This window comes from Aestuariibacter sp. A3R04, from assembly GCF_018860805.1.
Taxonomy (GTDB): Bacteria; Pseudomonadota; Gammaproteobacteria; order Enterobacterales; family Alteromonadaceae; genus Alteromonas.
Genome location: NZ_JAHKQR010000011.1, coordinates 57,672 through 115,342, shown reverse-complemented (window position 1 = coordinate 115,342; position 57,671 = coordinate 57,672). Strand labels below are relative to the sequence as shown.

Here is a 57,671-nt window from a genome sequence, read left to right as displayed (position 1 = left end):
CATCGGATAAAAAACTCAAAGACGGCGATATCATCAATATCGATGTCACGGTAATTAAAGACGGTTATCACGGCGACACATCGAAAATGTTTATTGTTGGGAAACCCAGTATTCTCGCCGAAAGACTAGTGAGAGTGACTCAGGAATGCCTGTATAACGCCATCAAGCAAGTAAAACCTGGCATGCGACTGGGTGATATCGGTCACCTTTGTCAAACTCATGCAGAATCGCATAATTATTCCATTGTCAGGGAATATTGCGGCCATGGTATTGGGTCCAGTTTTCACGAAGAACCCCAGATAGTTCACTATGGCCGTCCAGGTACTGGAGAAGAGCTGGTACCCGGTATGTGCTTCACTATCGAGCCAATGGTTAACGCTGGTAAACGCTATTCTAAAGTGCTCCCGGACCAATGGACGGTTGTGACTAAAGACCGTAGTCTCAGTGCCCAGTGGGAGCACACCCTGCTGGTAACTGAAACCGGAGTTGAAGTACTGACGCTTCGAGAGGAAGAAGACCTCCCCCGAATTATCAGTCACTAGTTCGTCACGCAGGCAGATTATAATGCTGCCTGCTTTACCTCTCGCTATATCTTTTTCGACTATTTATTCACTTTTTATCACATATTTATTTTGCTGGAATAATGCCCTTATTGCTGATCCATGTTATTGTGCTAGGGTTTTTCCCCTTGTGCAGTTAAGAAGGCAAATTTTGAGTTTAGAAAGACTGATAGAACAAGCTGAAGACATTACTTCAGCACAAGACATTGCAGGAATTAAGCAATGCATTGCCAACAGCTATCAATGGCTGGCATCGTCTTTTGGCTCAGTAGCGGTAAGCCAGTTGGTACTTGGTCGGGCAAAATTTATCGATGCGTTGCTATCTCATATCTGGCAACTCATGAACCTTGATACCGTGCCCGGACTTGCGCTTTGCCCAGTGGGGGGATACGGCAGAGGCCATCTTCAGCCCTATTCAGATATCGACCTACTTATCGTTAGTAAAAAGCCGCTTGATAAGCCTACCCAGGAAAAAATTGGACAATTCATTACCTTACTTTGGGACATCAAGCTGGACGTGGGCCAATCTGTTCGTACAGTAAAGGAAACCCTACAACTGGCCAAGGAAGACATTACTATCGCCACAAATTTAGTAGAAAGTCGGTTACTCATTGGCGATCAGGCGGTTTTCGAAGAATTGTGGGAAAAACTCAACAGTAAAAAAGCCGTCTCTTCCAAAGACTTCTTTAAGGCAAAATACGACGAACAAAAAGCCCGCCATGCAAAATTCAATGGCACAGCTTATAACCTTGAACCCAACATCAAGGAAAATCCAGGTGGTTTGCGGGATATCCAGTCTATCGGTTGGGTAGCCAAAAAACACTTTAAAGAATATGACGGGTTTAACCTCGTCGGTCACGGTTACTTTACTGAAGAAGAGCATGGTGAGTTAATTGCCTGTCGTATGCACTTGTGGAAAATGCGCTTTGCACTTCATTTAACAGCGGGTCGCTCAGAAAACCGTTTGTTGTTCGATTATCAGCCCGATGTTGCAAAACGAATGGGCTATGGTGCTGACGGAAAATCCTCAGTAGAGAAGATGATGCGCGACTTCTTTCGCATTATCCGCAGGGTGTCCGAACTCAACAAAATGCTGTTACAGCGGTTCAAATACGACATGCTCAATCAGGGTATCAAACATGAAATGCCCGTGGATGAGAAGTTTCAGCTAACTGACGGTATGATTTCTCCCCTCAGTCAGAACGTATTTGATACCCCGGAAGCCATTCTTGATTTTCTAAAGGTAGTTGCAGATACCCCGTCAGTGGAAGGCCTCGATACCGACACTATACGGCAGTTGCGAAATGCGAGACGTCGTTTTGAAAACAGCTATTACGTTGAGCGCCCTGCTTGTCGTGAACGTCTCATGGCGCTGTTCCGTCACCCCCACTTTTTCGATTTTGCGTGGGATATCATGCACGAATACGGCATTATCGAGAGTTATCTTCCTGAGTGGGATAACATTGTGGGCATGATGCAGTTTGACCTGTTCCACGCGTACACTGTGGATGAGCATACCCATCGCGTAGTAAAAAACGTCAATCATTATTTTCAACCAGAAAATATCGAGTTTCCCCGCTGCGGTCGAATTGTACGCCATTTAGATAAACCCGAAATTATTTACATTGCCGCTGTCTTTCACGACATTGCCAAAGGCCGGGGAGGCGATCATTCCGAGCTCGGAGCAGTTGATGTTGCCAAATTCGGAAATCAACACGGTTTATCGGAAGCCGACACCGGTCTCATTACCTGGCTGGTGGAAAACCACTTGCTGATGTCTGTCGTGGCGCAGCGAAGAGACATCTACGACCCGGATGTAATCAATGAATTTGCCACCGTAGTGCGCAGCCATACCCATCTAAATCTGCTGTATGTACTTACCCTGGCAGACATACGAGCCACCAACGACAATCTCTGGAATGACTGGAAGTCCTCCCTGCTAAGGGAATTATACCTGATGACGCAAAAAGCCCTCGACAACGGTCTGCAATGTCAGGTCACCATGGATGAGCGGGTAAAGGAGCACAAGCAAACTGCAAAATTGATTCTAGACGCCCAGGGCATTAGCGAAGAGAAAGTGAAAACGTTATGGCATCGCCTTGAAGACGACTATTTTGCGCGTTTTAAACCCGCTCAAATTGCTTGGCATACCAAGGAAATTCTCGAGGGCACTTCTACAGTATTACAGGACAACCCTGACGCTTTAGTAGTGAAGGCTAACGACAACAGTGCCAAAGGTGGTACGGAGATCCTCATTTACGGACGCGACAGAAAAGCCCTCTTTGCCCAGGTTGCCTCCGTAATTGATAGTCGTAACTGTTCGATTCACGATGCACATGTAACGGTTACGCGCGATGGCTATGTCTTTGACAGCATTTTGGTATTAGAGAATGACGGGAGCCGTCTCAACTCAGAGAATCGCACTCGCAGCCTCGAACAGGCTATTGTTGAGCAACTGGCTAAACCCGGGCGCTCCCACGACAATAAACGAAAATTGCCCCGTCAGATGCGGCAATTAGATGTCCCCACTAAAGTGCGCTTCTTCACACTGAATGAAGACAGCACTTTGATTGAGCTTGAAGCCCTTGATGCACCGGGCATACTGGCCAAAATAGGTCATGCCTTCGTCGACGAACAAGCTGTACTAAAGCTGGCAAAAATTGCCACTATAGGTGAGAGAGCAGAAGATATTTTTATCGTCAGCAATGATGCTGGCAAAGCATTAACCCATGAACAACAGGTGAGTTTGAAAAAGCGCATCCTGTTTAAATTAGACCAACTTGAAGACATCAACATATCATGAATGATTTAAAAGCCATTATTGAAGACGCCTTTGAAAACCGCGATGCTTTGTCGCCTTCTTCTGCCCCGGATGAAGTAAGAAAGGCGGTTACAGAAGCGATAGATCATCTCAACAGCGGCAAGGCCAGGGTTGCGGAAAAGATCGCCGGTGAATGGGTTGTTCACCAATGGTTAAAAAAAGCAGTATTGTTATACTTTCGCTTGCATAATAACGACATTATCGATGGTGGAGAAACTCAGTATTTCGACAAAGTTCCGCTTAAATATACAGCTTACACTGCGGAGCAATTTGCTGCCGATGGCGTTCGCATTGTTCCGCCAGCCGCGGTTCGCACTGGTTCATACGTAGGAAAAAACGTGGTTGTAATGCCATCCTATGTCAATATTGGTGCATTTGTTGATGAGGGTACCATGGTTGACACTTGGGCTACTGTTGGCTCCTGTGCCCAAATTGGTAAAAACGTTCACCTATCCGGAGGTGTTGGCATTGGTGGCGTGCTTGAACCCTTGCAGGCAAATCCGACAATTATCGAAGACAACTGTTTTATAGGCGCGCGCTCGGAGATCGTTGAAGGCGTTATTGTCGAAGAAGGCGCAGTTATTTCTATGGGCGTTTATATTTCTCAAAGCACCCGCATTTACGATCGGGAAACTGGTGAAGTGACATACGGTCGTGTACCAGCTGGCTCTGTTGTCGTCTCTGGCTCTTTACCAAGTAAAGACGGTTCACACAGCCTTTATGCCGCAGTAATTGTGAAGAAAGTAGATGCGAAAACCCGTGCCAAAGTGGGTATCAATGCGCTGTTGCGCAGTGTTGAATGATCCCCTTGTTTGATTTTGCGAGCGCGAACATAGGTTCGCGCTTTTTGTTAAACTAGTCCGTGTTTTATCCCGTCGACAAATTCCACTACTGGTTTTTCCGGCTCAAAACATTCCATCGCATCAACCTCCAGTAGTTCCGCCAGCGCATCTCCCTGTAACTCAGTCAGCAGTTCAAACCACTGCTTGCCCGCTGCACAATAGGTTCCACCGTAACTACTGTCCCCTAGCCCAACCACAGCGAAGGGTTTGCGATTCAGCAACGGAAATTGAGCCTTTAAATCTAAAAACAACATTTCCAGATTCGGCGGAATGTCGCCTTGCCCGGTAGTAGAAGTTATCACCAACAGCGCATCGGCATCAGTGACAACACTCAACTGAGGGTCATCACACACTTCACAATCGATCCCCTCTTTTACCAACAATGCTTCCGCCATTTGTGCAGCGTGTTGCGCATTGCCATACACACTGCCCACTAATATCTTTACTCCAGCCATTTCTTCCTCATATGCTCTATATATTTATCTCGACAGAAAAGCGTTTTATATCAGCCAACAAACGAAGAAAATCCTCGTGTGGCTGTGTACTTACGGAAATCGCTTCGCCAGTTACCGGATGAGTAAAAGTCATACATGTACAGGACAAAGCCAGATGGCGAAACCCCAATTCCTCTCTGGCAAATTTGTTTTGCTTTCCATCCCCATGGGTCGTGTCGCCAATGATGGGATGACGCAAATGCACTAAATGCCTGCGCAACTGATGCTTGCGTCCGGTAAAAGGACGCAACTTCACCAGCGTATAACGCGCCTCCGAATAACGTCCGACAGAAAAGGGCAACCGGTAGTGTGCTGTAGCGCTGTACTCCGTCGTTGCTTCTTGTGGAGCGACGGGCTTAACCCGATGGGCATCGGCAAATTTATCTGCCTTAAAACGCAACGCATAATCTATGAATCCGGCCCCTTTCAACCAACCTCTTACCAATGCGGTATATTGTTTCTCAATTTGCTTGGCCATCATTGCTTGGCCCATTTTACTCGCCGTCTGACCGTCAAAAGCAAAAACGAGAATACCCGACGTTGGCCTGTCCAGCCTGTGAACCGGAAACACATGCCGCCCCACGACGTCTCTTAACTTCTGTACTGCAAATTCTGTTTCACGTTTATCAATTGGACTTCGGTGTACTAACAACCCAGGTGGTTTGTCCATAACAACCAAATAATCGTCTTGGTATAAAATACGAACGCTGTCGTCAATTTGTTCAGTGACAACATTCATTTCACGGTGCTTTTTGTAACAGTTTTATCCAGTTCCGCGAGCACCCGCATCAATGCAACATTGTCGCCGTGGTGAATTTCAGCCATAGGCAGCAATGCCATTGACGCGGGTAATGGCTGATTCTCCGCAACCAGTGTTCGCATTCGAGGAAGAAAAATAAACTGTAGCCACTGTTCAAACAACAATGTATCGCAAGCAAATGGCTGCTGACTGCTCAAAGCCTTTTCTTCCGGAGTCTTGTCTGACCACAGCTCACTCTTTTTTAACGTGTTTTCCAGGCGTTGTAACAACCCCTCGACCCGAACGTAGTTTCCCATACCGACTCAATACATTACGACTTTAGCTCACTATAATACCATGTCACTGAATGCTGTGGTCAAATACCACCGACCTCGTTATCATAGCGCTTTTTATCAGAAGTGAATGTAAAGAGATCATGTCAGGCAGGCAGCAGCACACTATTACTACTCTCAGTGAGTTTTTACTCCATGCAGGGACAAACTTTCAGTTTTTCGATCTCGGGCGCGGGGTTCACATAATGGAATCTCAAGCCTTCCTGGATTTAGAAAACGGCTTAACCCCCTGCCCCCGCCCTAGGCAGCAGCACGCATGGTTTGCCATTGTTTTTTGGTCAGGGAAGCCCGTTAAACAGCACTATATTTGGTTTGTGAAGTTCCCCGTAGACGAAAGAGGCCTTCTTGTCGTCGCTGCCCGCAATCACTTCTTGCAAATCATCATCGATGCATTGGGACAATCGGTGGAAGGCAGGCAGGCAGAAAAGCTACCCGACAACCCTTACTCTTTCATTCCAACACAATCTCAGATGGCCCAGTTCAGCGCCATCACGAAAGCGCATTTGTCTCTACCACTCAGCAGTGGTGTGTCAGCGGTAGCGCAATACGTAGCGGCACCTGCAATCACTGACTGGCGCCAACTCTCCATTCAAGCTGTGGCTGATTTTTCACTTTCCATGAGTACTGGGGAACACGACAACACGCTTCAACAAAACCTGACATCATTTCAGCCCGATTTTGCAAAAACACTTCTTGAAAGTTGCGAAAATGTGCCGCTAACAGCCACTTTCAAAGCGTTTCTAGGTCTTTTTATAAGGGAGCGCTTTGAGAAAGCACCAACCCTGACACTCGCGGCGTTGCGAGCTATGAGTTCCCACGAAAAAGATCCTGCGGTTCGGGATACTTTGAGTGACCTTTTAGCGCGCCCTCAGTTAGATATAGACACACTGAGTGTTATCGCAGGACGGCATTATGATCAATTAAGTTCAACGCAATTGGTGACGTTTTTCGAACACGCAGCCAGATTAGACGAAAGAGACGAATTTAACGGCAAATTATTTACTGGCTTCTTCTCTGACCTAGTACAAATTCCAGCAATAAGGGAACACGTGCTTGGAGTGCTGCGCTCGCCACATCGAAGTGAGCGCCTTGCCCGTGCATTTGGCCGCCTGTTCACCCAACATAGTGATAAACAATCATGACATTGGCAGAACTTTGCCTAACAATGCTGTTGGGGTTTATTGGTATTCAATTTTGGCGGATCAGAGGCATTTCTGAAGCGGCATATCAGCATATTAACCGCTATTGTGAAACCCACCAGTTGCAACTATTAACACTCGCAAGAAAATCAACCAAACTTACCTTCAAATACGGTAAGCCAGATTGGCATTCTGAGTTCCAGTTCGAGTTTTCCGGTAATGGTGAAGACAGGTATACCGGCGACATGGTCTTGGTAGGAAAGAAAGTACTGCGAACCCACTTGCCGCCATACCGAGTGTAATAACAACACCGCAATGTATTTGCAACCAAAGTAGCAATGTTCCCAGGGTAGATTGCGTTTAACGCAGGCACAAAAAAGCGGTGACAGACGTCACCGCTTTTTGTAAATTTTGAGCTTCCGTCTCAGCGTTCCTTTGCGACCTTTACCATCCAGATAAAAATCCCTATACGCCCCTTTCCGTCTTAATCCCGCATCATCCTGAGCGAGCTACCCGAATCCATGAGTAGATCCCTTTCCTTTTATCCCTTGTTAATCACACATCCCTACGTGTGATATTCCTCGCTCCTGAGGTTGTCCAGATGAGCCTTCCTGACTCTCGTCCCTTTCCCTTTATCCTGTGAACCACCCATCCCTGTTGTGGTAATCGCCAGTCCCGGCGTTGTCCTGATGCACCTCCGGTGCGTCCTATGCCCTTCAAACTGTCTCCCTGACAGTATGCTTCAATCCTGAAGTTGTCCTAATAGCCTACCTGGCCGTATCCCTTTTCCTTCGTCCTTTTTTATCAGCACCTCCTGCGCTGATATTCCAATCCTTTGGTTGTCCATTGGGCTTCCGTGCAAATCATCCTGACTCGTCGTGTATCCCTGTGACACGACTAATATTACTGAAGCTAAAATTTCCTGCGATACGCTTTTTTAAAAAAAGTTACTGAACTTCAGAATTGATTTTGCGTATTTTAAAAAAGTACAATTAAAACAATAACTTTATACTTTGGTATAATAAAAACTTCACAATACTTTGTAGAATATCTCACGCGTTTGTAAGACATGTCTTACAAAGCAATCTGAGGATTGCGCATCGGTGCAAACAGGTTTTACATCCATTCTGTAAAGTGATTGCCGATGAAAGGGGATCGCCTTAGATAATAGACGAGCAAAAAGTTCCACGTGTGGGTAATTCGTGCACCAATGCGTCTTTGCCGACAACTCGTCTAAGACAAGGGTTTAGGCTTAAACATAATATCACCGCTGACTTGCGATATCGTAAGACTGGTGATGTGCTGATACATGCCATCCTGGAAAAAGCGCTGGTACTTGGGCAGACTTATAAACACACCAACGCCTTCGCTGGCGTTGTCTTCATTAACGATACTGTCTATAGCATTCATGAGAATATGTCCCAGTCCCAAATGCTGATATGATGGGTGTACCGCGATAAAAGACACCATGTGATACGCATCCGCAGGCATACTATTGCGAATTTTCTCTTCTTTTTCTACCATGGCTTTGGTACTGAAATAACCTGCAGTTAATAGCATTTTCAAACGCCAGTGCCAAAACCGTCCACTTGAAAAGTCACTGTTGGGTTTAGTAAGGCATGTGACGGCGAGCAAACGGGTATTGTCAAACAAGCCAATCATAGGTTGCTCTGCTTCCCAAAACGCGTCGAGTTCTTCTCTGATAGCAGCGCGCAACCGTCCCTCGTATCCCTCTCTTTCAGCCTGGAAGATATCCATAAACAACGGGTCATCAAAATACGCGTTATACAGAATAGACGCCGCAACTTTAAGATCGTCTGCCGTAAGGAAAATGGCTTGAATATTTTCAGGCTTTACCCTTTCATCAGTTGCGTGATTCATTACGGTATCTCCCCAAGAAGTAAACTAAACAGTTTTAGTATTGCAGAAAAAAACAACTGTACACAATTCAAACCAAATTGTTAACACAAAGTTAACTTCACTCTTAGTTTAAGCTGAATACCTGGCTCGTCGGCAAAGCAGGAAAATAGAGAAAAAACAAACAGGCTCGCTATGAAAGCGAGCCTGGAGCAGGTATTGGTTAAAGATACTGGTAAGCGCTTTCGCCCCAGCCCACTAACATGCCGTCTCTGAATACTAAAGGCGTACATTCATCTTTAGTTGTCATACCATCGTCCATTTTCCGTTGTGTCCGGTAAAACAGAATGCGGTAAGCATGACCGTTTTTCTCCACCATTTCATTGAAATCGGCTACACCCATTTTCCGAACAACAGATTCATAGGTCATACTGTTTTCCAATTGCGCTACATGCTGACGATTGTTGTATTCGCGATCTTCCCAGTCAGACGAATAATGACTATCATCTCCTCCTACAGAGATAACACAACCTGACAGAGTCAGGGGAGCAAAAATAGCTAGGGCGAGAACGGCGTGTTTCATTATTGTTTCCTTTAATACAAAATTGTGTTTTCGTTTTTGACAGTGCAGTGATTTAATCAACTTTCAGACCAACTCTTAACTACATGATTTAAAATAAAAAAACAAAAAACCGATTGTATAAAAAACCTATTTAATAGTTAAAGCAACTATTATTTAGTTACCTTAACCAACTTGTTTTCTCTTAGCATTCTCCCTCAAACATGAGGTCAGTTACAGGAAATGTCATGTCAGACTCAGATATCATTCAAAAACTTGTCATGGTTTGTCATCAAATGGAAAGAGACGGACTAACGCCAAGTGTCGGGCTGTTGCGCAATAAAGCGCCATTTAAAGTATCGGTGACTCAGGCTATCGAAGCGGTAAAAAGCTTCAATGCCAGCCGCAAAAGACCAGTCGTAAACACAGACACTACTGAAAGCCCAAATAACCTAGCATTGCTGGAAAAACGCATCACACAGTTAGAAGCCGCAGTGCAGATCCTCGAGCAACGCTTAGCAGATAAACAGTAAATAGCGCAAAGGTGCCCAACTAACATCGGGCACCTTTGTCATATTCACATCGGATTGAGATCGGTTATAAACGTCGCCATATTTGGTGCCAACACACGTTCTGGCGTCTTCCCCACACGTTCCAGCACCACCTCGCCGGTACCATTATCCAGGGAGATGATATAGTCGTCATCCTGAGTAAGCGCAAAAAACAAGGTTGGCGATTGTTTAAGTCGTTGTTTCATAAGTACGTGTCCAATCAGGTTTTCTTGAAGTCGTCTAAAATCCTGCTCGCTGCAGACCTGCAGTAACTCACATTCTCCCTGATTGGCTATTGCAGGCAAGTGAAAGCTGTAGTAAGCGGAAAAATAGGCACTGAAATCAGGATGTATGTTTATTGAAAGGGCTGCAGACAAATCGTCGAATGTTCCCCTTGGCGACTGTCTTACCGGGCGCCACTTTACGGTTTCGCCATTTTTAGCCTGACTTTGATAACAGGGAGATGGCCAATCTTCATCGTAGTCAATTTCCAGCAATTTTGTTTTTTCTTGCGCTAATTTCAGGAATTTATTAAAAAATACATCTAAACTTTGTTCTACGGGAAGGGTCATTTATGGTGCCTTTTAGTTTACACTAGGAGTAATTATTCATTGAATCCGGCTAAAAAGGAATGTAAACAACCCTGTTTTTAAGGTTGCCAGCGACTATATGACAGATAAAACTACCTTCGAGGTTCCATCCCACCTCACGTTGGGAAAAACGGTTGACTATGAATCAACCTATAACCCTTTGCTGTTGCAAGCCGTGCCGCGGGCACTGAGCCGGGAGACCTTGTCCCTTACTGACGACAACCTCCCGTTTTCTGGAGAAGACATTTGGACTGGTTACGAGTTATCGTGGTTAAATACAAAAGGCAAGCCCCAGGTCGCTATTGTAGAGTGTCGTGTGCCGGTGACTTCACCCTCGCTCATTGAATCAAAGTCTTTTAAGTTATACCTTAATAGCTTCAATCAAAGCCCGTTTTCCTCTCCCGATGACGTAGAGAAAACACTGGCGACTGACCTTTCCCGGTGTGCTGGCAGTGAAGTAAAAGTCAGAATCGTTCTTCCCGAGGCATTTTCATCTTTGACCATGGCTGAATTAGCCGGCGACGTTATCGATGATCTCGATATTACCGTAGACAAATACACCCCGGACAGCAGCTTGCTTAAAGTGGGAACGAACACGGTAGAGGAAACGCTGGTCAGCCACTTGTTAAAATCCAACTGTCTTATCACTAGCCAGCCGGACTGGGCCAGTATTCAAATTCGCTATAAAGGGCCCAAAATTGAACGATCAGCCTTGCTGAAGTATCTTATTGGTTTTCGCCAACACAATGAATTTCACGAACAGTGCGTTGAGAGAATATTTTGTGATATTAACCGGCTTTGTTCACCGGAAAAATTGACCGTATTTGCCAGATACACCCGACGCGGCGGTCTGGACATCAACCCTTTTCGCTCAAACTTTGAGCATGCCGGTAGCAATGTTCGCGTTGCGCGACAATAGTACTTTTTCTGTTGATATTATTATCAGGAGCATCATGGACGCCAAACAAATAGCAGCGATATCAGGATTCAATGCGTTGCTTTCTTCTTTTATCATCCGGCTAAGCTCGTTTTACGAAGGCCTGTCTGCAGATACTGACAATGAACTGAAGAACCTTCGCAATCATTTGTCAGGTAAACCAGATTTCACTTTGGCTACGGTGAGTATCAACAAAATTCAAGGGCTTATTCAACACGCTGATATTTCGATAAAACAGCATTCACAACTGAGTATTAAAGCCATTGAAAAAACAGTAAAACAATATCAGCAAGCCTTTGCATCAGACTCTGTTATTCAAAAGCAGAGTGCCCAACTGCTCATGGCAGCTCAACAGCCCGTGTCGAATTTATTTGAATTGCAATCCTTGTGCATAAAAGCCATAACGCTATTTGGCTCAGTGACACCACAGCAGGTCGGTACCCAGAATAGCGCCGGAGAGTTAGCATCCACAGATAACGATGCATTACATGCCAAATTGTTTCGCGAAATTCAATCAGAACTTTCGCAACTTATTGACAGCTACGACGGCAAGCAACAAGCCGAAGCCCGCCTGACTGATCTCAAAAGCAAGCTTGTCACCCCGCTATCTGAAGAAGAATTACTAAAAACCTGTATTGTGATCATTCGAATGGTAGTAAGCGATGCAATGCAAGAAGCCTCGCTAAGCGGCAAAATGATTCACAGAATCCACCGTGCCCTGGGTGGATTCAGCAAAGATATCAGCAACAGTATCGCATCGTCTCAATCCGCATTTGAAGCGCGTAAAAAACGCGATGACGAGTTTGAAGATCACCTTCTTGATATGGAAGGTGCTTTGCGGCAATCAGATTCTCTGGAAAAACTAAAAACAGATGCCCAGGCAAATATTGCAGCACTGTCTACTGCGATTAAAAATAAAAAAGCCGAGGACAATGAAGATCAACAAGCGCTCATGACCCTGTTGAACGGTATGCAGCAACAAATGAGTGCACTGCAAAAGCAAACCCTGCTGTACCGCCGAAAACTCGCCGAACAGACAACGTTTAGTCACACCGACCCCTTGACCCGACTACCTAACCGGCTAGCCTACAACGAGCGCTTTGATAAGACTTTTTCTGCATCACAAGAAAACGGCAAGAATCTTGCGCTGGCGGTGGTGGATATTGATTATTTCAAGTCTATCAATGACCGCTTTGGTCATCAGGCAGGTGACAAAACGTTACAAGCCGTGGGGCAACACTTAAAAAAACAATTAATAGAAGACGAATTTATTGCACGTTGGGGAGGAGAAGAGTTTGTCATCATATTCCCCCAGGCCAATGCCGATAAACTTGCTGAACGCCTGGAAGCAATGCGCGACTCCCTCGCCCGCCTGCCCTTCAAATTCAAACAGGAAAAAGTAACAATTACCGCTTCCTTTGGCGGAACGTGGATGCGCGAAGATGACGAACAACACACGGTATTTGAACGTGCAGACCAGCTGTTATACAAAGCAAAAGAAAACGGCCGGAATCGCGTTGAAGTCAATTAACGCCACATGTTGGCACAGTCAGGACATACTTTATGAACAAAGTGCAGTTAAATCCGGTGGGCTGGATGAGTCAACTTTCTCAGGTAGAAGTCGCCAAACTACAAGACACCACAAATAGCGAACTGTTTAATGTTTTCAGACGGTGTTGTCTGGCTGTATTGAACAGTGGTGTAGATGAGGATAACTTCGAGCTTTTGTTTGCTCCATATGCCGACTTCGATATCCGCTTAATCCGAAGAGAGAGGGGCGTAAAAATCGAATTGCTCAATCCACCGGAGGTTGCCTTCGTTGACGGCAAGCTGGTAAATGGGGTTCACGAACACATATTTGCCGTACTCCGGGATTTACTGTTCATGGGGAACAAATATGCTTTTGTTCACCAAGAGGCCCCCTGTGAAAGCAACGCGATTACCGATATGGTATTCGACATGCTTCGTCATGCCCAGGCACTGGAAGGCAATGATGAACTCAACACCATTGTATGCTGGGGTGGTCACTCAATAAAACAACACGAGTATAAATATACAAAAGAAGTAGGTTATCAGCTCGGCTTGCGTGAAATGAATATATGTACCGGTTGCGGTCCAGGCGCGATGAAAGGGCCGATGAAAGGCGCTGCAATCGGACATGCAAAACAACGCTATACCCGAGGGCGGTATATTGGTATCTCTGAACCGAGTATTATTGCGGCAGAACCCCCCAACGCTATTGTCAATGAGCTCATTATAATGCCTGACATTGAAAAGCGTCTGGAGGCCTTTGTTCGCTTGGCCCACGGTATCGTAATATTTCCTGGGGGTGTTGGCACTGCAGAAGAATTACTCTATTTGTTGGGGATTTTGATGAACGAGCGCAACGCACAGCAACCTTTCCCTGTTGTGCTTACCGGCCCCGCCGAATCGAAGGCGTACTTTGAGGCTATTGATGACTTTGTCGGCGCCACTTTAGGGAAGGCTGCGCAAGAAAAATATCAAATTATTGTTGACGACCCACCGGAAGTAGCAAGAACGTTGCGGGCAGGGTTGAGTAAAGTGGAAAGCTACCGACGCGCAATGGGTGACGCCTTCAGTTTTAACTGGTCGCTGAAAATTGACGAAGCATTCCAGGTTCCATTCGTCCCAACCCATAACTCCATGGCTTCACTTCCCCTTGTTCAGGATCAACCCGTAAGTGACCTTGCAAAGACACTGCGCCAAGTGTTTTCAGGCATCGTCGCTGGGAACGTCAAAGCTGAAGGCATTGCGGAAATAAAAAAGCACGGGCCTTTTAAATTAAACGGTGAAGCTGCCCTAATGCAGCGCATCGATATGCTACTGGAATCCTTCGTCCGTCAGCAACGGATGAAACTACCGGGCACCGACTACGAACCCTGCTATGTCATTGAGGCACAGCAGGGCAATGGCTCGTAAATGGGGCCAGCAACGAGACAGGGCGGCATCATCGACAATGCAACTTATTAAAGTTTGTTACGATTTTGTCGTTCCTTCGCTTGTCACTTTTAAGGTACACTGTAGACATCAGGTGGAATAAAGTGATGAAGGATGAATAGTAAGGTTGCAAGGCTCATTTTTCTTGGTGTCGGTGCCTATGCATTGTTTGTATTTCTGGTAATGTCTTTTTATCCGGACAAACCCGAAAATATGGACTGGCAGGACAGAGAGGAATACAACAAAGTTCAGATCACCAAGCTTCGCCTGGGTTCAACGCGGGAGGAAGTCCTTGCTCTTCTGGGGTCACCAGATATCACGGAAGCAAAAATGGAATCTGGCACCACTATCCAGGTTATGTTCTATCGTACCCAACATGTCCGGGCTGATGGCTTGACCACACAAGATGAGTGTACGCCACTCCTGTTTGAAAACAATCAGCTTATTGCGTGGGGTGACGGTGCTTATCAGAGTTATCTGAAGTCTTAGAACGCATTATTTGTGACGGACCATATACACGCGCTCCTTTCTTTAGCTGCACAAGCAGAGAATACACTGTTGCAAGATACCAATGCATCAGCCACACATTGCGCTCAGAAAACAGCCAGTGCTTTGCTGCGACAGGGTAGGGAAAACCCCGACTGCCTGCTGGCGTTGTTCTACCTTTCAGGTGACGATCAAAAACGTCCGAGTACAGCATTGCGTCATGCTAGCCTCATGGCCTTTATTGGAATCCTTCAGCAGTACAACGATCATTACCTGCAACATCTCGTTGCGGCGACCTTCTGTGTTACTGCACTCAGGCAAACAGAACGCGCCATGCAGGTACAACGAGCATTCTGGCTACAAAAAAAACTTCGACTTTTTACTGAGCTTAGTCGACTTAGCCGCGTCACTGACCACCATTCCCCTATTGCCTTTTTACGAATTCAAACCCTCACGCTCGAACAGCGCTGGTACATTCTCGTCGTGGCGATTTGCAATAATAAAACACTTGCCATCGTTGACGTATTGAAACGGGCCATACCCCATATTCCAGTGCATCAGAGGCACTGTTTTGCGGCATTAGTAAATTACCCTTTAGACTCCTTGCCTGGTTGCGAGATCATTTATAAAGAGCAACAAGGGGTTTTGATTAATCATCTGTCTCCGGATAGGGCATTAATTTGGTTAGATCAGAAAAGTGAATTTGCAGATGTTTCGCTCTCAAAAACCCAAATTCAACGCCGGGCCATACTTTCTTTCTCCCAGTGGTCTAAGTTATTAAATCAATCCCCAGTATCAGCATTGGCGTTAAAGAACCTTGCCCCGCGAAGTTTTCCAGTGAGTAATTTACCTGCTGATTTGGCGTCTATTGTCACGATGCTACAAGACTCTGCCTTAGATATTAATAAATTAGTTGCGGCACTGAACAAACACCCCTTTCTAGCTGATTTTCTCAAGAAAATGGCCGGGCAGGAAAATCGCTTACGCATTGCTGTGAACGAAGTTAAGCAGGCAGTAATGACATACGGTCTGCAGCGCCTTGCCGACATGTTGGTTCTGCGTGCGTTAACTCAGCGGTTGCAACAAAAAGGTTTTCCTTTACTCGCAACCTGTAACCGAATTAGCGATGTTGGCGCCAGCGTAGCGAGCAGACTGGCTGAAATGAGTCCAACATCAAGTTTAACGCCACAATGTGCAGCACTTCTAGCGACTTTTTCAATAGCACCACTCTATTCATTGCCATCGCTAAAAACCCGGAAAAAATGGCCGGCAGCGACGGGGCCGGCACACCGACTGGATAGCTTTGCCAAAGACAGTAATGACACCATGCAAAAAATGGCGGTTACGCTGGCTGCACAGTGGCGTCAACCCGCTCTTTATCAGAGCATTCTTTCTCACAGCGGATCATCGGCGTCTGACATTCCTGTCAGGATCAAAGCTGATTCAGTGATCGCAGGTTTAAGCTTACAACTTACCAATCGATGGCTTTTCGCTCATTCTCCCCATCCCGATGACGCGCGTTATTACCGTGAATCACTAGGTGTACTGAAAGTATCAGACGCAGACATAACGACCATACAACGCGATATCAGCCCGCTACTTTGGCTTCCTCTAACAGAGTAGCCGCAATGGTTTTATGACGAACATTCACCGTATTTATGTGTAGGTAAAGCCTGAATTCTGTCACAAGGCGGCCGATTGCGGTAAAATGGATACAATCACCGGAACATTCTATCCACTGTGGAATAAGCTTCTAACGTAAAAACACAGACACAGTCCGGTGTTTCGCTAAGTGGGAAACCCCGCCATGCACTTGCAACCTAACGAAGTTTTACGACAAGAATTATCAAAGGATTCCTCAACATGACTCAACAACGCATTACTGTCATTCGCGGCGATGGCATTGGCCCGGATATTATCGATGCAACAACGAAGATACTGGACAAAGTAGGCTGTAACTTCGCGTATGATTATGCAGAGGCAGGCTTGGTAGCGTTAGAGAATCACGGCGAGCTTCTGCCTCAGGAAACGCTTGATCTCATCGCAAAAAACAAAGTGGCCCTGAAGGGCCCGCTTACTACACCAGTAGGAGAAGGTTTTACATCGATTAACGTAAGCCTGAGAAAACAATTTGCGCTGTATGCCAATGTTCGCCCTGTTCTTTCTTTTAAAGGCACGAAAGCTCGCTACGAAGATATCGACATAATCACAGTGCGCGAAAACACCCAAGGCATGTACTCTGGCCTTGGTCAGGTTGTCTCTGAAGACGGTCAGGAAGCAGAAGCAATGAGTAAAATCACCCGCCAAGGTGCAGAACAAATCGTCACATTCGCTTACGAACTCGCTCGCCGGGAAGGACGGAAGAAAGTTACCGCGGTCCATAAAGCCAATATCCTCAAGTCTACTTCGGGGTTATTCCTCAAGGTCGCAAGAGAAGTAGGTGAGCGCTATCCTGACATCGAGTCAACAGAAATGATTGTTGATAACACTTGCATGCAGCTCGTAATGAACCCTCATCAGTTTGACGTTATTGTTACAACCAACCTCTTTGGTGACATTCTTTCCGATCTTTGTGCCGGACTTGTAGGTGGTTTGGGTATGGCTCCAGGCGCGAATATTGGTAAAGATTGTGCTATTTTTGAAGCTGTTCACGGTTCAGCCCCGGATATTGCGGGTAAAAACTTAGCCAACCCGACCTCGGTTATCCTTGCCGCTATTCAAATGCTTGAGTATTTGAACATGGGTGATAAAGCAGAAAAAATTCGCAGTGCACTGAAAGAAGTGATTGAAACTGGTGACCGGACCACAAGGGATCTGGGTGGCCAGGCTGGAACCACTGAATTTACAGAGGCCGTACTAGAGCGTCTGTAACAGGCGTGGTGATCTTGATTCACTAAAAGCGGGCTGTGCCCGCTTTTTTTGTCGGTTTAGCAGCGCTTGCCCACGTACAGCTGTCCAAAAACTGGACTCTTCATTTATCGTCATTTGTTCTAGTCTGTCATTGTACGATTCGTACAAAGGAAATTTAAATTAAGGACGACTTGATATGAACAAAAAAGCGATATTAATTAGCACCCTCACCGCCCTGCTTGCAATGACTCAAACACAGGCATTTGCTGCAGACGCCATTGAGAAAGATCCCCTTGAAGTTGCGGGTATTGCCGCGGAATCCGCCATGGATCTTAATACCATGACGGTGGCACAGTTAATGACTTTACCGGGAATTGGCGAGAGTAAGGCCCGAGCTATCGTGGCTTATCGCGATGAAAAAGGTTACTTTCATGACGTTGAACAATTGACTGAAGTAAAAGGTATTGGTCAAAAGATGCTGGCCAAAATACGCGACAAAGTAAAAGTGGTTAAACACTAAAAAAAGCCCGCTGGATAGCGGGCTTTTTCAGTTCTAATGGGTATAGGTTAACCATTCAAAGAGGCTATGTAAGCCTTAAACTCATCGCCTAATGCCGGGTGTCTTAGCGCATACTCCACATTGGCTTTCATGTAGCCGAGCTTGCTGCCACAATCATGGCTTTTGCCTTTCATGTAGTATGCATCAACCTGCTCAATCTTCATCAATGAATCAATGGCGTCGGTTAACTGAACTTCACCACCTGCCCCTGGAGGGGTAACTTCCAGCAAATCCCAAATTTTTTCTGACAGCACGTAGCGCCCAACGATTGCCAAGTCAGACGGCGCTTCTTCCAATTCAGGCTTTTCTACCATTCGATGAATTTTCGCAGACTCACCGGGTTTGATGTCCACGCCTTCGAGATCGGCAATACCGAATTTAGTAATGTCTTCCTGAGGTACCTGCTCAACCATAACCTGACTCACGCGACTGGTGTTAAATTTGGCCACCATGTCTGCCAGATTGTCTTTTTTAGGATTGCTCGCCACATCGTCAATAATGACATCAGGAAGCACCACGGCAAATGGCGCATCACCCACAAGCGGCTGAGCACACAAAATTGCATGGCCTAATCCCGCTGCATGGCCTTGTCGAACGTGCATGATGGTAACGTCTTTCGGACAAATAGACTGCACTTCTTCCAGCAGCTGGCGTTTAACGCGTTTTTCCAGTGTTGCCTCCAGCTCAAAAGAAGTATCAAAGTGGTTCTCAATGCTGTTTTTACTGGCATGAGTAACCAGTATAATTTCCTTTACACCCGCCGCAACACACTCATTGACCACGTATTGGATGAGAGGCTTGTCTACCAGTGGCAGCATTTCCTTTGGAATTGCCTTAGTAGCAGGTAACATTCTAGTGCCTAGCCCAGCTACGGGAATGACGGCTTTCTTTACTTGACTCATAATTACAAGTGTCCTTTTTTACTGATAGTCCACAACCGATGACAGAGTAATGCAATCCCTATTCCGTCATGTGAGAAAAAACAAAAATCCTGTCGCATGTTGCTAATACTATGGAAAAACTGATTGTTTACCTTAGAAAAAATAAAACCCCTCAATGTCTTCCGTCACTTACACCAATGTTCTCGTTTCCCACGCTATCGCCTTGACTGACGTTTGGAGTGAAAAATTCATAAACAATGGTCTGTAAAAACAGACAAGGCATTGTAACATCTTCACTGCGCACAAAAATAGTGCAAAGCTGCACCGGCATGGCCCCCCACTTTAGTGCAGCGCGGCGTTCATTGCCGGAATGAGTTTTAAAACTGGAACGAATTGTATCCTCAACTCAATGAAGCTTTTGTGACAGCGACACCAGCCTTGCTTGTACGACTGGGGTTGATGCTAAGCTCAATCTGTCAACTTTCCGCATTTGCCCTGTATACCGTGGAGCAATCCCTTGAGGAAATACGTCGACCGCATTTTACCATTGCAGAAATAAAAGCGATTAACCAACCATCGCACTGGTAATGCAAGCAGATTTCGCATTTTCCAGTAAAAGGGCACATATGAACGGCGACTAAGAAGTAATACGTTTCTCGCTTGGTAGTAAAGCCTTATGGGAGCACCGACTTTAAAAACAATGCCTACGACGCGCTTTCGTCCCTCACCTTGTTTATGCGGCATCAGAACATCGAGTAACTTAATAACGTGATAACCCCGCTTCCTGGCTCGCCAACACCACTCGTGATCGACACCGTCTATAAACAGGGATTCATCTTTACCCCCGATATCGTCAAAGCAGCGGGTACTAAGCAACATTCCAGAGGCAATAATCTGCGGCACATCAGCCATATTATGGTTCACAGAAAATGCCTTTTGAATGCGGGGCGTTACTGCCGTGCTTTCAAAGTGACAGAAAACCTGCGGGCCAACAGCGGCGACTCTGCCAAATACACGGTTAGCACGCACCAATCCCTTTGCCAGGTCGGCTAGAAGGGCCAGTGATATTTCACTGTCTTGATCAAAAATATAAACGGCCTCACAGCCCTTATCTTTTAAACTGCGTATGCCGTAATTTTGGGCTGCGGCAATACCTATATTCTGGGGATAATGGAGGTATTCAAACTGAGCAGAAAGCGGTAAGTCGAGCTTATCCGCAGAGTTATCGACCAGAACGACGGGCAAAGCCCTCTCTTTAAGCACGTCAAGAACAGCGGTTAAATGGGGAATATCCGGATGATACAGAATAATTACCACACCCGACTTCACTGTCTGTCACTCCGTTCAAGAATTTTGCGGTCTAATTTGTAAGCCAGCTTAACTAATTTTGCGGGCATTAACCGCATCACCAGGACTCCACATGCGTATAACAAATTCCACAAAGTCATTTTCTTTAACGCGCGCATTGCGTAGAGTCGGGCCCGAAACTCATTCAACGATTTACTCAAGCCCCGGCGCTTATAAAAATCGTTTACCCGTCGGAAATCTAATAACCTGTCTTTTAAATTCCCAAATACCACCCCTTCTTTAGCCAGCTTAATCCAAAGAAAATAGTCTTGGGTGTTCATCAAAGAGTCATCATACCGAAACCCTTTCATGAAAATCTCATAGCGAAAAGCCACGGTAGGATGATTTAAACTACACCGACGTGGCAGCACTTTAAGGATCTGTTTATGGAATGCGGGCATCACTCTGGCGCCCACCTTATCACCAGTCTCATTGATTTCCGTTAACGCCGTGCCCAGTACACTAACCCTATGATGGGTTGAGAGATATTCTATTTGTTTTTCGAGTCTCTCGTTTACGGAAATATCGTCGGCATCCATACGAAAAAAATACTGAAACTTCTTGTCTAAGCCCCACTCAATTGCAAAATTCATACTAGCTGCCAGGCCGGCATTGTAAGTGTTTCTGGCAAGAAAAACGCGCTCATCTCTGTTTGCGAGCTCAAAAAGTATATCCGAAATATGCTTAGACACCTCTCCATCTATGACGATCAGAAATACAAAGTGACCATAAGTTTGCCTGGATATACTATTAACAGCTTGCACTAGCCATTGCGGAACATCATTGTGATACACCGACATGGCAACCAGTGCATTTGTCGTTGCCGAAATGCGGCCTTCATGAATTAATGTGGTTTTTGCTTTGGACAATGCGACCGCCGGAACGCTTCTTCTTTTTTACAGGGCGCAAACATAGCAAAAATATTGCGAAACGTCTGCACGATTTCGTGTTTGAACGACGTCTGCTATGATCGCAAATGGCGGTTGACTCTTCTGATCATCTTCCAAATATTTTGGATTACGTAGCTGTATACCATTAATAAAGCAATGAACCCCCAGAACATAATATATTCTGGTACCTGATAGACCTCTCCGAGAATGCCTACGGCACAGTAACACATGCCGAGAAACAAAATGGCAATAAGTGCCTGGCGGCTCGACAATCCTGCCCGCATAAAAATATTGTGTAGGTGCTTTCTGTCCGGACGAAGAACCGACTGCCCTTTCTTTGCCCGTCTGTACATAATGGCGGCCATGTCCATTAATGGTAAACCAATTAGCCATACCGCAGTAATAGGTCTGAATGCCGCCTGTTGCCCCTGGGTGTGATCAACCAGTAGCCATACGATAGTGAGGCCGACAAACATGCTGCCAGCATCACCCATGAAGATTTTATTTCCTTTAAACCCTTTCCAACTGAGATTAAAGGCGAGAAACGGAACAATTGCCACAACTATAATGAGCGGTTCCATAATGGCTGAACCATTGCCTGTCGCCAGCAGAATACCAACTACAGTCAACAAAACGATGAGACTCATGCCGCCAGCAAGGCCATCGATACCATCAATCATATTGAACGCATTGATGACACCGACTACGCACACTATAGTAAAAAAGTACCCGGCCAGGCCGAGGTGCGTATCACCAAATCCGAATATATTACCCAGGGAAGTAATATAGTTTTGCGCACTCCATGCCATAATAGCAGCAACGCCAAACTGGCACATCAGGCGCCCTTTTGCACTCAGTTGGAATCGGTCATCTAACATGCCAAGCAGTACAATAAATGCAGACGCCGTGAAAAAAAGCGGGTTGTTTTTCATCCAGACATCGGTAGCCACACTGGCCACCAGCACAGCCATAAAAATTGCCACCCCACCAGTCAAAGGCACCATGCCAGCATGACGTTTTCTGCATGAAGGATGATCCACAAGTCCAAACTGATGTGCCAGGGGGGTCATCACCACCAGCAAAATCAGAGCGACAAAAAACGCCGTGAATAACGGGACAATTTGAAGATAATCAAACATACAGACTAATAATCCCTACCTGACGGAGATAGATGCCAACCAAAGAGGCGCAGTGTACTAAGGTGAAAATTGCGGTATTCCATGTTACAACGGATTCCATTATACAAAGCGATAAACCCACCTTGCTGAACAAGGTTATAATAATCGACTGGAAAAAAAATAACTACCATCTGATTAAATAATATAGTGAGAACGGAAAGTGATTTCACCAAGGTTTTCTCTTCTCGCATTCATGCTATTTGATTCACAATAGCGCTAGCCTAATGCATTGTTGCCCTAATAAATCTTGTTTTTTGATTCTTCGCACTGGGTTACTATTATTTTTTAGGCTAGCGTTTTTACAAATAATTTTTTATACAAGTTCACGTGCCAAAACAAAGCAAGAATAATACCAAAAGGCTAATCTTGCGTCGTTGGTCAACTGGTCGTTTGCGAAACAATCGTTTACACTGCGCATCAAGGGGCAGCGCTGCATAAAAATATATCTGTGGTATGCTACGCTCAAGTAAAAAAAAGGAATTGATGAGATATGCGTTTTATCAGTGGCTTAGGAGCCGCGCTAATAACAAGCGTTGTTTCTTTATCGGGGTGTTCATCCGCGCCTTCACCCGTGGTTGCCAACATCCCCCTCGTATCCGGAAATAACATTGAACTGGTAAATTCATCAGTTGTTCCTGTACCACAGGGCGATTTGTCTGCCGGTAGTATGGTGCAAATTGCAGACACTACTTTTCAGGTGGGACAGAGTTATCGATCAGCAACAGGGTTAAACTGTAAACAGTTATTGACGACGGGAAAACATCGAGTGGCTCGTGCAATGTGCCAACGGAATGGTCAATGGCAACTACTTGCCCCCCTTCTCAACCGTAACGAATCCTGAACAAGATGATAAAATTTATGTTTTGTAACCGTTTGACAACAACATTAGCCCTGAGCTTTAGTTTAACTGTCACTTTCTTTGCGGCCAATGCCCAGTCATTATCTGACTTACAACAGCTCAGAGAGCAATCACAACAACAAAATACTGGTGGCGCAATAATGGGGAGTATTTCCAGTCCCTCCGTATCGCCCATGAATGTGCAAACCTCCCGTACACTACCTGGAGCAAGAAACACAGGGCAAGCTTCTGTAGGCCAGTATATTAGTGAACCGCGATCAGGAATAACCTTGCCGGGTGAACCCACTATTGAAGATGTGTTTCCTATGGATGAAGCGCTATCTAATCCGCCTTTTGCAGCCAATCTGTTTATCGGCGGGTTTGAATCGGAGCGCAGTGCTGGGTTAAATGATAATTACCTCATCGCACCTGGCGATAAAATATCCATTTGGATGTGGGGAGCCATTAGTTATTCAGATGTCGTTACCGTTGACAATCAGGGCAATGTGTTCATTCCAAACATTGGCCCTATTAGAGTGGCTAACACACCCGCAGGCTCAGTAAACCAATTGGTAGCGAACAGAATTAAACAGGTTTATACCAACGACGTTAATATCTATGTCAATCTACTGACCGCCACACCTGTATCGGTTTATATTACCGGGCCAGTTATTCGACCAGGTCAGTATGCAGGCCTGGCAAGCGACAGCGTGCTGTATTATCTGAAACGGGCTGGAGGTATCGATTTTAAACGCGGTAGTTTTAGAAAAATAGAAATCAAACGAAATCACCAAGCCGTCACTACCGTAGACCTTTACGACTTTATTCGCCATGGAACCTTACCTGCCTTATCATTTCAGGATGGCGATACCATCGTAGTGCACCCTGTTGGCAACCGCGTTACTGTGACAGAAGGCGCCAGCAATAGCTATACTTTCGAATTTAAAGATGACGAATTAAGAGGTGAAACCCTTCTTGAATATGCACGACCACAAGAGTTTATCAGTCACGTTTCTGTAGCAGGCCTAAGGCAAGGCGAACAATTCGCAGAATACCTGGCACTGCCTTTTTTTAATGATATGACATTAAAAGCCGGCGATCAGGTTAGCTTCGTTAACGATCATCCCCCTATGGTCTATCAAATTAACATTGCCGGTCAACATAACGGTCCTTCGCAGATTATGGTGGACAAGGGCACACGTCTCAAAGACGTCATGGACTACGTGCAAATAGATGAAACACTGTCAGACCCAGACAACGTATTTTTATTGAGAGAAAGTGTTGCCGAAAAGCAACGGGAATTGATCGAGCAATCCCTTCAACGCCTTGAACGCAGTATTTACACGGCTCCTATTAGTTCGACTGGTGAGGGGTCAATTCGGGTTCAGGAGGCTCAGCTTGTGTCTGATTTTATTCAGCGAGCCCGCCAGATTGAACCTCAGGGCAAAGTGATTGTTGCCGAAAAAGGAGAGATTGCTAACGTGCTTCTCGAACCTAACGATACCATTGTTATTCCTGAGGTTTCAGACCTTATCCACGTTGGTGGTGAAGTAATGATGCCGCAAGCCATTGTGTACAATGACGAAGCAACTACGGCAGATTACGTAGCCTGGGCTGGCGGCTTTACCCAACGCGCCGATGACAACCGCATTCTCATTATCCGCAAAAACGGTATCGTTGAATTTGACAGTATTCACAGAAGTTTTTGGGCCGACGGAGAAGGCAAGCTCGACCTACACCCAGGCGATCACGTAGTGGTACTACCGTCTATCGATGTTAAATCGTTGCAGGCAATTAAAGATATTACCCAAATAATCTATCAGATTGCTGTGGCTGCTAACGTAGCAATAGATTAATGGAACGCGCTGTCAAAACTCAACTACACGCATGGCGAAGAGTAATTTTCGCTCTTTTCCTGCGTGAGTTACAAAGTAAATTCAATGATAAACTCGGTCTTGGGTGGGCGTTTGCAGAACCTTTCGTGTTCGTGTTTTTCCTCGCATTTGGAAGGAGTCTGATTACAGACAGCGATGTTCACTCCATTCCTGTATTTTTGTTTATGATGATTGGATTAATGGGGATACAGTCTTTTCTTACGTGCTTAGGCAGCGTACCAAACGCTATAAAGCAAAATAAACCCCTCTACGCTTTCAGGCAGGTACAGCCAATTGCCGCCCTCATTACTGCAGGTTTTATGGAATTTTGCATAAAACTTGGCGTGACGGTACTGATTTTTATTGCGATCTATCTGCTACAAATGGATTTTCAACTCGCCGATCCTCTATTACTCCTCTTCCTTTATCTAACCCTTTGGATATTCGCTATTTCCGTGAGTTTAATTTTCGGCGTACTAAACACTTTTGTTCCCGAAACGGGTAAAATTAAGGGGTTGCTTACCAGACCGCTGTTTTTTATTTCCTGCATATTTTTTAGCCTACAGGATATACCTCCAGAGTATTGGCACTGGTTTACCTGGAACCCTTTAGTTCATTTTATTGAACTGGCCCGCTATGCCTGTTACCCCTCATATGGAAATAAAGGCGTATCAATTAATTTTGTTCTGGAAGTGACTGCCATCACATTTTTCTTTTCTCTTGCTATTTATCACATTTCCTGGAAAAAGGTGCTGGCCAGATGATTAGAATTGAGAACTTAACAAAGAGTTACCCGAGCAAACTTGGGCCACAGTATATCTTTAAGGATCTTAACTTCGACTTCCCTACAGAAAAAAGTGTGGCAATCCTCGGTAAGAATGGCGCGGGTAAATCAACTTTATTTAGAATGCTGGCAAAGAGCGAATACCCCGATAGAGGACGAATAATTACGAACAAATCGATGTCCTGGCCAGTGGCACTTCAAACAGGGATCCATCCGCAAATGACCGGACGAGAAAATACGCGGTTCATCGGACGAATTAATCAGGTATCCTCACTCAAAACTTATGAAGCCAACGTGCAACAGTTTGCAGAAGTTGGCAAACGCTTTGATTTACCTGTGAGAACCTACTCAGCGGGTATGCGTGCAAAACTGGTTTTTGCTTGTTGCATCAACATCAACTTCGATATTTATTTAATTGACGAAGCCACTTCAGTGGGGGATCCGACTTTTCGCCGTAAAGCCAGAGAAGCACTTAAAGAAAAAAGTAAAACCGCCGGCATGATCATGGTCAGTCATGAACTCGACCAAATCCGGGAGTTTTGTACTTCTGCCGTTATTATCGAAAATGGCAAGTTGAACTACTTTGAAAACTTAGAAGAAGGCATCGATGCCTACATGGCAGAGTAACGCAGCAGTGACAATATCAAATTATGAATATATCTAACGTGTTTACCAAACTTAGAAAGAACAAAATCGTCTTTATTGTGGCGCCGTGGCTACTTTACGCTTTTTATCTGGTGGTAATAGCATCACCTCAGTATGAAAGTGTTAGTAAATTAATAATTAAATCTACAGACGGCGGCAGTTCTTTTGATCCCACCAACCTTCTAGTAGGCACGATTGCCAGCAGTGTGTCCGCCAATGACAGTCAAATCATAGAAAGCTATATACAGTCACAAAACATGATGCGACATCTTGAAAATACGGTTGGCTTATCAACACATTTTTCAGGAGACCATGGGGACGTGTTTAGTCGCTTACCGGACGATCACACCCAGGTTGAATTTTACCAGTATTACCTCGACCACGTTACCGTGGAGGTAGATTCTATCTCCAGTGTTATTACGCTCAAAGTCAAAGCCTTCACCGCCGATTTTGCTCAAACTGTTAATCATGCCATTGTTGTTGAAGCTGAACGTTTCCTCAATGAAATCAACAACAATCTGGCAAAAGCAAAAATGGATTTTGCAAAAGGTGAGCATCAGGTTGTAGAAGAAAAACTCAAGGAAGCCAAAAACGCGTTACTCGCGTTTCAATCTACTTATAACGTACTCGACCCCACAGCAGAGGGTGCCGCGTCTCAACAAATCGCTTTTTCCCTGCAAGCAACTCTTGCCCAAAAACGGGCGGAACTCAATACACTGCAGACTATGATGTCACCCACTGCTCCTGAAGTTCAAAACCTCAAAAGACAAATTGGTGCATTGCAAGAACAAGTCGACTTTCAAAAAGAAACATTCAGTAATAAAAAAACCGGTGACGTTCTCTCTGTTACGGAACAGATGGCTCAGTATAGCAACCTGCAAATACAAATGCAGTTGGCTATTCAGGCATTTTCGTCGTCCTTAGTGTCGTTGGAAAATGCCAGAGTCGAGGCATATCAAAAATTACAACATCTGGTCACCATCGAAACGCCAACGCACCCCGATGACAACGCTTATCCTGAAATCATCTACAACCTCGTGTTGTTCGGCGTTATCCTACTTATTATTTACGGCTCTGTGCGCATCATAATTGCCACTATAAAAGAGTTGTAGTACAAAAAACGAGCAGCATTCCCTACCCCGGTTTACTGCTCGATTGTATTCATCGCTATCTGTTGCCACTCCCTTGTGTATCGCACTTTCCTTCGGTATAACAGTAGCCAGAACACTACGGGGTAATGGGGCAGATACACCTGATTGCTCACGTGAAATATCATAACAATCATTAAAAGACGGAACTCTATTGTGACAATAAAAACATCTAACGATACCAGTTTCTTTGGCCATCCAGGGGGCTTGCAGACACTGTTTTTCACAGAAATGTGGGAACGCATGAGCTACTACGGTATGCGCGCGCTTCTGGTCATTTTCATGACCCTGACCATTCAACAACAAGGTCTTGGCTTTGACAAAGAAACCGCTTATGCCATTTATGGCTTGTACACTGGCGCCGTATATTTTATGGGGCTGTCCGGAGGCTGGTTAGCCGACCGCCTGTTTGGCGGACAAAACGCCGTTTGGTATGGCGGTATTATTATTATGAGTGGCCACATTGTATTGGCCATTCCTACCACATCAACTTTTTTCATCGGCCTTATTCTGGTTGTACTTGGCACCGGATTGCTAAAACCAAACATCAGCGCCATGGTGGGGCAACTATACACTGAGCACGATGCCCGTCGAGACAGTGGATATACGCTTTATTATATGGGTATTAACATTGGTTCAATCATCGGGAACTTTGTTTGTGGCTGGCTTGCCGTCAATCAAGGCTATCACTGGGCTTTTGGTGCTGCGGCTATCGGAATGGGAATTGGCTTGATACAGTACCGCATTACTCAACATAAATTGCCTGCACACTCAGCCAAACCCACCGTTGAAATGACACCATCCGGCGTAAAGAAAAGCTGGACTGGTATTACTGTTTTCCTAGTTACACTGGCTGCGGTGACCTACGCCATGACCATGGGTTACCTCGTGATTGATGTCGCTCAAGTCGCTGAATACGTCGCTTACTTGTTTACGGTTATTTTCTTGCTCTATTTTGGCTTTATCTTTTTCTTCGGCAACCTAACCGATAATGAAAAGAAGCGCATGCTGTCATTGTTCCTGATTTGTGTAGCGTCGGCCTGCTTCTTCGCTGGGTTTGAACAAGCGGGTTCCTCGTTGAATGTTTTTGCCAATGAAAATACCGATAGAATGTGGGGCAGTTTTGAAATTCCCTTCGCGTGGTTCCAAAGCTTGAATTCCATTTTCATTATTGCCTTGTCGCCGTTTTTTGCGGTGCTGTGGATCCAGCTTGGTAAGCGTATGCTTGATCCTTCTTACGGTATTAAATGCGGCCTTGGCGTTCTTATTATGGGCAGTGGTTTCATCGTTATGTTTTTCGCTGCAATGTACGCTGCCATTGGCCAACAAGTAGCGCCCTACTGGCTTGTCGCTACGTATTTCCTACACACCGTAGGTGAGTTGTGCCTGAGCCCTGTTGCACTTAGTGCAGTAAGTAAACTTTCTCCTCGTCGATTCTCAGGTCAGCTTATGGGCTTGTTCGTATTAACTTACTCCATAGGTAGTGTTATAGCTGGCGTAATGGCCGGGGCTTTTGGTACCGACGAATCTGGCGACGTGTCTTCGCTATTTAGCAGTATTGCCATCTTTGCAGGAGTCATCGGCGCGCTGGTGCTGGCGTTTTCTCTTATCACCCGAAATTGGGAAAAATTACCCCAGGAAGATGAAAAAGCCATTCAATAACTGTTGTATTTCAAATTTCCTTCGGCGCAGCTACCAAACTGCGCCGAATTGCACTACCATAGCCGGTGTAAACGTTTAACCTTTACGCCGGTTTTTTTGTATATAAGGCAGTTATGGCATTTTACTTATCCACAAGAAACATACCTGGGCTTGAAAAGCTTCCATTAGGTGAGCGTGTTCGGATTCTTGAGCTCGCGACATCTAAGCTGACTGTGCCGGAAAAAACACTGCTCAATGTATTAAAATTACTTGTTATAGTACCGGTCTTTGCGTTGGTAATAAGAACGTTTACGCATTGGCATGCTTTGCTTTGGGTTTTAGTAATTGTGTTGTTCTACCCGCTTATTGTAAAACCCATTCAATACACATTGTGTGCGAAATACGTACCTCAGGTCTTATCGAAGGAGAGACAATGAAAACCGTTTTGGTAACTGGCGGCGCCGGATACATTGGCAGCCATACTGTTTTGCAACTTCTTGAACAGAACTTCTCAGTAGTAGTACTGGATAACTTAGTAAACGCCAGTGCAGAATCATTGAGACGTGTAGAGAATATTACTGGGAAATCCGTTACTTTTGTTCAAGGTGACATCAGGGATACTACCGTGCTAGACAGTGTATTTAGCAAACACTCTATCGACGCAGTCATCCACTTTGCCGGACTAAAAGCGGTAGGTGAATCAGTGGAAAAACCTCTGGAATACTATGAAAACAACGTTTACGGTACACTTACGTTGTGTAAAGCGATGCGCCAGCACGGAGTAAAGAATTTAGTATTCAGTTCATCGGCTACCGTGTACGGCGATCCTGTTTCATTGCCGCTCCACGAAAAAATGGCAACCGGTCAGCCTACCAACCCCTATGGTATGTCAAAGCTCATGGTTGAACATATGCTAACCGATCTTCACAAGTCAGATGATAGTTGGAATATCGTGTTGTTGCGTTATTTCAATCCGGTTGGCGCACATCACTCCGGTCAAATTGGTGAGGATCCCAATGGCATCCCCAACAACCTGATGCCTTATATTTCTCAGGTTGCCACTGGAAAGTTGGCGCAACTTAGCGTATTCGGCGACGACTACGACACACCGGATGGCACTGGCGTCCGCGACTATATTCATGTTGTCGATCTGGCCAACGGACATTTAAAAGCCCTGGACAGACTAGCGCTAAATATGGGACTTGATGTTTACAATCTCGGCACTGGTCAAGGCTACTCAGTACTTGAAATGATAAAAGCCTTTGAGGACGCTTCAGGGCAAACGATTAATTATAAAATTGCCCCGAGAAGAAGTGGTGATGTTGCTGCCTGTTACGCCGACCCAACCCTGGCAGCAAAGGAACTAAACTGGAATGCAGTAAAAACCTTAGAAGATATGTGCAAAGACGTTTGGCATTGGCAATCCAACAACCCCATGGGGTATAACGGCTAAGCAGCTGAACACGTGCAAAGGGCCTTGTCGGCCCTTTTTATTTCGGTTCGTCAGAAGTGTCTATTTCATCTAGCATGGATTCGAACTCTGAGAAATCATCGAGCTCTTCCTCTTCGATAACACTGTCACCACTTTTGCCATCGGTTACACGATATTCCAGATTCTGGAAATACGCATTCTTAACAAAAGCATAATCGTCTATGGCTTGTTCCAACTGTGGTTCCTGATCGATGAGCGCTGCCCGTCCCTCGAGAATGTTCACTGTAAATCTAATCACATTGGTGGTGCCATCCAATATCGCCATAGGATAATAAACGTTATCAACAAATCGACTCCCAAGAGAGCGTGGATCATTCGGTCCAAGCCCTGGGACCATGAGGTATGGTCCGGTTTCAACGCCCCAAGACCCCAGTACTTCACCAAAGTTTTCCCGCTGCTGCTCGATACCAATTTTCCCGGCAACGTCTATCGTCCCTAACAAGCCTACCGTAGAATTAATGACAAATCTGGCCAAGCTGTCGAGGCCTTCGTCAATCTTTCCCTGAAAAAAGTTATTGAACATATTACCTGGCTCTTCCAGATTATTCGCAGCGTTTACCAAACCAGTTCGGGCAAACTGTGGCATAACCGAAACATAACCAATGGTAATAGGGCGCAGGGCATATTGATCCAATACTTCCCAGTTGAAATCCCAAACAACACGGTTAACAGATTCGAACGGATCTTTCGGATCGCCCTGATAAGGGTCGCCCTGAGAAGGGCCTCCACTAGATTGTTCGCTCGCCGACTGTGAGGCACAGCCCGTTAACAGCGCGGTTACCAGTATGAGGCTGGTTGTCAATGTTTTGGACAATATGTTCAAAGCACTTCCTTATTTATGGTAATTGAATATTGACGAACTTCGCCCGGGTCAACCGGTACCGAAATCACGCCTTGGAGATCGCCCGCAGCAGGCATGACGTTTTCGTCAGACGAAACGCGCGCCGTCAACTTAGCTTGAGTAAGTGTGGACAACGTGAACTCAGGCATCATGGCATTATCGTTCGTCAGAGTTAAAGTAACAGGAAATTTTTGTAACGGAATTTTTACCACGGCGGCTGGCATTCTGTTCTGGCTGTTGCCATCTTGCGCGTAAACAATGAGATACCCGTCGCCCGGAAGTTTATCACTAACAGCATCGTCGATACTGACCGTTATCTCAAAGCCTGTGGAGACAATCGCGTGTTCTGCTTCAGATACCGCTTTTTTTTGCTGAGCAAGGGCATTTATTCGTTGCTCCAGTCCTATTCGGGTATCATTTTCTGGTGATAACTTATCTTTAACCTGCTCGAAATACCGCGTTGTATTTGCCAAATCCCCCAACCTTGCTGATACCACAGCCATCATTAACGCAAGATTGTCGTTGTTCGGATTGATGGCCAATAAGCCTTGCAATACAGACTGGGCCTTTGTCATTTGAGCAACCTCATTTGTTACCATGAGCGTTTGCGCGTAAGTAATTCTTATTGTGGTATCGTCAGGGTTCAGTGCTAGGGCTTTCTCTATTGCCTGTATAGCTTGCTCGTCCTGCCCCACAGACAGCCAAAGACGGGCCAAAAACATCCATCCTGTGGCATCGTCAGGGTTACTGCGCAAACGCGCTCGAATAGCATAGGTGAGATCAGTGATATCTTTGTTTGTAAATGCAGCGGCCTCTCCGGAAGAGAGTTTTTCACTCAAGGCAGGTAATGATTCGATTGCCTGTTCAGCCCCTTTAACCTGTTCAATATGATTTACCTTGGCATACACAGTTACCGCCGCGATGACAGCCAGTCCGCCCCCAGCGATAAGAGGTAAATACGCTTTTTGAGCGGTGTTGTGTTGACGCTTCTGTACCTCGTCCAGCAACGCGAGCTTGAGTTCTTCGCTGGCCGCTTTCTGGTCACTGTCGCTAATTATCCCTTCCTTAGCCTCTCGCGCTATTTCATCAAGTCTTTGCCTGATAATTTGCGTATTAGTCAGTACGTCTCTGGCCCGAACTGAACGCCTTCGCAACCAAGGTAAAGCCACTAAAAAAATAACCAGGGTGAGTAACCCTGATACACTTATAACAAACCCTTCCCAGCTCATAAATCATCCTGCTTGAGCAGTGCTTCTGCTTCTTTTAGTTTTTCTTCGCGATTTTCTACCTCTATTTTCCTGGGTTTCCTGAAAAGATACACGGCAACAAAACCAATAAATAGAACAGGTAGAGCCCACAACCACAGCGTTGCGGCGTTCAGAGGAGGCCGGTAATACACAAAGTCTCCATAACGCGCTTTCATGTAGTCAATCACTTCTTGCTCACTTTTTCCCTCTTTTAGCAAGGCGTACACCTTTCTGCGCATATCGTGAGCAATCATGGCATCAGAGTCTGCGATATTCTGATTTTGGCACATCGGACATCGCAACGACGCAGTGAGCTCCAGAAACATCGCGCGCTGAGCAGGCTCATCAAAGGAAAAGTTATCTTCGACGCAAAATACCGGCAATATAAAAAAACACAGCCCCACCAAGAGTACGCCCCGTATTTTCTGTATTGTCATCTCACGACCCTTCCTCTTTCTCTTTGAGAAGTGCGCGATAACGAGGCCCGATTTTACTCTCCCAAACCCGTTGATTAATATCTCCAATATGATGCATACGAACTACGCCCCGATGGTCAATAAGAAAGTGTTCCGGTGCCCCGGTTACGCCCAAATCTAACGATGTATCCCGGTAAACATCAAAAATATTGTATTGATAGGGATTGCCATATCTACTCAGCATATCCGTGACTTCCTGTTGCACTCGGGTTAGCGTTTTGGTACCAAAGTCCGGGTCTAAATCCTGATCAAAGTACAAGCCAACAAACCGCACCCCTTGCTCCTGACGCAAAGTTGTCAAATAAGGCATCTCAACAGCGCAGGTAACACACCACACGCCCCACACATTTAGTATTGTCACTTCTCCTTTGAGATCATCTGGCGTATATGTTGTGTTTGGTGCCATTAAGTCGGGTAGCGAAAACGCTGGCAAAGGCTTCCCGTCTGCTTGAGAATCCATTTGCCTGGGATTAGAGAACAACCCCAGATAGAGAAAAATGACCAATACTAAAAAAACCGATACCGGAATAAGAAACAACCATGTCTTTTTCATATACACCCTTAACTTTCTGCTTTAACAAGGGGATTAACCATTTTCTTCACGCTGTTAAATTTGACCATTCTGTAACGCTTATCGGACAACGAGCACAGCCCGCCCAAAGCCATAATTGCCGCGCCGCCCCAAATCCAGATGACAAAGGGTTTGATATACACTCGCACTGCCCATGCCCCGCCATCTAAAGGCTCTCCCAGTGCAATAAATAGATCCCGAAAAACGGTGGAATGTATACCCGCTTCCGTCATTGGCATTCGCTGCACGGTATACATGCGCTTTTCAGGTTCAAGGTGGACGATTTTTTCACCGTGCTCGTACACATCGAACACACCAACATCGGCGTTATAATTTGGCCCTTCAAAAGGTTTCACCCCCGTGAAATGAAAAGTATACCCACCCAGGTCAACACGCTCACCGGGAGCCATACGAATATCTCGCTCCAATTCATAATTGGACACCAACGTAATACCGATAAGGGTAACAGCAAAGCCAAGATGACCTAGTACCATTCCCCAGTGGCTGGGTGTAAGCCGGGACAGCTTTGTTAAAACACTGGCATCGGACAGCGCTTCTATTCGCTGCATCACTTCCTGCAGGGTGGTTATCAGAACCCACGCTGCAAGTATCAGGCCGAGTGCGGCCATATAGGCAGGTTCGTCGTAGCTAAAATTAATCAGCACGCCAGCCGAAATACTCAGACCCAGAGCCAGCCAGAATTGTCTGCTCATTGCCGCTGCCGATTGTTGTTTCCAGCGCGTCAGCGGACCAATGCCCAACAAAAAAACAAAGGGCACAATTAAGAGTGTGAACATCTGATTGAAAAATGGCGCACCGATGGAAATAGAACCGAGGCCTAGTTCTTTGTGTACTAAAGGTAACAGTGTGCCCAACAAAACCACAATAGTGGCAGCACATAAGAAGACATTATTGCCGATCAACAGCACTTCCCTTGAAAACGTGCTGTAACGTCCTGGCGATCTCAATTCGGATGCGCGAAATGCATATAACAACAATGCCGCCCCGGAGAGTACCACCAAAATACCAAGAATGAACAACCCCCTGGACGGGTCACTGGCAAAAGAATGTACCGACACGATTACGCCGGAACGCACCAGGAAGGTCCCGAGGAGACTTAACGAAAACGCAGCAATTGCCAATAGCACTGTCCACGACTTAAACACTTTCCGCTTCTCCGTAACCGCCAGCGAGTGAATGAGCGCTGTACCCACTAACCAGGGCATGAAAGAGGCGTTTTCGACCGGATCCCAAAACCACCAACCTCCCCAGCCCAATTCATAGTAGGCCCACCAACTTCCCAATGCTATACCTAATGTAAGGAACGCCCAAGCTGCGATAACCCATGGACGAGACCACCGCGCCCACGTTGAATCAAGTTGTCCCGAAATTAACGCCGAAACCGCAAAAGCAAAAGCCACAGAAAACCCTACGTACCCCATGTACAGCATGGGGGGATGAATAATCATGCCAAAATCTTGTAACAACGGGTTGAGATCTCTGCCATCTACCGGGAAAAACGGTAGCATGGTGTCGAAAGGGTTAGAGGTCAACAACATGAACAAGTAAAATCCGATGGCGATTACCCCTAAAACAGATAACACTCTTGCTACCATTTCATCAGGGATCCCTTTACTAAACAAAGCCACGGAAGCTGTCCATACCGACAGCATCAGTACCCAAAGTAAAAACGACCCTTCGTGGCCCCCCCACACAGCGGTCACTTTGTAATAATCGGGTAGCTTGCTGTTTGAATGCTGCGCCACATAAACCACACTGAAATCGTCAGTCAAAAACGCGTAGGTCAGTGCGATGAATGCGATGAGTGTGAACAAGAACATACCACTAGCCAGTGGCTTGGCCGTTCCCATGAGGAGGCGATGATTGATATGCGCGCCCCACATGGGGTAAACAGCCAGCAAAATAGCGCAAAGTAACGCGAGTGTCAGAGAAACATTACCCAACTCTGGTACCATATTATACTCCCGGCTGCTTAGGCTTTACGTGTTTAATACCTTTCATTTGTTCTGCCAATTCTGGGGGCATATATTCCTCATCGTGCTTAGCCAGAACTTCCTGAGCACTGATAACATTACTTTCCACAAGTGTGCCGGTAGCAACAATACCCTGCCCTTCGCGAAATAAATCTGGCAATATACCGGTGTAGCGCACCGTTACTGAGGGTCCGGTATCAACTAGGTCAAAGCTCACGGCCAGCGTTTGCTGATCTCTGACCACACTGCCTGGCACTACCATGCCTCCAATGCGAAGACGTTGACCAATTTCTGGTTTCCTTCCATCTCGGCCTTCGACAATCTGCGAAGGCGTATAAAAAAGATCAATGCTGTCTGTTAATGCAAATAGCATTAGCCCCACTGCGCCGGTAAGTAAAACACCAACCAAACCGACGGCCAGCAGTCGCTGTTTTCTACGTGGATTCATTTTTCTGCCTTGTCTGAAACGGAAGGAATAGAAACTCGGGGTTTACGCTGGCATTCTGCATTTTTAATACGCGCCTTGCGTTGTTTCTCTGTGGTGATCTGCTTCATTAGCGCCCGCTCTGCCACCAATGTTTGTGCAACAATGGCCAGTAAACACACCACCGTGAAACCAAAGGAAATCCAGACGTAAAAGCCGTAACCTCCCATTGCCCAAAAATCACCCATTGAATCAAACTGCATGGCTTGACCCCTCTTCTTTGCCCACTAGTCCCTGAACCCAAGGACGGTGAATTTCCCTGCGAACGATTTCGTTTTTCATCCGCATGAGGGTAACTGCCGCGATAAAACAGGCAAACCCAATGATGTTAATCAATAATGGCCACAGCATTTCAACTGCCATCGACGGTTTGTCGAACTTGGTAATTGTTGAGCCCTGATGCAGAGTATTCCACCACTCCACCGAATAATGAATGATGGGCACATTCACCACACCTACCAGTGACATCACACCCGCCGCTTTGCCGGCCTGAAGTTTGTCTTCGAACGCGCCGTACAACGCAATCACTCCCAGATACAAAAATAGCAGTATTAATTCAGACGTTAACCTGGCGTCCCAAACCCACCATGTTCCCCACATAGGCTTGCCCCAAGCCGCCCCCGTAAATAAAGCAATCAGGGTCATTACTGCGCCAACTGGCGCCATGGCAATCATGGCCATGTATGCCGTACGCCATTGCCATACCATTCCCACGAGCGCTGCGATAGCCATCGCCACATATGTACTCATGGACAGCATGGCACTGGGTACATGAATATATATAATCCTGAATGAATCACCTTGTTGGTAATCTTGCGGCGCAAATGCCAGCCCCCAAACAGAGCCGACAACCATGCACACCAGAGCCACAATCCAACACCAAGGCAACAATGTTTCACACAGGGTGTATGCCCGCTCCGGTTTCGCGTAAGGATGCATCCACTTCCACATTAGCTTTGACTCACTTTTAACGAATAAGCAATAGCTGACGGTGCCGCCGCCAGCGCTAACAACAGCATTGCGCCAATAATAGCTATTTGACTGCGGTAGGGTAACTGCAAGGCTGCAGCGTCTACGGCCGAGGTCGCGAATATCAACAACGGAATAAATACCGGTATTAGCAACAATGCTAGCAACACACTGCCTCTTTGAAGGCCTATAGTAAGGCCTACGGCAATCGCGCCGACCAAAGACAGTAACGGGGTGCCAAGTACAAGAGTGGCGATCAACGCCAGATACATATCAAGGGTCAGATTCAAAAACAAAGCGAGTAAGGGCGACAGAAACAGCAAGGGAAAAAACGTAACCAGCCAGTGACTGAACACCTTAACTAAAGCAATCATATAAAGTGGTATTCCGGACAATTGCAGTTGTTCAAGGGAACCATCTTGAAAATCGTCCCGAAACAGGCGCTCCATCCCCATTAGCGAAGAAAGAATGGCCGCAATCCATATCACTCCCGGTCCGATTCGCTGAAGCGTATCAGGTCCCGGCCCTACACCAAGGGGAAACAAGGTCACCACCATTAGCAGAAACATCAAGGGTTGCATCAGTTCCGCTTTTTGTCTGAAAGCCAAGGCTAACTCCCGCTGGAATACGCCCCGCGTTACACAATTCAAATTCGATACTCCAAATCGAAAAAAGTCAACGGTCCGGCAGACGTCGACAAGGGTTGATGAGATGTGGTTAATATTGCGCCTCCCGCCTTTACATGCTGGCACATCACCGCTTCCAGTTGCGATACACCGTCAACATCCAGCGCAGTAAAGGGTTCATCGAGCAACCAAACCGTGGCTGGTTTAAGCCACAACTTGGCCAGCGCCACCCTGCGCTGTTGTCCCGCAGACAATAAACGACAAGGAATATCTTCTACCCCAACCAGCCCCAGTACTGACAATACATCCAAAATATGCGCATCTCTTACTGCTACGGCGTGTTGGCAACACCAAAAACGCAAGTTTTCAATGGCGGTTAACGTATCGCTCATCCCAGGTTTGTGGCCAACATAAACCATTTCGCGATACCACTGCAAATCCAATGGCTTACCGCGCCAATTGACACAACCATGACTAGGTTGGCTCAACCCTGATAAGATCCGCAGTAAACTGGTCTTACCGGCCCCATTGGGACCACGCAAATACATCAGCTCACCTTCACGCAGTTGCAAAGACAGCCCGTCAAACAGAATGCGATCTTTTTTTATACAACTCAGATGACTGGCTTCCAGCACCGACTACCCTTATGATTATTAACACTTTGTAAAAAGTTACTCGAGGCATTCTACCATAGGCAATGGGAATCTCATCAAACCCATCATGCTATTAAACTTTTTTATGATTTAGTTCAAACCGAACATGTTAAACAACACGCTGTTTGTCACTGCGCCGTTGAGTTTTCTTCGAGACTGCCGATATGATTGATATGAATACACAGATTGCAGCATTGCTGACCAGCACTAATACGAGCTCAACAGAGGCCACCGTGCAACAAAAAGCCGTGTCGCCGTTGCTAACCTCATTACTGCAAAACCGTGTGTCGGTGAGTCAGGAAGGTAATACGGTGCGTATCTTGCTGCCGTCACAATCAGTCGAGTCGCAGCCGCTATCGCTACAAACCCCTGTGCCAGTTTTACTTTCCGAATCGACCGTATTCGCTATTGCTAAAACTGGCTCCACAGCCACGTTGTTTGACTTTTTGTCTTTAAATCAAACTACAACAATGAATCAGGCCAATGTCCAACGACTAATAAGGACACTTGCTGATGCCATTACCCTGGGCAGTTTGCAAAGTACGAATTTGTCAAAAGGGCTGAACCTTCACGGTATGATTGAAAGTTCAAGTCCCCAAAAACTCAATATATCACTACAACTTCCAGGCTCTCCGTCTGTTACATTACCAATGCCGCGCAATACGACACTTTTTTCTACTGGGGAAAAAGTGCGTATTCACATTCAAGCACCAGACATACAACGGGATCAACAACAATGGCCAGTATCAGTTAGCCGTATTCCGTCATCAAATACCAGCCAGACGACCGTGACAGCCAACTCTCCTCTTATCAAATTAGCGTTAGTCAAAGGCTTGGGAACAGAAGGTATAAAAATAGAAGGGGTGCCATCGAAATCCACCGCTGATGTTCTGCTGTCACCAGCACCACGTCAACCGGCAATAATCAGCGCCACGTTAACGTTAAAACATGCACAATTCACCCTGCAGGGTGTACAAAGTAACCCAGTACTTCAGTTCCCCGCGGTTCAGCTACCAGCCAGGACAGCTGACTCAACAACGTTTTTATTACCAGAGCATTTCCTCTCGACGCTTAATCGAGTGCCACAAGCCAGACAGTCTCCTTTGCAGACTCCTTCCCCTGTGGCTAGTCCAAATAATGCAGCCCCCCAATCATCGTTCTCATCGGAAAACGGCGAGCAAACCCTTCAGGTAACTCGAAGTTCAACGCCATCAACGTCAACCGCGAAACAAGTTCAGGAGGGAAAAATTCTGCCAGTAAGTCAGCTAGACGAAAGCCACACTCCTAAAATACAGGAAAAAATCCGTCAGCTTTCCAGGCAATTGTTAGCAGAAACTGGGTCCACGAATGAAGCTCTGGGGAAGTTAGTGCAAATTTTGCGAACACATACGAGTCATGCCCCGCAGACTGCTGATATATCCAAACAGTGGTTAGAGAAGATCTCGCTTACCTTTTCCACTGACGCGAAAATGGCTCCACTGCAACCCCGGGCCACGTCGTCGTCAACAACATATCGTTACGCATCCGAATCGCCTCCCGAGCCTTCGGCAAGTGCAATAAAACAACTGCTAACGGCGCAGCCTTTGGTTACTACCCCGTCAAGTATTTTAACCCCTCCCGCAGGCTCCGATTTCCTAAGTGCGCTGGTATCAATTTTACAGCTGGGATTAACTGGGCGTGCGCTGCGAAATCAGTCCGGTCTGTCTGCCATTATTGATAAACCCGATTCCGTGATTGCAAAATCTATAGGAAACGCTTCGCCAGGCCACACTCCGTCTAAAATTGCCAGTGATATGGCCGCACTAGACCAAAGAACGCAACTACTAAAGCATGTAAAAACTCTACTTGCTAACCATCAACAACAAAAAATACAAAGCGCAGAAAGCAGAACGTTGGGCAATGACAGTTTCTATTACGTACTTCCCGTCACCCGAGATGAAAACAAAGCGCCGGAATTATTATTTAGAGCGGAAGAAAAAGAGGCATCAGATAATAAAAAGTCGGCGAAGAAAGGACGTATATGGCATCTCACTATGAAACTTGATGTTGGGGAATTGGGGGAATTACTTGCAAAGAGTCGTATAGAAGGAGACAAACTAAAACTCGATGTTTATGCATCCACAGACCCTCTGTTGTGCAAGGTGTACGATACTTTACCTTATTTACTACGCCGCCTAAGCCATTTAGGTATAGAGGTAGATGGTCATTCATGCCAACGAGGGCAATTAAAAGGTCTGCTCAAAGATGCACCCTATCAACTTTTTGAGGCCCTGGTATGAGCGATAAAACCCGCAAAGCGATCGGTCTTCGGTACGGAAGTAGCGACAAAAAAACGGCACCAAAAATCGTCTCAAAAGGCTATGGCGATTTGGCTGAAGCAATTATTCATTCGGCACAGGAAGCGGGTATTCTTATTCATGAAGACCCCTATCTAAGCGACATGTTAGCCACCCTTGACTTGGGTCAGGAGATCCCCGAAGCCCTTTACTACATTATTGCCGAGCTCATTGCTTACAGTTACATGTTACAGGGGAAGACACCTCAGGGATGGGAAGACAGCGGACACCTTCCTCAAAAAGTATAAAAAAGCCCGCTGCAGAAAATCATCTAGCGGGCGTCATATCACTGTGCTGTGTTTTATCTGCTATCAATTATAAGGTTTCTTCAGATTCGTCCTGTGTATTTTCCGCTTTTACGGATTTACTCAGTAATAACTCAGCTCGCAACTTTGTTTCAATATCGTCGGCAATATCCGGGTTTTCTTTGAGAAACTTCATCACGTTAGCTTTACCCTGGCCGATGCGATCGCCGTTGTAGCTGTACCACGCGCCAGCTTTATCAACCAATTTTTGCTTCACGCCTAAGTCTATCAATTCAGCTTCTTTGCTGATGCCCTCACCGTAACGGATCATGAATTCTGCTTGTTTAAACGGCGGAGCGACTTTATTCTTAACGACCTTCACACGAGTTTCATTGCCCACGACTTCATCGCCTTCTTTCACGGCTCCTATGCGACGAATATCCAAACGAACAGAAGCGTAGAACTTAAGTGCATTACCGCCCGTTGTGGTTTCCGGGTTACCAAACATCACACCGATCTTCATTCGAATCTGATTGATGAAAATACAAAGTGTATTCGATTTCTTTATATTTGCTGTGAGTTTACGCAATGCCTGAGACATTAAACGCGCCTGTAAACCAACGTGAGAATCCCCCATCTCACCTTCAATTTCCGCTTTCGGCGTAAGGGCAGCTACCGAGTCAACAATAACCACATCAACAGCCCCCGAACGTACCAGCATGTCACAGATTTCAAGAGCCTGCTCACCTGTGTCTGGTTGAGAAACCAACAAATCATCGATGTTTACACCCAGCTTCTCTGCATATACTGGGTCAAGAGCGTGTTCCGCATCGACGAATGCACAAGTTTTACCCTTTTTCTGTGCAGAAGCAATCACTTGTAACGTAAGCGTGGTTTTACCCGACGATTCAGGGCCATAGATTTCGACAACACGTCCGCAGGGCAAGCCACCTATACCCAATGCAACGTCTATGCTCAGTGAGCCCGTCGAAATCGCTTCAATATCCATTGCCTGGTTGTCGCCCAGACGCATAATGGCACCTTTACCAAATTGTTTTTCAATTTGCCCTACGGCGGCGGAAAGTGCTTTTGATCTGTTGTCGTCCACGATATTATCCTCAAGATAATGACTGCTCATGTTACAAACCTGAGTACACATGTGCACATTATTCGTGACACGTACAACGGGTTTATTTACCAAGCGTTTTAAAATACTGTTGGGGGCATTTTATACTGTATAGGTATACAGTCAAGTGTATTTTGTGTTTTTCCTGTTTGCCCATGGGCTAATGGCTAATCACAACTCCTTTTGTACTGTTCAATGTGAATGATTTATGCCTGATGTGCAACCAGTCGTTGGTACAGAAAATCTATGGCAAAGGAAATCGCCTGATGCCTGACCGCACATCTGTCGCCATCAAACACCCGCTTTATCGCCAGCGTCTCTGAAAAAACAGCAAAACCAAACCATACGGTACCGACGGGCTTCTCCTGTGAGCCGCCCCCCGGACCGGCAATGCCACTAACAGAAATACCTATTTGCGCGCCGGAGCGCGTTGTCACGCCGGCAACCATTTCCCGTACTGTTTGCTCTGATACGGCGCCGTAGGCAGCCAGTGTGGAGGCTTTGACTCCCAACTGGGTCTGTTTGGCTTCGTTGGAATAAGTCACCCAGGACTGATTAAACCAGTCTGAACTGCCCGCCACTGAGGTAAAAGCAAAAGCGATTCCCCCACCAGTACAAGATTCAGCGCAGGACACAGTGGCACGGTGTTGCCGTAACGCCTCCCCCAGGGCTAAAATTTGTGCTTGTAATAATCCGTCCCCGGAAACAGTTGAAATATCTTCGTTCATATCAATAATACTCACCTGAGATTATAATGCAGTGTAACATTTCTTACCGGTTAACCAGTGCGGTTTGAAACTACTCTTCTGTGCTATAGGCCAGAGTATTGTACCGAAAAAAAAAGTGTTATCGCGGGAAAATGCTGACCTGAGTCAAGCATTTGCTAACGCGCACGCAATCGCAACGAACATCAAAGAGGTTTTCTTGGAATCACATACGCCCATGATGCGCCAATATCTGGCCATAAAAGCGCAACACCCGTCAATTTTGCTTTTTTACCGCATGGGCGACTTTTATGAGCTGTTTTATGACGATGCCAAAAAGGCAGCCCAGCTTTTAGACATTTCGCTTACTGCCAGGGGCAAATCTGGCGGAGAGCCAATACCCATGGCCGGCGTTCCTTATCACGCCGTAGAAAGTTACCTCGCGCGGCTGGTAAAAATGGGCGAATCCGTGGCCATATGCGAACAAGTTGGCGACCCTGCCACCAGCAAGGGACCCGTAGAACGACAAGTACAGCGTATTGTAACTCCGGGAACCGTTACCGATGAAGCGCTGTTGGAAGATCGCCGCGACAATTTGCTCGCCGCAGTGTGTGGTCACAGTATGCAATACGGACTGGCAACGCTTGATATTAGCAGCGGCCGTTTTTTGGTACTGGAATGCGAAAGCGACGAACATCTACTGGCAGAGTTGCAGCGCCTTAACCCTGCGGAGTTGCTCTATCCCGAAGGGTTTGACAGCCTCCCGCTTATTGAAAAACGCAAGGGTTTGCGCCGACGGCCCGAATGGGAATTTGATCCGCAAGGCGCCATTGAACAACTCACTTTGCAATTCGGCACAGCATCATTGGGGGGGTTCGGCATAGACGGGCTGGACAAAGCCGTCGGCGCAGCCGGGTGTGTACTTCAGTACGTAAAAGACACCCAGCGCACCGCATTGCCCCACATTCGCAGCATCCACAAAGAACAGCAGGAGACCCGCATTCAACTAGATGCGGCGACCCGGCGCAATCTAGAACTCACACAGAATTTGTCCGGCGGTATCGACAATACCCTGTTCAGCGTACTCGACACCACGGCAACAGCCATGGGAAGTCGGTTACTACAGCGCTATCTGCACGCACCTATTACCGACCACTATGAACTCAATGCCCGGCAAAGTGCCGTCGCATCGCTTATAGAAAAAGGCCACGACGACATTGCCGAAGCACTCAAGCGCATTGGTGACATTGAGCGTATTATGGCGAGAATTGCTCTGCGCTCAGCCCGTCCGCGGGACTTCTCCAGATTGCGCAATGCGTTCAACGAATTACCGGACTTATTAAACGTATTGGCCGGTCATGACAACGCACTACTCAATAGTATCGCTGCGGGTATCGGTGAGTATCCCGACCTGCAACACCTACTCAATGACGCCATTGTTGATAACCCACCCGTCGTGATCCGTGACGGCGGTGTCATTGCCGAAGGATTTAACGAGGAACTCGATGAGCTGCGCGCATTGTCTCAGGGTGCGACAGACTATCTCACTGCACTGGAGCTGCGGGAACGAGAGCGCACCGGTGTATCAACCCTGAAAGTGGGCTATAACAAGGTACATGGTTTTTTCATTGAATTGAGTCGCGCAAACAGTGCCTGCGCACCGGCCGATTATATTCGAAGACAAACCTTGAAGAATACCGAGCGCTACATTACCCCGGAACTCAAAGAACACGAAGACAAAGTACTCACCAGTCAAAGCCGCGCACTGGCGCTGGAAAAACAGCTTTACGAATCCTTATTCGACGCCTTCGCACCGCACTTAAGCGCCCTTATTAACACGGCTGAAAGCCTCGCTAAACTGGATGTTATGCAATGTTTTGCCGAGCGCGCTGTCGCACTGGATTTGCATTGTCCCACGTTAACCAACGGGAAAGAAATTGACTATAACGCCGGGCGACATCTGGTAGTAGAGCACGTGATGGATGACCCATTTATTGCCAATCCAGTTCAACTTAGTTCCAGCCAGCGAATGCTGGTTATCACTGGCCCCAATATGGGTGGTAAATCAACGTATATGCGTCAAACCGCCCTCATTGTACTTATGGCTTACCTGGGTAGCTATGTTCCGGCAGAAGCTGCGCGTATAGGCCGGGTTGACAGAATATTCACCCGTATTGGCGCTTCCGACGATCTCGCCTCCGGTCGCTCTACCTTTATGGTTGAGATGACAGAAACGGCTAACATCTTGCACAATGCCACCGAATATTCACTGGTCTTAATGGATGAAATTGGCCGTGGAACCAGTACGTACGATGGATTGTCGTTAGCTTGGTCCTGCGCCTGTTTTCTCGCCAGGGAGATCAATGCCTATACGCTTTTTGCCACTCATTACTTTGAACTTACTCAATTAGCCGACACAGAAGATGGGGTGATTAACGTGCATTTAGATGCCGTTGAACACGACGATAGCATTCGCTTCATGCATCGTGTAGAAGCAGGGGCCGCAAGCAAAAGCTATGGATTACAGGTAGCGCAACTTGCAGGGGTGCCTCGCCCCGTCATCCACGCAGCAAAAACCAAGCTCAAAGAATTGGAAAACCGCGAGCGAGATGTGCCAGCAACAGATAGAAGTATCACTCCCGCTTCTCATCCCCCCCTTGCTCCTCAAGGCCAGTCTGAAATGACATTCACTGATATGCCAGACCCACTACGAGAGACATTGCGCAATTTATCACCGGATGAACTATCCCCCAGACAGGCTCTGGATTTGATTTACACCCTTAAGCGTCTGAGTAAGACTTAGTTGCCGCGAAGCGCGTAAATCTACTGTTGTAGAAGGAAATGCGACGGCTCATCGGTGCCGCGGCGCCAGCGAGAATTGAAGTGAATTCAACGGGGTGTGGTGAAAGCGAAAGAACGACAGGCAAACAGATTGTTTGCCTGTCGTTCTTTCGCTATACTACTGCGCCGTCCCAGTGTTGAGGTTATTTTCTGTCTCTCTCAACACATTAGCCATACAATCCAACGCCTTAGGTTTCGCATGACAAACTATATTTTCGTCACCGGTGGTGTCGTATCATCGCTAGGTAAAGGTATTGCTGCCGCTTCGTTGGCAGCCATTCTCGAAGCGCGTGGTCTCACCGTAACGATGTTAAAACTGGATCCATACATCAATGTCGATCCTGGTACTATGAGTCCAATCCAACACGGGGAAGTATTTGTCACAGACGATGGAGCGGAAACCGATCTGGATCTGGGTCACTACGAGCGATTCATACGCACCCGTATGACAAAACGCAATAACTTCACCACCGGACGGGTGTACGAAGAAGTATTGCGTAGAGAGCGTCGGGGTGACTACCTCGGTGCCACTATTCAGGTTATCCCTCATATCACCAACGAAATTAAACGCCGTGTTATTGACGGTGCTGAAGGTCACGATGTTGCCATCGTTGAAGTGGGAGGAACCGTAGGTGACATCGAGTCACAACCCTTCCTTGAAGCCATCCGGCAACTAGGTACAGAAGTGGGTCGCGATCGCGCCATGTTCATGCATCTGACCCTCGTGCCTTACATGCCCGCCTCCGGTGAAGTAAAAACCAAGCCAACGCAGCATTCGGTGAAAGAATTGCGCTCCATTGGTATTCAGCCAGATATTCTGGTGTGTCGCTCTGTAGGAGCACTTCCAGCAACTGAACGCTCTAAAATTGCGCTGTTTACTAACGTTGCAGATAAAGCCGTTATTTCATTAAAAGACGTAGACAGCATTTATCGTATTCCCGCTGCACTGAAAGCTCAGGGGATGGATCAGCTGGTTGTCGATCGCTTCCGCTTAGATTGCAAAGAAGCCGATCTGACAGAATGGGAGCAGGTGCTATACGCAGAATCCAATCCTACCGCTGAAGTTAACATCGGAATGGTAGGAAAATACGTCGAACTACCCGATGCCTACAAATCGGTGAACGAGGCATTAAAGCACGCAGGTTTAAAAAATCGCTTAACCGTGAATATCCATTATGTGGACTCACAGGATGTGGAAACCAAAGGCACGCAAATCCTTGAACACCTAGATGCCATCTTGGTTCCCGGTGGTTTTGGTGAACGCGGTATCGAAGGTAAAATTGCTGCTGCCCGTTATGCTCGGGAAAACAAAGTGCCCTATTTGGGTATTTGCCTCGGCATGCAAGTAGCCCTTATTGAATTCGCCCGTAACGTTGCTGGCATGGAAAACGCCAACAGTACTGAATTCAATTCAGATACGCCGTATCCTGTGGTGGGTCTTATTACTGAATGGCTCGACGCAGATGGTTCTACCGCACAGCGGGATGCCACTTCTGACTTAGGTGGTACGATGCGCTTAGGCAGCCAGTTGTGCCATTTAATTCCCGGCAGTAAAGTTCACGACATTTATGGCAGCGAAGAAATCTACGAGCGCCACCGCCACCGTTATGAAGTTAATAACAACCTGCGTGACCAAATCGAAGCGGCTGGATTAAAGGTAAGTGGTTTGTCCACCGACAAACGGCTTGTAGAAGTCATCGAAATCCCAGACCATCCTTGGTTTGTAGCCGGTCAGTTCCACCCGGAATTTACCTCTACACCCAGAGACGGTCATCCGTTGTTTACCGGATTTGTAGAAGCTGCCGGTAAATATCAGAAAGAAAATCACTGATTCTAATAGTTTGCGGCATTCTCCCGTTGCCGCTGACACAAACGTTGAGGAAAGAAAATGGCGAAAATTGCTCGCATTGTTGGACGCGAAATCCTGGACTCCCGTGGTAACCCTACGGTGGAAGCGGACGTTTATCTCGATTCCGGTGCTATGGGCCGCGCAGCTGCTCCGTCTGGTGCATCTACCGGTTCTCGTGAAGCGCTGGAACTGCGCGACGGTGATAAAAGTCGCTACATGGGCAAAGGTGTAGAGAAAGCCGTTGCCGCTGTAAATGACGTTATCGCCCCTGCCCTGGCTGGTATGGATCCACTGGCGCAAGCCGACGTTGATAACAAAATGCTTGAATTAGATGGCACTGAGAACAAGGAAAAGCTGGGTGCAAACGCGATCTTAGCCGTGTCTCTTGCTGTAGCGAAAGCCGCCGCCATTGAGAAAGGCGTAGCACTTTACGAGCACATTGCAGACCTGAACGGCACATCTGGTCAGTACTCTATGCCTGTACCTATGATGAACATCATCAACGGTGGCGAACACGCTGACAACAACGTAGACATTCAGGAATTCATGGTTCAACCTGTCGGTGCCAAGAGTTTCAAAGAAGCCTTGCGCATGGGTGCGGAGATTTTCCACAACCTGAAAAAAGTACTATCTGCAAAAGGTCTGAACACTGCAGTGGGTGACGAAGGTGGCTTTGCACCTAACCTGAGCTCAAATGCAGAAGCGCTTGCAGTTATCGTTGAAGCCGTGGAAAAAGCCGGCTACAAGATGAACGAAGATATCACCCTGGCCCTTGATTGCGCTGCATCTGAGTTCTACAAAGACGGCCAGTACGTGCTGTCAGGTGAAGACAAATCTTTTGATTCAGAAGGCTTTGGCGACTACCTGGCAGAGCTGACCAACCAGTATCCTATTGTGTCTATTGAAGACGGCTTGGACGAAAGCGATTGGGATGGCTGGGAAATCCTGACCAGAAAGATTGGTGATAAAGTACAACTGGTTGGTGATGATCTGTTCGTCACAAACACTAAAATTCTGTCCCGCGGTATTGAGAATGGTATCGGCAATTCTATCCTGATCAAGTTCAACCAAATCGGTTCTTTGACAGAAACACTGAACGCGATCAAAATGGCCAAAGACGCTGGATTCACAGCGGTTATCTCTCACCGTTCTGGTGAAACAGAAGACGCGACCATTGCAGATCTAGCCGTTGGTACAGCTGCCGGCCAAATCAAAACTGGCTCACTGTGTCGTTCAGACCGTGTGGCTAAGTACAACCAGTTGCTGCGTATAGAGCAAGCGCTGGGCGACAAAGCAGTTTACCGCGGTCGAAGTGAAATCAAAGGTCAGTAATGATCCCTCAACGGGTAGCGCTGGCTACCCGTTGTTTTTAGTGCTACCTTACAGTTACCTCTAGTTATCGTTTGTCGTTATGTCGTCCCCACCAGAAGCCTCCTCCAGCCAAACTACTTTTTTTGCTGATTCAGGCACTGCTGACCACAGTCCCTCTTACACTGAAATCTGCAATGCCTTGTACGAACGAGAGTTGCATGTACTGTCTCACACAACGACAAAGCAAATTTCAGCACTCCAGTTACGCTTGCAGGCCCTACCGCATCGCGTGCAACGGGCGGCGCACTATTTAGCGCGAAACCCAACACCACTGCAGGTAGATAGCCACAATGGGTCATGGAGTTACAAACAGGCTTCCCAATGCCCGGCAAAAAAGTGGAACATCGACACCAACACCCAATGGTTCTCCCAACACGCGGGATACGGCCTCCCTGTGCCGGTGTATCTGGCCCACTTTGGCGAAGAGCACATAGAATTAGACTCCATTGACAAGGTACAGTTTGACAACGAAACACTGCACCTCAACAAATACGGCTGGTTCACTTTTGATGGTGTGAGCTTAAGCGCAGATGACAAAACCCAACTGACATTGATCAAACCGACCAAAGTCATCATGGCTGCGGCATGCTGCGGTCACCGCTGGAATCACAAGGGAAAATTATCACCGCGCTCCCTTACGTTGAGAGAATTATTGCTATCAACCACCATTAACTGGAAAAAGTTTGTCCTTCCTTCGGTTAAGTCCCAGTCTGCGTAGGATAAATATAACCATTTTTTATGCTTATCCTGGCAATGAGGGGTTGACCTGAGTGGCGTAGATGGTTACATTGTCACCTATCAACTGGACGGCAATAATTACGTTAAAATGATGCATAATTTGCTACTTACTTTTCTACTCCTCACGGCAGCAAGACTGCACGGGTAGATTGCATCCAGTTATAGGAATCTCCATAAACCCGTGCACTGCACGGGTTTTTTTTTAACTATACACCACGAGTACACTGCCATGACGAATCAGGTAAAAATCTTTGATACTACATTGCGCGACGGCGAGCAGGCACTGCCCGCCAGTTTAAGTGCCAAAGAGAAGCTACAGATCGCCCTGGCTCTCGAAAGGCTGGGCGTAGATATCATTGAAGCGGGTTTCCCAGTGTCTTCTCCTGGAGATTTTAAATCTGTTCAGATGATCGCAAAAGAAGTGAAAAATAGCGTGGTATGCGGTTTGTCCCGGGCTTTGCCAAACGATATTGATGCTTGCGGAAAAGCATTGAGCGTAGCGGAACAATTTCGTATTCACACCTTCATCGCCACCTCTGAAATCCACGTAGGCGCCAAGTTGAGGAAGTCTCAGGATGAAGTAGTTGATATGGCCGTTGCCGCGGTTAAACACGCCCGAAAATATACTAACGATGTGGAATTTTCCTGTGAAGATGCCGGGCGTACTCACATCGATTACCTGTGTAGAATGGTAGAAGCCGCAATCAATGCCGGAGCTACAACAGTAAACATTCCAGACACGGTGGGATACACAACCCCGACGGAATTCGGCAGCATTATTGGCAATCTGTTTAACCGGGTACCCAATATCGACAAAGCCACCATTTCTGTGCACTGTCACAACGATCTGGGCTTGGCTGTGGCCAACTCCCTGGCTGCCGTGGAGCAAGGAGCCAGACAGGTAGAGTGCACGATCAACGGTATTGGCGAACGGGCAGGCAATTGTTCACTGGAAGAAATCGCGATGATTTTGCAAACGCGCGAAGCTATGCTGGGGATGCAAACCAACATCAACTCCAGTGAAATTTTTCGCACGTCTAAGTTGGTTAGCCAGTTATGTAATATGCCGGTTCAATCAAACAAAGCCATCGTCGGAGCGAATGCATTTAGCCATTCATCCGGCATTCACCAAGATGGCGTATTAAAGGCGCAAAATACTTACGAAATTATGACCCCGGAAAGTGTCGGCATAAACAAAAACAACCTGAATCTTACTTCACGCTCTGGGCGCCATGTAATAAAACACCGGTTAACCGAACTGGGTTACAAGCCAGAGGATTATGATTTAGAAGCGGTATACAGCGCTTTCTTGGCCTTGGCTGACAAAAAAGGCCAGGTGTATGATTACGACCTGGAAGCGCTGTTGTTTTTTGACCAGCAAAAACACGAAGAAGCCTACTATCAGCTGGCCTATTTACAGGCTAATTCGGGCCGCGAAATTATTCCCAGTGCAACCGTTAAGCTGAAAGTTGGCGAGGATATCGTTACCCAAACCGCTATTGGGAATGGCCCGGTAGATGCGGCATTTAACGCTATCATTTCCATTCTGGGTCACCAAGACTTAGACGTTGTAGACTTCAAACTCGATTCAAAGGGCGAAGGCGCTGATGCTCTAGCCCAGGTTGGCGTAATCGCCGAATACAAAGGCCGCCGCTTCCACGGTATTGGCCTGGCCACAGATATCGTAGAAGCAGGTGTTAAAGCCCTGATTTTCGTACTTAACAATACCCATGTTGCTGACCAAATCGATCAGCAAAAGAATCAACAAGAACGCGTAGCAGGAGTGTAAATGAGCGAATTCAATATTGCCGTACTGGCCGGGGACGGCATAGGTCCGGAAGTCATGCAGGAAGCCAACAAAGTACTGGATGCCATTGAAAGCAAATTTAGTGTGACATTCAACCGTACAGCGTATCCTGTAGGGGGCTATGCCATTGATACTGAAGGTGAAGCCCTGCCGCCAAAAACACTCAAAGGATGTGAAGCCTCAGATGCCATTTTGTTCGGCTCAATCGGCGGCCCGAAGTGGGATGCACTACCTCTTGAAAAGCGTCCAGAGCGAGCTGCTCTGCTTACACTGCGCAGTCACTTTGACTTATTTAGCAACCTCAGACCTGCTAAAATTTATCCTGGCCTTGAGGGGCTTTCTCCCCTTCGCGCTGACATTGCAGCAAGCGGCGTGGATGTACTCGTTGTTCGCGAGCTAACGAGTGGTATTTACTTCGGTCAGCCGAAAGGTCGCGACGGCAACGGTGAACAAGAGTACGCCTTTGACACCATGCGCTATTCTAAACGGGAAATTCGGCGCATTGCCATTTCTGCTTTTGAGGCTGCTCAAAAACGCCGTGGCAAAGTCACCTCTGTGGACAAAGCCAACGTACTTGTCTGCAGCCGGTTGTGGCGGGAAGTCACTGAAGAAGTAGCGAAAGACTATCCCGACGTGGAACTGGAACACATCTACATCGACAATGCCACCATGCAGGTGATGAAGAATCCTGCACAATTTGATGTGATGCTTTGCTCTAATCTGTTCGGCGACATCATTTCCGACGAATGTGCCATGATGACCGGCTCTATGGGCCTGCTAGCATCAGCGAGCATGAACGAAGATGGCTTCGGCCTGTATGAACCTGCCGGCGGTTCAGCCCCGGATATCGCCGGGCAAGGTATCGCAAACCCCATTGCCCAGATATTGTCTGCAGCAATGATGCTGCGCTTTAGCCTTAATTTACAGGATGCCGCTGACGCCATTGAAAGCGCCGTGATAGCCACACTGGAAGCCGGCGTATTAACAGGGGAACTGCTACCTGAGGACAAACGCGGCGACGCATCCACCACCTCTCAGGTTGGCGACGAAATAGTTAAACAAATTATGAATCAGGAGTAAAAAAATCCCATGGCCAAGACCTTATACGACAAAGTCTGGGAGGCACATATTGTCGATCAGATTGGTGATGACAGCTTATTGTATATCGATCGGCACCTGATCCACGAAGTCACATCACCACAAGCTTTTGCTGGTCTAAAGGATAAACACCGCAAGGTGCGTCGTCCTGACCGCACGTTTGGCACGATGGATCACAGTATTTCTACACGCTCTCTGGCCATTGATGCTTGTGGCCCTGCCAATGCGTTGCAACTCCAAACTCTTGCAACAAACTGTGAAGAAAACGGCATCACGCTGTATCCCGTGGGCCACCAAAAACAAGGTATCGTTCACGTCATGGGCCCGGAGCTCGGCCTTATTCAACCGGGTATGACTGTGGTGTGCGGAGATTCCCACACCGCTACTCATGGCGCTTTCGGCGCCCTCGCCTTTGGAATTGGCACATCACAGGTAGAACACGTTCTGGCAACCCAAACGTTAAAACAGAGTAAAGCCAAAAGCATGCTTATTAACGTAAATGGCTCATTGCCTGTGGGTATTACTGCGAAAGACATTATTCTGGCCATCATTGGCAAAATTGGACACGCAGGCGCAACCGGTTATGTCATTGAGTATGCTGGCGAAGCTATTCGCGCATTGTCAATGGAAGAGCGTATGACCATCTGCAACATGAGTATTGAAGCAGGTGCAAAAGCCGGGATGGTAGCGCCGGATGAAACCACTTTTGCCTACCTTAAAGGCCGCGAATACACCCCTTCCGAGCACTGGAATGATGCAGTAGCCTACTGGAAAACGCTGTACAGTGACGACGGAGCAAACTTCGACACTGTAGTAGAATTAGAAGCTGCAGATATTGCGCCACAGGTGACCTGGGGTACGAATCCCGGACAGGTAATTGGTGTCGATGTACCCGTGCCGTCTCCGGATGATTTCAGCGATACTGTTGAAAAAGAAAGTGCAGTCAAAGCACTGGCTTACATGGGGTTAAAATCAGGTGAAAAACTCAGTGATCTCCCCGTCAGTCACGTGTTTATCGGATCCTGTACAAACGGGCGTATTGAAGATTTACGTGCGGCAGCGTTTATTGCCAAACAAGGCAAGGTATCCGGTGATGTTACCGCTATAGTGGTGCCAGGCTCAGGCCAGGTAAAACGTCAGGCAGAAGAAGAAGGCCTGGATAAAATCTTTACTGATGCTGGGTTTGAATGGCGTTTACCTGGTTGCTCAATGTGCCTTGGCATGAATGATGACATTCTGCAAGCTGGTGACCGTTGTGCATCAACCAGTAACAGAAACTTCGAAGGCCGCCAAGGTCGCGGTGCCCGCACGCACTTAGTAAGCCCGGCTATGGCTGCAGCAGCGGCGATAACTGGCCGTTTCGCCGATGTGAGAGAATTTCAGGAGTAAGTCATGAGTCAAGGTTTTACGGTACACACTGGTCGAGCCTGTCCATTGGATCAAGCCAACGTAGACACTGATCAAATAATCCCAAAGCAGTTTTTAACCGGTGTAACTCGCGCCGGCTACGGCAAACACTTGTTCCACGATTGGCGATATCTGGATCTGCACGAAAAAGAACCCAACCCGGAATTTGTGATGAACAAACCCGAGCACCAGGGTGCTTCCATTCTGCTCTCCAGAGAAAATTTTGGATGTGGTTCAAGCCGTGAACACGCCCCATGGGCACTGGCAGACTATGGATTTGATGTAGTTATTGCCACGTCTTTTGCGGATATCTTTTACGGCAATTGCATAAATAACCAACTCGTTCCCGTTGCACTGAGCAGTGCCCAAATGGATACGCTGTTTGCCTTAGTAAAAGCCACACCATCACTGGATATCGTGGTTGATTTGCCCGCGCAAACTGTTAGCGCGGGAAATGAAGTGTTTCACTTTGATATTCTGGCACATCACAAAAACAACCTTATCAAGGGGCTCGACGCCATAGGTCAGACTTTAGAGCTCAACCAGGCCATTGAAGGCTACGAGAGTCAACAGCCGGCCTGGCTGTAATCCAATCCTTTGATTCATTTGACAAAAAAGGCGATGTGTAACATCGCCTTTTTTATGAATATCTACCAGTCAGTAAGCGCTGCCATGGAAAAATTCTTGCCTTCAAAATTCAAAATAACCCGCTGCGCTTCAATTTTGACAATCTGTACCTCGTCGTTTATCCAGTCTCCCTCACTAAGCTGAACACCATTTACCCGCACCCAACGATCAGACGGTCTGCTTGCATACATATGCGCATTGAATGCCATGCTTGGCAGACGGGTAAGCATGCGCACGGGAAGTTGATCGACTCTGGGTAAATCATCCCTCACCACTACCTGAGGCTTAGGTTGAAATTCAGTTGCCTTGTTATCAAGTTCTTCGAGAGCCTGATTAAAACGCGCTAGCAGTTCCGGCGATACATCGCCCTTGTTTTGGGGTGGCGCGTTAATGATCTCACCTTCCGGTTCTTCAACACTGTCCAGTCCCGGTGGGCGACTGTTTATCTCCTCCTGGGGTTTTGACGTTTCCCGAGACTCAGCGACAAGGCCTTGTTCGACAGTGTTTGGCGTATCTTCAGAAGCTGAATTTACCGGTGCTTGAGGGGGGGGATCCTTTAACGATGACGCCTGTCGTGCCACCGCCTCTTGTGACGAAACCGTATCAACCTTGTCAGTGACTGGTTTAGGATTTTCCCCAACAGTGTTGTCGGCAGATCGTTCTGCAACAGTAATGGAAACCTGCCCCAAAGACTGCCACCAGTGCGGAAAGCTACCAACCCCAAAGCCAAGGGCCAGGCCAAATAAAACTACGGTGGCAAAAGACATGCCCTGTTTCGCGTACACTTTCCACATAGAAGGCAAGCCCTGCACGGTAGGCAAAAACAGACTACGATTAAACTGGTCTGATATATTGCGATCCAATGACGCAGCAGTCGTATCTCTTTCCCCTCGGATCAAGGCCTGAGTTTCAGTGCGGTGGTGTTTTTGAGTATCGATTTCTACAGTTTGAGCATGATCAACTTCAATTTCCAACACACCCATTTCTGCCAACCCCTGAACCATAGCCTCGCTGGTAACCAACCCGGATTTGCGAATTTTTACTGGACCGTTTTGCTTGGTAATTTTCACGATCACCATACCGGGTTTTAGATCGGTAATATCTATCTTGTCAGACATAAAGTCTCCCTAGCCCAAACCCCACCAGTAATGCCACTACAAAGGCCGCCACCATATACCATTTTTTCTGGTGCTGTATGCGCTGAGCGACCACATCCTCACCGAGTATTTGTTCTGCCGCTGCCAGGAAAATAGGTTTTTTCACCACCGCATGTTGCTTGGTAAACGAAAGGGTTAGTGCTCTGTCGCACAACAAATTAATAACCCTGGGAATCCCTCCGGTTATTTGGTGTATCGCTTTTAAAGCAGACTGACTGAAAATACTAGTATCGCCGTTGGCAACACTCAGCCGGTGTGCCACATAGGCAGACACTTCGGGCACGGTAAGGGGCAACAGGTGATAGCGCGCAGTGATACGCTGAGCCAATTGTCGCAATTCGTTGCGTTTGAGAAGTTGCTGGAGTTCCGGTTGCCCAATGAGAACAACTTTGAGGAGTTTCTCACGGTTAGTCTCTAAGTTTGTCAGCAAGCGAAGCTGTTCTAGTACTTCGGGCATAAGGTGCTGCGCTTCATCAATCATCAGCACCGTGTTGGTACCTTTTTGATGATTGTCTGCGAGCTTGGCCAGAATTTTGTCCGTAAAGTACTTGAGGCTTGCCTTATCTTCTTCGTAGGCAATGCCGAGTTCATCACAGACAGTGGCAAGCAACTCCAGCGCAGATAACGTTGGATTTAAAATCATGGCCACCTGCGTGTTGTCAGGTAGCTGCTGAAGCAGCTTTCTCGACACAGTGGTTTTTCCCGTTCCCACTTCACCGGTAAGCATGACAAAGCCGCCACTCTCTTGCAGACCAAACGTCAAATGAGCCAGTGCCTCTTTATGCCTCGGGCTCATGTACAGATAGTCGGGATTTGGCGCTATGGAAAACGGATTGTCGGTCAATCCAAAATAGTTCAGATACATGCAGTTTAATTGTTAGCGATTCACCGCGACTAAACTACCCACCCCTACCAAAGAAGTCAAAATGTAAGCGATGGTTACACCAAAAAAATCTAATTTAAGGCATAATGAGGACAAAGACTTAAGCAACGAATTCTATGAAAGTATATCTTGTTGGGGGCGCTGTTCGCGATGCCTTGCTGCATCGCCCGGTTACTGAACGCGATTGGGTGGTAGTGGGCACTACACCCGAAGCTATGCGCGAGAAAGGCTACACCCAGGTTGGTAAGGATTTTCCGGTTTTTTTACACCCTAAAACCAAAGAAGAATACGCCCTTGCCAGAACCGAGCGCAAAGCCGGGCAAGGCTATACTGGTTTCGAATGTTATGCCGCACCGGATGTTTCACTGGAAGACGACCTCATCAGGCGAGATCTGACCATTAACGCCATAGCACAGGCAAAAGACGGCTCCCTCACAGACCCTTTTAACGGATTACAAGATCTTAAAGCGCGCACGCTCAGGCATATATCTCCCGCTTTTTCTGAAGATCCTTTACGGGTTTTTCGGGTTGCCCGTTTCGCGGCGCGCTACGCCGATCTCGGTTTCACCATCGCCCCTGAAACCCTGTCACTCATGCGCGCCATGGCC

56 protein-coding genes (2 of these 56 cut by a window edge) are annotated in these 57,671 nt (G+C 46.9%); 32 read left to right on the top strand and 24 right to left on the bottom strand.

Going from position 1 to position 57,671, the window contains the following annotated elements; genetic code table 11:
- The 3 genes from map to dapD all read left to right on the top strand — a co-directional run.
- Positions 1-542, top strand: the 3' portion of a protein-coding gene (gene map / locus KO518_RS09865) for a type I methionyl aminopeptidase (protein ID WP_216025686.1). Its footprint begins 250 nt before the window's first position; the window shows 542 of its 792 coding nt (coding positions 251-792); its start codon lies off the left edge, out of view; it ends in the stop codon at positions 540-542.
- Between the two features lie 169 nt (positions 543-711).
- Positions 712-3,363, top strand: coding sequence for a [protein-PII] uridylyltransferase (gene glnD / locus KO518_RS09860; protein ID WP_216025685.1), 2,652 nt, complete (start codon positions 712-714; stop codon positions 3,361-3,363).
- Positions 3,360-4,184 (top strand): 2,3,4,5-tetrahydropyridine-2,6-dicarboxylate N-succinyltransferase, encoded by an 825-nt coding sequence (gene dapD / locus KO518_RS09855; protein WP_216025684.1) that lies wholly within the window; start codon positions 3,360-3,362, stop codon positions 4,182-4,184. Before glnD ends, dapD begins: the two co-directional genes overlap by 4 nt.
- A gap of 47 nt (positions 4,185-4,231) precedes the next feature.
- On the opposite strand, the gene KO518_RS09850 is transcribed toward dapD, so the two are convergent.
- From KO518_RS09850 to KO518_RS09840, 3 genes are read right to left on the bottom strand one after another with little or no spacing between them, the layout of a single operon-like run.
- The gene (locus KO518_RS09850) at positions 4,232-4,678 is read right to left on the bottom strand and encodes a flavodoxin domain-containing protein (RefSeq protein ID WP_216025683.1); all 447 of its coding nucleotides are present in this window, start codon (positions 4,676-4,678) and stop codon (positions 4,232-4,234) included.
- 16 nt (positions 4,679-4,694) lie between these two features.
- The gene (locus KO518_RS09845; RefSeq protein ID WP_216025682.1) at positions 4,695-5,456 is read right to left on the bottom strand and encodes a pseudouridine synthase; all 762 of its coding nucleotides are present in this window, start codon (positions 5,454-5,456) and stop codon (positions 4,695-4,697) included.
- Positions 5,453-5,773 (bottom strand): YqcC family protein, encoded by a 321-nt coding sequence (locus tag KO518_RS09840; RefSeq protein WP_216025681.1) that lies wholly within the window; start codon positions 5,771-5,773, stop codon positions 5,453-5,455. The genes KO518_RS09845 and KO518_RS09840 overlap by 4 nt, the downstream gene beginning before the upstream one ends.
- A gap of 50 nt (positions 5,774-5,823) precedes the next feature.
- Between KO518_RS09840 and KO518_RS09835 the strand changes: the two genes are divergently transcribed.
- Both KO518_RS09835 and KO518_RS09830 read left to right on the top strand, forming a co-directional pair.
- Entirely contained in the window at positions 5,824-6,951 is a 1,128-nt protein-coding gene (locus KO518_RS09835) for a DUF3549 family protein (protein WP_216025680.1), read from the top strand.
- Positions 6,948-7,250: a DUF3301 domain-containing protein gene (locus tag KO518_RS09830; protein ID WP_216025679.1), complete on the top strand. Its 303-nt coding sequence runs from the start codon at positions 6,948-6,950 to the stop codon at positions 7,248-7,250. The genes KO518_RS09835 and KO518_RS09830 overlap by 4 nt, the downstream gene beginning before the upstream one ends.
- Before the next feature lie 931 nt (positions 7,251-8,181).
- On the opposite strand, the gene KO518_RS09825 is transcribed toward KO518_RS09830, so the two are convergent.
- Positions 8,182-8,829 carry a GNAT family N-acetyltransferase gene (locus KO518_RS09825; protein ID WP_216025678.1) on the bottom strand — a complete coding sequence of 216 codons (648 nt, stop codon included), beginning with the start codon at positions 8,827-8,829 and terminating at the stop codon, positions 8,182-8,184.
- A gap of 199 nt (positions 8,830-9,028) precedes the next feature.
- The gene (locus tag KO518_RS09820) at positions 9,029-9,388 is read right to left on the bottom strand and encodes a DUF3192 domain-containing protein (RefSeq protein ID WP_216025677.1); all 360 of its coding nucleotides are present in this window, start codon (positions 9,386-9,388) and stop codon (positions 9,029-9,031) included.
- A 224-nt stretch (positions 9,389-9,612) separates the two neighbouring features.
- Here KO518_RS09820 and KO518_RS09815 point away from each other — a divergent pair, with 224 nt between their 5' ends.
- Positions 9,613-9,897, top strand: a complete 285-nt coding sequence (locus KO518_RS09815) for a hypothetical protein (protein WP_216025676.1) — start codon at positions 9,613-9,615, stop codon at positions 9,895-9,897.
- 44 nt (positions 9,898-9,941) lie between these two features.
- Here the strand turns inward: KO518_RS09815 and syd are convergent, their stop codons facing one another.
- Positions 9,942-10,487, bottom strand: coding sequence for a SecY-interacting protein (gene syd, locus KO518_RS09810; RefSeq protein ID WP_216025675.1), 546 nt, complete (start codon positions 10,485-10,487; stop codon positions 9,942-9,944).
- 97 nt (positions 10,488-10,584) lie between these two features.
- Between syd and queF the strand changes: the two genes are divergently transcribed.
- The 7 genes from queF to KO518_RS09775 all read left to right on the top strand — a co-directional run bounded on the left by queF (position 10,585) and on the right by KO518_RS09775 (position 18,256).
- Positions 10,585-11,424 carry an NADPH-dependent 7-cyano-7-deazaguanine reductase QueF gene (gene queF, locus KO518_RS09805; protein WP_216025674.1) on the top strand — a complete coding sequence of 280 codons (840 nt, stop codon included), beginning with the start codon at positions 10,585-10,587 and terminating at the stop codon, positions 11,422-11,424.
- A gap of 34 nt (positions 11,425-11,458) precedes the next feature.
- Positions 11,459-12,973 carry a GGDEF domain-containing protein gene (locus KO518_RS09800; protein ID WP_216025673.1) on the top strand — a complete coding sequence of 505 codons (1,515 nt, stop codon included), beginning with the start codon at positions 11,459-11,461 and terminating at the stop codon, positions 12,971-12,973.
- A 32-nt stretch (positions 12,974-13,005) separates the two neighbouring features.
- Positions 13,006-14,382, top strand: a complete 1,377-nt coding sequence (gene ppnN / locus KO518_RS09795; RefSeq protein ID WP_216025672.1) for a nucleotide 5'-monophosphate nucleosidase PpnN — start codon at positions 13,006-13,008, stop codon at positions 14,380-14,382.
- Between the two features lie 132 nt (positions 14,383-14,514).
- Positions 14,515-14,889 (top strand): DUF3192 domain-containing protein, encoded by a 375-nt coding sequence (locus KO518_RS09790; protein ID WP_216025671.1) that lies wholly within the window; start codon positions 14,515-14,517, stop codon positions 14,887-14,889.
- A 12-nt stretch (positions 14,890-14,901) separates the two neighbouring features.
- Positions 14,902-16,509, top strand: a complete 1,608-nt coding sequence (locus tag KO518_RS09785; RefSeq protein ID WP_216025670.1) for a hypothetical protein — start codon at positions 14,902-14,904, stop codon at positions 16,507-16,509.
- A gap of 240 nt (positions 16,510-16,749) precedes the next feature.
- Entirely contained in the window at positions 16,750-17,757 is a 1,008-nt protein-coding gene (locus tag KO518_RS09780; RefSeq protein ID WP_216025669.1) for an isocitrate dehydrogenase, read from the top strand.
- Positions 17,758-17,932: 175 nt separating this feature from the next.
- Complete coding sequence (locus tag KO518_RS09775; RefSeq protein ID WP_252736089.1) at positions 17,933-18,256, top strand: helix-hairpin-helix domain-containing protein; 324 nt, start codon at positions 17,933-17,935, stop codon at positions 18,254-18,256.
- A 47-nt stretch (positions 18,257-18,303) separates the two neighbouring features.
- Here KO518_RS09775 and galU read toward each other — a convergent pair whose 3' ends face one another.
- The 4 genes from galU to wecA form a co-directional block, all read right to left on the bottom strand.
- The gene (gene galU, locus KO518_RS09770) at positions 18,304-19,197 is read right to left on the bottom strand and encodes a UTP--glucose-1-phosphate uridylyltransferase GalU (RefSeq protein ID WP_216025668.1); all 894 of its coding nucleotides are present in this window, start codon (positions 19,195-19,197) and stop codon (positions 18,304-18,306) included.
- Positions 19,198-19,644: 447 nt separating this feature from the next.
- Positions 19,645-20,505, bottom strand: coding sequence for a glycosyltransferase family 2 protein (locus KO518_RS09765; RefSeq protein ID WP_216025667.1), 861 nt, complete (start codon positions 20,503-20,505; stop codon positions 19,645-19,647).
- Positions 20,502-21,392, bottom strand: a complete 891-nt coding sequence (locus tag KO518_RS09760; RefSeq protein WP_371742292.1) for a glycosyltransferase — start codon at positions 21,390-21,392, stop codon at positions 20,502-20,504. The genes KO518_RS09765 and KO518_RS09760 overlap by 4 nt, the downstream gene beginning before the upstream one ends.
- A gap of 95 nt (positions 21,393-21,487) precedes the next feature.
- Positions 21,488-22,552, bottom strand: coding sequence for a UDP-N-acetylglucosamine--undecaprenyl-phosphate N-acetylglucosaminephosphotransferase (wecA, locus tag KO518_RS09755; protein WP_216025666.1), 1,065 nt, complete (start codon positions 22,550-22,552; stop codon positions 21,488-21,490).
- Positions 22,553-23,081: 529 nt separating this feature from the next.
- Between wecA and KO518_RS09750 the strand changes: the two genes are divergently transcribed.
- From KO518_RS09750 to galE, 8 genes are all read left to right on the top strand, one after another.
- Positions 23,082-23,432: a hypothetical protein gene (locus tag KO518_RS09750; RefSeq protein WP_216025665.1), complete on the top strand. Its 351-nt coding sequence runs from the start codon at positions 23,082-23,084 to the stop codon at positions 23,430-23,432.
- Positions 23,433-23,449: 17 nt separating this feature from the next.
- On the top strand, positions 23,450-25,285 hold the full coding sequence (locus KO518_RS09745; RefSeq protein WP_216025664.1) for a polysaccharide biosynthesis/export family protein: 1,836 nt from the start codon (positions 23,450-23,452) through the stop codon (positions 25,283-25,285).
- Positions 25,285-26,067: an ABC transporter permease gene (locus KO518_RS09740; RefSeq protein ID WP_216025663.1), complete on the top strand. Its 783-nt coding sequence runs from the start codon at positions 25,285-25,287 to the stop codon at positions 26,065-26,067. The genes KO518_RS09745 and KO518_RS09740 overlap by 1 nt, the downstream gene beginning before the upstream one ends.
- Entirely contained in the window at positions 26,064-26,714 is a 651-nt protein-coding gene (locus KO518_RS09735) for an ABC transporter ATP-binding protein (protein WP_216025662.1), read from the top strand. Before KO518_RS09740 ends, KO518_RS09735 begins: the two co-directional genes overlap by 4 nt.
- Before the next feature lie 23 nt (positions 26,715-26,737).
- The gene (locus KO518_RS09730; protein ID WP_216025661.1) at positions 26,738-27,844 is read left to right on the top strand and encodes a capsule biosynthesis protein; all 1,107 of its coding nucleotides are present in this window, start codon (positions 26,738-26,740) and stop codon (positions 27,842-27,844) included.
- A 198-nt stretch (positions 27,845-28,042) separates the two neighbouring features.
- Positions 28,043-29,542 carry a peptide MFS transporter gene (locus KO518_RS09725; protein WP_216026860.1) on the top strand — a complete coding sequence of 500 codons (1,500 nt, stop codon included), beginning with the start codon at positions 28,043-28,045 and terminating at the stop codon, positions 29,540-29,542.
- Positions 29,543-29,655: 113 nt separating this feature from the next.
- The gene (locus KO518_RS19935; RefSeq protein WP_252736088.1) at positions 29,656-29,958 is read left to right on the top strand and encodes a DUF6170 family protein; all 303 of its coding nucleotides are present in this window, start codon (positions 29,656-29,658) and stop codon (positions 29,956-29,958) included.
- Entirely contained in the window at positions 29,955-30,974 is a 1,020-nt protein-coding gene (galE, locus tag KO518_RS09720) for a UDP-glucose 4-epimerase GalE (RefSeq protein ID WP_216025660.1), read from the top strand. The genes KO518_RS19935 and galE overlap by 4 nt, the downstream gene beginning before the upstream one ends.
- 37 nt (positions 30,975-31,011) lie before the next feature.
- Here galE and KO518_RS09715 read toward each other — a convergent pair whose 3' ends face one another.
- From KO518_RS09715 to ccmA, 10 genes are read right to left on the bottom strand one after another with little or no spacing between them, the layout of a single operon-like run.
- Positions 31,012-31,827 (bottom strand): VacJ family lipoprotein, encoded by an 816-nt coding sequence (locus KO518_RS09715; protein ID WP_371742342.1) that lies wholly within the window; start codon positions 31,825-31,827, stop codon positions 31,012-31,014.
- 5 nt (positions 31,828-31,832) lie between these two features.
- Positions 31,833-33,083: a c-type cytochrome biogenesis protein CcmI gene (gene ccmI / locus KO518_RS09710; protein ID WP_216025658.1), complete on the bottom strand. Its 1,251-nt coding sequence runs from the start codon at positions 33,081-33,083 to the stop codon at positions 31,833-31,835.
- Positions 33,080-33,538: a cytochrome c-type biogenesis protein gene (locus KO518_RS09705; protein WP_216025657.1), complete on the bottom strand. Its 459-nt coding sequence runs from the start codon at positions 33,536-33,538 to the stop codon at positions 33,080-33,082. Before KO518_RS09705 ends, ccmI begins: the two co-directional genes overlap by 4 nt.
- Position 33,539: 1 nt before the next feature.
- Positions 33,540-34,130 carry a redoxin family protein gene (locus KO518_RS09700; RefSeq protein ID WP_216025656.1) on the bottom strand — a complete coding sequence of 197 codons (591 nt, stop codon included), beginning with the start codon at positions 34,128-34,130 and terminating at the stop codon, positions 33,540-33,542.
- A gap of 8 nt (positions 34,131-34,138) precedes the next feature.
- Complete coding sequence (locus KO518_RS09695; protein ID WP_216025655.1) at positions 34,139-36,124, bottom strand: heme lyase CcmF/NrfE family subunit; 1,986 nt, start codon at positions 36,122-36,124, stop codon at positions 34,139-34,141.
- A 1-nt stretch (position 36,125) separates the two neighbouring features.
- The gene (gene ccmE, locus KO518_RS09690) at positions 36,126-36,590 is read right to left on the bottom strand and encodes a cytochrome c maturation protein CcmE (protein WP_216025654.1); all 465 of its coding nucleotides are present in this window, start codon (positions 36,588-36,590) and stop codon (positions 36,126-36,128) included.
- Positions 36,587-36,829 carry a heme exporter protein CcmD gene (gene ccmD / locus KO518_RS09685; RefSeq protein ID WP_216025653.1) on the bottom strand — a complete coding sequence of 81 codons (243 nt, stop codon included), beginning with the start codon at positions 36,827-36,829 and terminating at the stop codon, positions 36,587-36,589. The genes ccmE and ccmD overlap by 4 nt, the downstream gene beginning before the upstream one ends.
- Positions 36,819-37,577, bottom strand: coding sequence for a heme ABC transporter permease (locus KO518_RS09680; RefSeq protein ID WP_216025652.1), 759 nt, complete (start codon positions 37,575-37,577; stop codon positions 36,819-36,821). Before KO518_RS09680 ends, ccmD begins: the two co-directional genes overlap by 11 nt.
- A complete protein-coding gene (gene ccmB / locus KO518_RS09675) occupies positions 37,577-38,245 on the bottom strand; it encodes a heme exporter protein CcmB (RefSeq protein ID WP_216025651.1) in 669 nt (222 codons plus the stop codon). The genes KO518_RS09680 and ccmB overlap by 1 nt, the downstream gene beginning before the upstream one ends.
- Positions 38,242-38,856 (bottom strand): cytochrome c biogenesis heme-transporting ATPase CcmA, encoded by a 615-nt coding sequence (gene ccmA / locus KO518_RS09670; protein ID WP_216025650.1) that lies wholly within the window; start codon positions 38,854-38,856, stop codon positions 38,242-38,244. Before ccmA ends, ccmB begins: the two co-directional genes overlap by 4 nt.
- Before the next feature lie 182 nt (positions 38,857-39,038).
- On the opposite strand from ccmA, the gene KO518_RS09665 reads away from it, so the two are divergent.
- Together KO518_RS09665 and KO518_RS09660 are read left to right on the top strand one after the other, a co-directional pair.
- A complete protein-coding gene (locus KO518_RS09665; protein WP_216025649.1) occupies positions 39,039-41,153 on the top strand; it encodes a flagellar hook-length control protein FliK in 2,115 nt (704 codons plus the stop codon).
- Positions 41,150-41,458 (top strand): EscU/YscU/HrcU family type III secretion system export apparatus switch protein, encoded by a 309-nt coding sequence (locus KO518_RS09660; protein WP_216025648.1) that lies wholly within the window; start codon positions 41,150-41,152, stop codon positions 41,456-41,458. Before KO518_RS09665 ends, KO518_RS09660 begins: the two co-directional genes overlap by 4 nt.
- Before the next feature lie 67 nt (positions 41,459-41,525).
- Here the strand turns inward: KO518_RS09660 and recA are convergent, their stop codons facing one another.
- Both recA and KO518_RS09650 read right to left on the bottom strand, forming a co-directional pair.
- Complete coding sequence (gene recA, locus KO518_RS09655; protein WP_216026859.1) at positions 41,526-42,563, bottom strand: recombinase RecA; 1,038 nt, start codon at positions 42,561-42,563, stop codon at positions 41,526-41,528.
- A gap of 224 nt (positions 42,564-42,787) precedes the next feature.
- On the bottom strand, positions 42,788-43,309 hold the full coding sequence (locus KO518_RS09650; protein WP_216025647.1) for a CinA family protein: 522 nt from the start codon (positions 43,307-43,309) through the stop codon (positions 42,788-42,790).
- 214 nt (positions 43,310-43,523) lie between these two features.
- On the opposite strand from KO518_RS09650, the gene mutS reads away from it, so the two are divergent.
- The 8 genes from mutS (at position 43,524) to leuD (ending at position 54,984) form a co-directional block, all read left to right on the top strand.
- Positions 43,524-46,088 carry a DNA mismatch repair protein MutS gene (mutS, locus tag KO518_RS09645; protein ID WP_216026858.1) on the top strand — a complete coding sequence of 855 codons (2,565 nt, stop codon included), beginning with the start codon at positions 43,524-43,526 and terminating at the stop codon, positions 46,086-46,088.
- A 237-nt stretch (positions 46,089-46,325) separates the two neighbouring features.
- The gene (locus tag KO518_RS09640; protein WP_216025646.1) at positions 46,326-47,957 is read left to right on the top strand and encodes a CTP synthase; all 1,632 of its coding nucleotides are present in this window, start codon (positions 46,326-46,328) and stop codon (positions 47,955-47,957) included.
- 57 nt (positions 47,958-48,014) lie between these two features.
- Entirely contained in the window at positions 48,015-49,307 is a 1,293-nt protein-coding gene (gene eno, locus KO518_RS09635; protein WP_216025645.1) for a phosphopyruvate hydratase, read from the top strand.
- A gap of 79 nt (positions 49,308-49,386) precedes the next feature.
- On the top strand, positions 49,387-50,064 hold the full coding sequence (locus KO518_RS09630; RefSeq protein ID WP_216025644.1) for a hypothetical protein: 678 nt from the start codon (positions 49,387-49,389) through the stop codon (positions 50,062-50,064).
- A 249-nt stretch (positions 50,065-50,313) separates the two neighbouring features.
- Entirely contained in the window at positions 50,314-51,873 is a 1,560-nt protein-coding gene (gene leuA, locus KO518_RS09625; RefSeq protein WP_216025643.1) for a 2-isopropylmalate synthase, read from the top strand.
- Positions 51,874-52,971 carry a 3-isopropylmalate dehydrogenase gene (gene leuB / locus KO518_RS09620; RefSeq protein WP_216025642.1) on the top strand — a complete coding sequence of 366 codons (1,098 nt, stop codon included), beginning with the start codon at positions 51,874-51,876 and terminating at the stop codon, positions 52,969-52,971.
- Between the two features lie 9 nt (positions 52,972-52,980).
- Entirely contained in the window at positions 52,981-54,378 is a 1,398-nt protein-coding gene (gene leuC, locus KO518_RS09615; protein ID WP_216025641.1) for a 3-isopropylmalate dehydratase large subunit, read from the top strand.
- A 3-nt stretch (positions 54,379-54,381) separates the two neighbouring features.
- Positions 54,382-54,984 carry a 3-isopropylmalate dehydratase small subunit gene (gene leuD / locus KO518_RS09610; protein WP_216025640.1) on the top strand — a complete coding sequence of 201 codons (603 nt, stop codon included), beginning with the start codon at positions 54,382-54,384 and terminating at the stop codon, positions 54,982-54,984.
- Between the two features lie 62 nt (positions 54,985-55,046).
- Here the strand turns inward: leuD and KO518_RS09605 are convergent, their stop codons facing one another.
- Positions 55,047-56,141 carry a general secretion pathway protein GspB gene (locus KO518_RS09605; RefSeq protein ID WP_216025639.1) on the bottom strand — a complete coding sequence of 365 codons (1,095 nt, stop codon included), beginning with the start codon at positions 56,139-56,141 and terminating at the stop codon, positions 55,047-55,049.
- Positions 56,134-57,045, bottom strand: a complete 912-nt coding sequence (locus KO518_RS09600) for an ExeA family protein (protein WP_216025638.1) — start codon at positions 57,043-57,045, stop codon at positions 56,134-56,136. Before KO518_RS09600 ends, KO518_RS09605 begins: the two co-directional genes overlap by 8 nt.
- Positions 57,046-57,179: 134 nt before the next feature.
- On the opposite strand from KO518_RS09600, the gene KO518_RS09595 reads away from it, so the two are divergent.
- Positions 57,180-57,671, top strand: partial view of a CCA tRNA nucleotidyltransferase gene (locus KO518_RS09595; protein ID WP_216025637.1) — the 5' end (the start) only. 606 nt of this gene lie beyond the right edge of the window; 492 of the gene's 1,098 nt are visible here — the first part of the coding sequence; its start codon is at positions 57,180-57,182; the stop codon falls past the right edge of the window.

Coding starts and splice junctions, on each gene's coding strand:
- dapD (WP_216025684.1), top strand. CDS start 3,360: ATGAATGATTTAAAAGCCATTATTGAAGACGCCTTTGAAAACCGCGAT.
- KO518_RS09850 (WP_216025683.1), bottom strand. CDS start 4,678: ATGGCTGGAGTAAAGATATTAGTGGGCAGTGTGTATGGCAATGCGCAA.
- KO518_RS09845 (WP_216025682.1), bottom strand. CDS start 5,456: ATGAATGTTGTCACTGAACAAATTGACGACAGCGTTCGTATTTTATAC.
- KO518_RS09840 (WP_216025681.1), bottom strand. CDS start 5,773: ATGGGAAACTACGTTCGGGTCGAGGGGTTGTTACAACGCCTGGAAAAC.
- KO518_RS09835 (WP_216025680.1), top strand. CDS start 5,824: ATGCTGTGGTCAAATACCACCGACCTCGTTATCATAGCGCTTTTTATC.
- KO518_RS09830 (WP_216025679.1), top strand. CDS start 6,948: ATGACATTGGCAGAACTTTGCCTAACAATGCTGTTGGGGTTTATTGGT.
- KO518_RS09825 (WP_216025678.1), bottom strand. CDS start 8,829: ATGAATCACGCAACTGATGAAAGGGTAAAGCCTGAAAATATTCAAGCC.
- KO518_RS09820 (WP_216025677.1), bottom strand. CDS start 9,388: ATGAAACACGCCGTTCTCGCCCTAGCTATTTTTGCTCCCCTGACTCTG.
- KO518_RS09815 (WP_216025676.1), top strand. CDS start 9,613: ATGTCAGACTCAGATATCATTCAAAAACTTGTCATGGTTTGTCATCAA.
- syd (WP_216025675.1), bottom strand. CDS start 10,487: ATGACCCTTCCCGTAGAACAAAGTTTAGATGTATTTTTTAATAAATTC.
- queF (WP_216025674.1), top strand. CDS start 10,585: ATGACAGATAAAACTACCTTCGAGGTTCCATCCCACCTCACGTTGGGA.
- KO518_RS09800 (WP_216025673.1), top strand. CDS start 11,459: ATGGACGCCAAACAAATAGCAGCGATATCAGGATTCAATGCGTTGCTT.
- ppnN (WP_216025672.1), top strand. CDS start 13,006: ATGAACAAAGTGCAGTTAAATCCGGTGGGCTGGATGAGTCAACTTTCT.
- KO518_RS09790 (WP_216025671.1), top strand. CDS start 14,515: ATGAATAGTAAGGTTGCAAGGCTCATTTTTCTTGGTGTCGGTGCCTAT.
- KO518_RS09780 (WP_216025669.1), top strand. CDS start 16,750: ATGACTCAACAACGCATTACTGTCATTCGCGGCGATGGCATTGGCCCG.
- KO518_RS09775 (WP_252736089.1), top strand. CDS start 17,933: ATGAACAAAAAAGCGATATTAATTAGCACCCTCACCGCCCTGCTTGCA.
- galU (WP_216025668.1), bottom strand. CDS start 19,197: ATGAGTCAAGTAAAGAAAGCCGTCATTCCCGTAGCTGGGCTAGGCACT.
- wecA (WP_216025666.1), bottom strand. CDS start 22,552: ATGTTTGATTATCTTCAAATTGTCCCGTTATTCACGGCGTTTTTTGTC.
- KO518_RS09750 (WP_216025665.1), top strand. CDS start 23,082: ATGCGTTTTATCAGTGGCTTAGGAGCCGCGCTAATAACAAGCGTTGTT.
- KO518_RS09745 (WP_216025664.1), top strand. CDS start 23,450: ATGTTTTGTAACCGTTTGACAACAACATTAGCCCTGAGCTTTAGTTTA.
- KO518_RS09740 (WP_216025663.1), top strand. CDS start 25,285: ATGGAACGCGCTGTCAAAACTCAACTACACGCATGGCGAAGAGTAATT.
- KO518_RS09735 (WP_216025662.1), top strand. CDS start 26,064: ATGATTAGAATTGAGAACTTAACAAAGAGTTACCCGAGCAAACTTGGG.
- KO518_RS09730 (WP_216025661.1), top strand. CDS start 26,738: ATGAATATATCTAACGTGTTTACCAAACTTAGAAAGAACAAAATCGTC.
- KO518_RS19935 (WP_252736088.1), top strand. CDS start 29,656: ATGGCATTTTACTTATCCACAAGAAACATACCTGGGCTTGAAAAGCTT.
- galE (WP_216025660.1), top strand. CDS start 29,955: ATGAAAACCGTTTTGGTAACTGGCGGCGCCGGATACATTGGCAGCCAT.
- ccmI (WP_216025658.1), bottom strand. CDS start 33,083: ATGAGCTGGGAAGGGTTTGTTATAAGTGTATCAGGGTTACTCACCCTG.
- KO518_RS09705 (WP_216025657.1), bottom strand. CDS start 33,538: ATGACAATACAGAAAATACGGGGCGTACTCTTGGTGGGGCTGTGTTTT.
- KO518_RS09700 (WP_216025656.1), bottom strand. CDS start 34,130: ATGAAAAAGACATGGTTGTTTCTTATTCCGGTATCGGTTTTTTTAGTA.
- KO518_RS09695 (WP_216025655.1), bottom strand. CDS start 36,124: ATGGTACCAGAGTTGGGTAATGTTTCTCTGACACTCGCGTTACTTTGC.
- ccmE (WP_216025654.1), bottom strand. CDS start 36,590: ATGAATCCACGTAGAAAACAGCGACTGCTGGCCGTCGGTTTGGTTGGT.
- ccmD (WP_216025653.1), bottom strand. CDS start 36,829: ATGCAGTTTGATTCAATGGGTGATTTTTGGGCAATGGGAGGTTACGGC.
- KO518_RS09680 (WP_216025652.1), bottom strand. CDS start 37,577: ATGTGGAAGTGGATGCATCCTTACGCGAAACCGGAGCGGGCATACACC.
- KO518_RS09665 (WP_216025649.1), top strand. CDS start 39,039: ATGATTGATATGAATACACAGATTGCAGCATTGCTGACCAGCACTAAT.
- KO518_RS09660 (WP_216025648.1), top strand. CDS start 41,150: ATGAGCGATAAAACCCGCAAAGCGATCGGTCTTCGGTACGGAAGTAGC.
- KO518_RS09650 (WP_216025647.1), bottom strand. CDS start 43,309: ATGAACGAAGATATTTCAACTGTTTCCGGGGACGGATTATTACAAGCA.
- mutS (WP_216026858.1), top strand. CDS start 43,524: ATGATGCGCCAATATCTGGCCATAAAAGCGCAACACCCGTCAATTTTG.
- KO518_RS09640 (WP_216025646.1), top strand. CDS start 46,326: ATGACAAACTATATTTTCGTCACCGGTGGTGTCGTATCATCGCTAGGT.
- eno (WP_216025645.1), top strand. CDS start 48,015: ATGGCGAAAATTGCTCGCATTGTTGGACGCGAAATCCTGGACTCCCGT.
- KO518_RS09630 (WP_216025644.1), top strand. CDS start 49,387: ATGTCGTCCCCACCAGAAGCCTCCTCCAGCCAAACTACTTTTTTTGCT.
- leuA (WP_216025643.1), top strand. CDS start 50,314: ATGACGAATCAGGTAAAAATCTTTGATACTACATTGCGCGACGGCGAG.
- leuB (WP_216025642.1), top strand. CDS start 51,874: ATGAGCGAATTCAATATTGCCGTACTGGCCGGGGACGGCATAGGTCCG.
- leuC (WP_216025641.1), top strand. CDS start 52,981: ATGGCCAAGACCTTATACGACAAAGTCTGGGAGGCACATATTGTCGAT.
- leuD (WP_216025640.1), top strand. CDS start 54,382: ATGAGTCAAGGTTTTACGGTACACACTGGTCGAGCCTGTCCATTGGAT.
- KO518_RS09605 (WP_216025639.1), bottom strand. CDS start 56,141: ATGTCTGACAAGATAGATATTACCGATCTAAAACCCGGTATGGTGATC.
- KO518_RS09600 (WP_216025638.1), bottom strand. CDS start 57,045: ATGTATCTGAACTATTTTGGATTGACCGACAATCCGTTTTCCATAGCG.